Consider the following 47101-nt stretch of genomic DNA (forward strand, 5'->3'; position numbering starts at 1 on the left):
GGAGTTCACCCGGGAGGTGGAGCTGGATCTGCTCATCGGGATCATCGCGGATGCGGTGGAGGTAGACCGGGACGATCTGAAACGCAGGCGGGCGCAGAGCGTTCGGAACGTGATAGCCACCAACGGACTTATCTCGCTGGAGAAGCGGACACGCTCCGCCGGGGAGCCGGACTGGGATGGTGACGAATGGCAAGACTGATCCTGAAAAGCCCCTACATCAAAAGCACCGGCGGCGCGGCGGGGTACCTCCGCTACATCGCAACCCGGGAGCGGGTGGAGATTCTTCCGGATGACCGTCCGCCCACACGCAAACAGGAGAAGCTCATTGCAAAGCTGGTGAAGGATTTCCCCGACACCAAAACTCTCTACGAGTATGAGAGCTTCCAGACCAAGCCCACCAAGGCGGCGGCCTCTGCGTTCATCACCCTGGCGCTGGAATCCAACTGGGATGCGCTACGCCAGTCGGAGCAGTATATGAAGTACATCGCCACCCGGCCCCGGGCGGAGCGCCTCGGTTCCCACGGACTGTTCGGCGACAACGACGGCGTGTCGCTTGAAAAAGCGATGGCAGAACTGGAGCAGTACACCGGAAATGTGTGGACGCACATCATCTCTCTCAAGCGGGAGGACGCGGCGCGTTTGGGCTTCAACAACGCCGCGGCGTGGAGAAATCTCATCCGCGCCCACCGCAACGAGATCGCGGCGGCGATGAAAATACCACCTGCTGACTTCCGCTGGTACGCGGCCTTCCACGACGAGGGCGAGCATCCGCACATCCACATGATGGCCTGGTCGGCCACGCCAGGACAAGCCTACCTCTCCAAAGAGGGCATCCGCCAGATCAAGTCCAGGCTGACCAACGACATCTTCCGGGATGAGATGCTCCACCTCTACGAGCAGAAGTCGGAGTCCCGGGACGAGCTGGTGCGGCAGGCGCGGCGGGCCATGCTGGAGCTGGTGCAGGCGATGCGGGACGGCCTGTGCGACCACCCGGAGGCCGAGCGGCTCATGCAGGAGCTGGCGGCGGGTCTGGGGACGGTCAAGGGCAAGAAAACCTACGGCTATCTTCCCAAACGGCTCAAGGGGCTGGTGGACGAGATCGTGGATCAGATGGAGCGGCTCCCTGTGGTGAGCCAGTGCTACGACCAGTGGCTCCTGCTCCAGGGAAAGGTGGATGGCTACTACCACGACAAGCCTCGGGAGCGGCTCCCGCTCTCCAAGGAAAAGGAGTTCCGGCAGATCAAAAACGCCGTCATCCGGGAAGCGGAGCGGCTGCGTCTGGGCCAAGTTACCTTCGAGGACCAGGACATGGGCCAGCGGGATGAGCCGGAGCAGTTCCGAAATGCGCCCTATGCGTACTGGACGCTGCAGGAGGTCATCCGAAATGAAGAGCTGACGATGGAGGAGCGGAGCGGCGCGGTATCGGAGCTGGAGAAGCTGGCCAAGGGCGGCGACCGCTACTCGCAATACCTGCTGGGCAAGCTCTGGCGGGACGGCCCTCTGCTGATCCCCGACGGGGTGAACGCTCGGTATTGGTTCGAGCAGGCCGCCCGGCAGGGGCATCCGGCGGCGCAGTACGCCCTCGCCAAGCTGTTTCTTTCTGGCGATCTGGAGGTGCGGGACACCGCGCGGGGCATGGACTGGCTGCGCACCGCTGCGGAAGGCGGAAACAGGTGGGCCATGTACCGCCTGGGCAAAGAGCTGCTCCGCGGCGAGATCACGAAACAGGACGCGGCGGGCGCCGTGGAGTGGTTCACCCGTTCCGCCGAGCAAGGCAATCCCTATGCCCAGTACCTGCTGGGCAAGCTGTACCTCATGGGAAAGGAAGTGCCCCGGGATGAGGAGCGCGCCGTTCAATGGCTGACCCGGTCGGCGGAGCAGGGGAACGAATACGCCCGGTACCTTCTGGACCACAGGGAGGAACAGCGTCCGCCCGATGTGATGCTGGCGGTAACGCGGCTGCTCTACCACATGAGCCGGGTGTTCCAGGACAACTCCCTGCCCGAGTCCCGCCCCGGCGGCATCCAGATCGACCGCAAGCGGCTCAAAAAGCTGCGGGAAAAGAAGATTGCCCAGGGCCACAAACCGGATGACCATGAGGAGCAGCAGCCCGAAATGACCATGTGAGCGGCGCAGAAAATGGGCCGCAAAACAAGGAATAAAATCCCTTCCGCGGGAAGGGTGGAAAGGAATCTGATGAAACGATCCAAGTATAACTCGTTCAACGAGCTCCCTCTGATGCTGACCGTGCAGGATGTGGCCGATGTGTTGGGTATCGGCCTGGCCCACGCCTACGAGGTGGCGCACCGGAAGGATTTCCCCACCATCACCCTGGGCAGCCGCATCATCGTCCCCCGGGATAAGTTCATGGCGTGGATCGAGGAGCAGGCGGCTCAAAAGACGGAAATATTTTAGTAGCTATTTCCGGGATTCTGTGGTATTTGTTTGTGTTGCCGAAAGGAGGGACAACCAATGGCAAAGAAACGAGCAAACGGCGAGGGCAGCATTCGCAGAAAGCCCAACGGCCGCTGGGAGGGCAGATACACCCTGGGGATCGACCCCGCCACCGGCCGTGCCATCCAGAAAAGCGTGTCCGCCAAGACGCGGGCCGAGTGCAAGGAAAAGCTGGACCGGGCCATCCGGGACAACCGGGGCATCCCGATGGACCACAACGAGGACTACACCGTGGCGGAGTGGTGCAGGCTGTGGTTCGAGACCTACAGCAAGCCGGTGATCCGCCCCAACACCGCCAAGAACTACAGGAATATCATCGAGAACCACATCGTGCCGGCCATCGGGATGGTCAAGCTCAAGCGGCTCACCGCCATCCAGATCCAGCAGATGTACAACGATTCCAAGGCCCGCGGGCGGGTGCAGCGGTTTGAAACGCAGACCAACACGGCCCTGTCCGGCAGTACGGTACGCCGCATCCACATGGTGCTCTCCTCGGCGCTCAAGCAGGCGGTCAAGGAGCGGATCATCCCCTACAACCCCTGCGACAACTGCCGCATCCCGCGCAAAGAGCACCGGGAGATGACCATCATCCCGCCAGAGAAGCTGGGGACGTATCTCCGCGAGGCAGAGAAGTACGGCGTCCTGCCCATGTTCTTCCTGGAGCTGTCCAGCGGCCTGCGGCGCGGGGAGCTACTGGCGCTGCTGTGGGATGACCTGAACGTGAAGGATCGCATCCTCTCGGTGAGCAAGCAGGTCACCCGGATCGACGGGGAGCTGGTGATAACCGAGCCGAAAACCAAGAACTCTGTCCGCAGAGTGGCGCTGTCCCAGCAGGCAGTGGACATCCTGGTGCGGGAGCATGAACAGCACCCCGACAACCCCATCCTGTTCCCATCGCCCCGCACCGGTGGCTACTGGAGCCCAGATGCGGTGTCCAGGATCAATCGCAAGCTGCTGGCAATGGCCGGTATCGAGGAGCATGTGCGCTTCCACGATCTCAGGCATACCTTCGCCACCATGGCCCTCTCCAGCGGCGTGGATGTGAAGACCCTGTCCAGTATGCTGGGCCACTTCAGCGCCGGGTTTACCCTGGATACCTATACGCACATCACCAACGAGATGCAGAGGGGCGCGGCGGAGAAGATCGGCGGCTTCATGGAAACGGCCACAGCCAAGCCGGAACCCGAGCCGCCCGACCCGCCGGAGGAGAGCCGGTGCAAGGTGATACCATTCGAGAGAGTGGGGTAAAGGAACTCTATATAAAAAGTCAGAGTGCATCCCTTGCGGATGCACTCTGACTGCGCTTCGTGTTTATCGCACCTGGTTATCGGATCTGCTTCACCATCAATCCATGGCGATTGCAGTAGCAATACAGGTATCCTCGGCCTCGGAGACGAAAACGGCACTCTGCGTTTCCTTCCGGGTACAGCTTGATCATCTGAAACTTTTCGGATGTCACATAGGCCAAAAAGGAGATGTAGTGGGATTTTGTCATGGGATGATGGACGGTGATGAAGTGCTCATCCTCTACCGGCTCGATCTGGATCTCATGGTGTTCATCGGGCGCTTCCGCTTCCAAAGCAGGAAGAGACACGCCGCAGCAGCTGATGACCGTATCCCCCAGGGTGTGGATCACGTTGCCGCAGATGGGGCAGACGTACAGCTTGGAGCGAAGCAGATTGGCGGATCTGTTTTGATTGATGACAGCATCGCCCTTCATGAGTTCCATGACAGAGACCCCCAGGGCAGCGGAAAGCGGTTCAAGGAGCGAGATATCCGGCAGCCCTTTGGCGGTCTCCCACTTGGAAACGGTCTTGCTGCTGACATCGATCTTATCTGCAAGTTCTGCCTGCGTCATCTTTTTCTGCTCCCGCAGCTGCTTGATGGTATTGCCGGTGACATATAAGTTCATGCGTTTGGTCTCCTGTACAAAGATTTTATCGAGATTATAACAGGAGAGGTGCGGCTCCACAACCTACGCAGCGTAGACATGCAGCCAGGAACGGCAGAGAATGCCAGCGGCTTCGCGGAAATGGACACGGTCAAGCCGGAACCGCCTATAACGCACGAAAAAGCAAACCTCGCCATATTCAACCAGCAGTTCAATGACAACTGATCAAGTTTGGAGTATGCTTGACCCATCAAATCGTTCCGCCGGGGAGTGACATAAGGAGGTATGATCCATGAATATGAAAGATGCGTTTCGATTCCAGAATAAACTGAAAGCTCTGATGTGTGAGGCCACTGCCATCCTTCAGGACCGGCGCAATATCGTCAAGGTCAAGACCACTCATCTTCGGAGCAAGGTCATGTCCGATACTCAGGATGCCGTAGTGGAGGAAGCTGCTCCCAGCGAGTATGCCGGCCACGCCAACGAGGTAGCCGCCTTCCTCATGTCCCTGCTGGAGGAGCGGGAGAAATTGTGCCGGGCTATCCACGGCGCCAAGAACGCATTGGATTTGGATATGGACAGCGAGGTGGGCCTGAACCGGCAGCGTCAGGAATTGGCTGAGGTATTCCGCCATATGACCATGCTCCGCAACAGTGAAAAGACCATTACCGGCGGAGGCTCCGGCTTCCGATTCAACGGCGAGGGAAACCAGGTCTCCTACCGCTGTGATGCCACGCAGGTCACAACCATCGACTTTGATCGGAACAAGATCCGAGGCATGGCCACGGCGCTCAGCAAGAGGGCTGACGAGATCTCCATGTCCCTGGACAAGTGTCTGGTCAACACCGAGGTATCCTATGAGCCGCCCTTTGACATAAATGACAGCTTTGAGGACATCCTCAGCGATTTTATCGAAAAGAGTACGGCTGCATAAATGCCGTCACCACACCTTCAGGTGTGGTGGGCGTGGCAGAATGGATAGGCAGTGATGATCGGTTCAGGCGCAGATGAATTATGATGCTGCGCATTCCCCGGCAAAGAATGGACTGCATCTGATGAATGCAACATGAGCTCATAACTCATTGTGAAAGGCTCGTCAGTCGCCTCCATCCTCGTCCACCGAAATACTGCCATTTCTAACACACATCCATTGTCAAAAGCAGAATTCGACCTTACGCTTCTCTGATACCTGCCATAATGGCGTGATATTCTATTATGAAGTCGCTTGTTCACCCAAGGGCTGCGGCCGTCCAGCAGGATCGCGGCAGGCCCATGGGCACAGGCGGATAAGGATCTAAGCGGTTTTGAAATTCTGCCATGCCCACTGTACCTGAAGAAATTTCCCCATAAAAAGACCTGAGCAGCAGGCGGCTGCCTGCTGCTCCCAAGAAACGATATGAGAAGTGGAGATGATGATCTCGTTCATCGGCACCTGGAGCAAAGCGCTCAGTGCATAGAGGTTATCTACACTGGGAAGGCTCTGGCCCCGCTGCCATTTGTAGATGGCTTGCGGCTCCTCAAATCCGAAATAGCGCTGGAGATCTCGGACTGTCAGGCCGCGATCCTTCCGGAGCCGGCAGATATTCGCCCCGGTAGCCACAGGATCGATGACAGGAAACTGAATCATGGACATATGGATCGCCTCCATTCATCAGGATGATCTCCGCCTCAGCGGAGTACTTCAGCATACCTGATATGTTCTGAAATAGCAAGCGATCTTTGCCATTTGTAATGAGATTGTTATAGAAGAGTCTACGATCGGAACATCCTCGGTGCCATCCGTATATCAGCCAGCGATTGCTGTGCTGTGCCCTCTGGGGTGACCACACCAAGACAAAAAGAAGGAGATGATCAGCTGTGACGCAGTTGGTTCCATTGGACAAACGCAGTAAGAAAGCCCGGCGGGAATACCACGCGAAACAGCGTGGCTCCTGGCACGGGGTCAACCCAATCACCCGGACCGTACAGAGCAGGAAGACTTATGACAGAGCAAGAGTTAAACAAGCGGATCGCCGAGATCTTGGGATCTACTAAAAACGAGCCCGGATGCGGTCGACGTTCCGGTCGCCAATATCGCCGTACCCAATGTGTCAAGCACTCAGACCATCTTCTGTTTCTCATTCAGCACAGCAGGTACGCACCAAACATGGGGTATATCAAGGGAGACTATGAGAGATTAAGAACGTTACTTCATTCCGGACTGCACATTCAGTATATGAAGTCCAGCGATTGTCAACAGTACCTGAAGCGAAGATCCAATCGAAAAGTCCGTAAGTATTTCGGCCTATCGAAGAAGGGCAACCAGTATCGTAAAGTGTTTGAATACTGGTGGACGCTTTATTGAATTTAAGATAGGTCAAAGATCGACTTACAGCAGGAGAAATCCTGCTTCACGACCTACACAGCGTAGACATGCGATCAGGAGTAGCCGACAACAGCACCGATATTAACGGAAAAATGCAGAAGTTTCCCTGTTAGGGATGGGTTAGGGATTTGGCGGTTCCAGTCGCTACACTCACTCATGCCCCAGCCGCTGTTCTGCCCCTGGGACCGCCGCAAAACAGCAATCTCCAAAACCGCAAAACCCGAACTCAAAACGCAGAAAAACCGCCTAAATAAGCGGTTTTTCTAAGAAAGGTGGTCCGAGTGACAGGATTCGAACCTGCGGCATCCTGCTCCCAAAGCAGGCGCGCTACCAACTGCGCTACACCCGGATATGAAGTTGTGGGGTGGCCCGGGCGTATTCTCCCAAGAATGCGTATTCTGTCCCGAACAATTTCTGGAACATAAAAAAGCAGGGCGACCCTGATCGGTTGGTCGGACCACCCCGCAGTGAATCTGAAAAAGAACATAAGAAACTTCTGGAATCAGCAGCTCCTATTCAATGCTGAATCAAAAACCAGCCATCAAGAAAAGAGCTTGCTCTTTCTGCGCACCATGTACATGTCGGGATCCGCCAAAAGGGCATAGGGATAGGGACCGGGCGTGAAATCATCCTGTCGCACCTTCTGTGCGGTGAGGGTGCCGGAGAAATGAAGCTCGTTTTCCGGATCCATATCATCAACAATCAGGTCATAACTGCTGTGAGGAGGCAGGGTCAATTCCAGGGCGCAGGAAGGCACTTCGCTGCGTTTGAAGTTATCCGCCTGGTAGCGCAAAGGCTGTGCAGAATGCAGCAAGGATTGAGAGACATATCGTCTCAGGCACATGCGGTACATTTCGCTGGGAGTCGCCCCGTATGAAGTGGACGGTTGTTTTCGGGTTTTGTCTGCATGTCCCATCAGTTTGGGGGTTTCCGGAGCATCGAAACCGCTGTGACAATAAAGGAAGGTGCAGAAGTTGCGTCGTTCCGAGTGACCGGTCAGTCGACGGTATACGTGTTCGTTTTGCTGTTTGATATTGAATACATACTGTCTGGCAGCGTACAAGGACTGGAGCATGCCCTCATTGCGCAGCAAATCAGTAATAGCGTTCGACAGATGATCCCGATAAATGCGCATCGTTGCGGGATCGGTGAGGAAGGCGTCACCTTCCGATTGACCGCAAAGCAGCTGCAGGGAGAGGTCCCCATGGATTACACTCAAAGTCATCGCCCGTTGATACATGGCTTCGCCTACCTCTGGGCATAAGGGGATGATGCGATAGGAGGGCAGGGTTTTGGGCATTTCAGTGCACTTGCCGTCTGGCAGCAGCTGGCCGGAAACACGCAGATAATACATCCGTCCCTGCGATCCATCCAGATAGCCCAGCGAGCAAAACAGCAGACCGGTAAACTCGCCGATTCGAAGTCCGGTATCGGTGAGAATGCTGATCACATCGGCAAGCGGGGAGTTTTTGCACAATGCGAGCAGCTCGTCAGGCGGCAAGCTGCGAACCCCATCCACCTGAGACATAATCGATGACAGGTGGGATGTTTTGCCGTCGAGGTCCGGGGGAAGACAGTCAATCTGTATGTCATCCTCTTCAATCAGGTAACTGATCAACTGTTTCAGCAAACCGTAACGCTTCTGTGCCGCAGATGGCACCTCCTGATACGGATCATCCTTTTTGCCTTTTGTCGCTTTGCGTGCAGCATCGCAGATGGATTTGAAAACAGCGGTATAAATCTCATCGTTGATTGTAAGTGCGTTGATACCATCCAGATGAGGAATCAGTTTGTCGAATTGATAACCATAATCCTTGACCGTGAGCGGAGCCCAGTTTCTTTCGCGCTGTGAAAAGGCAAAAAATGCATCCCGGTAGGTGCGGGCCAATTCTCCCAGATCGACCGCGGGAGCGGTTGAAGCCTGCCCGGAATCAAAAAATCCAGCCAGATGCATCTGTGCAATGATACCGTCAGCAATAGACGGGAAGAGGTTCTTTCGGATATCATCAATGTCCCTGCCGAAAATTGCTGTTTCGGCGGGTTTGTCGCTGTCGCTGCCGCGGAGCTGCCGTTTTGTGATCGCCTTTCCGGTTTTCGGATCACGGGGTGTAATGCGAATACGGCATGGTGTGTCACTTGCCTTGTATGAGGAGGGATACGACAGGTTTGCTTTAAAATATACGCCGTTGTGTTCAAAATCTTCCATTAATTATTGGACCTCCATGATGCCAGAATGGCATAGTTGCTGTTGATGCGGATGGTTTGCGCTGTATCGGTGTTGTTTTCTATATGGAAAATGCGACGCTGCGGAACAGACTGGTCTGAAAACGGTGTGTACCGGCGCAGTCTGAGATAGCGGGTAACGGCATAATCGTCGCACAGGGTGTCCAGGTAATGTTTCTCGTCCATCGTTGTGGCTGGCAGGCCGAACATAGCGTGGATCATGGCATCATCGGCCCCACAACATTTGGCGATGTATTTGGCATCCCGCTGTAGCAGCTCAATGTCCCGCTTTTCGGTCTGAAACCTGGATTTGCCGCTCTTCTTCGTGCGTGGAATGTTCGCTTTGGGGATGCCGGCCTGCTGCATGATCGAGTTGATGCGATCACGGATATCTTTTGCTCCAACGATTTTTCCCGAACTCATGCCGGAAAGGCGCATGTCGGCAATTTGAGCATTAGAACACCCGGAGCTGTGCAGATACTCAATATACTTCAGCATAACGTTTGCCACCCATGGAGGGAAAACGACACGCCGCAAACGATGAATCGGGAAATCGTCATTATCGGCACTGATTGCACGGCAAACAGTGTTTGTGTCCCGGATCTGTTTGGTCACCGTGATGGTGTAGCAGTTTTCATCACGCAGTTCCAGCTGATCGATGTCGCCAAAACACAGAGCGGGAATTTCGTTGGGAGCCAGACCGGTGTAGATCAGTGCAACCAGCCAGAGATCATAAAGACGATCGGCGGGGGCAAGAATGGAAAAGAGAGCGGCGCGGAATGTATCGTCCAGATGATTTTCACGGCAGCTGTTGATGATCCCACGGTTCTGGCGCTTTATGCGGGTGATTTCATCAGAGAGTCGCACTCCTTCGCGTGCAGCAGGATATCCGTTTTGCACAAGCGACTGGAACAACAGTCTGTATGCCGCCTGTGTATGGGTTTTTGCAGTTAGCGAGATGGTTTCATCGTTTTTAAGTCGACTATTGAGTCTCTGAACGATCGCCTTCTGCCGATCGGGCGACAGCTGATGAAGCTGGATGTCGCCGATCATCGGCAATATAATTCTGTTGATACAAGACCGCAGTGATGCAGCTTCTTTGAGAGATTTGTCTGCGTAAAGGGTGTCGCCCACAAAATGGACGTAATCGAGCACGGTCACGTTTCCACATTTCAAATTACTTTTCCAGAGGGGGCGAAAAAGCAATTTGGCGATGCGTTCCAGTATCGGGTAGGCTTCCCTGTGAAGGAGTTCTTCTGCCTTTTTACGGCTTTTTCCGCGGCGTGCGAGTTTGAATTCGGCATTGGGATGGCAACGTGCCTTCTTTTGGATTTCCTCCAAATCCGGGGTAATCAGCTGGGCGAGGACAGAATATTCCTGCTGACGATGTTCCAGTTCCGCAGCCAGCTCGGCATTGGTATATGGATTTTTGGTGTTGGGGTTGATCAACTTATAGAAAGCGTCATAGCTTCCTCTATATGGTTTGGTGACTTGGCGGCCGGTTCCGCCCATGATCGGAAAGTCGTTTTTGGAATGGCTCATATGCCGAATCCTCCTGAGGTTATAAGAATTTGTGCTGTTTGGTTCTTATGAAACCCCTTTTTCGGATTCTTTCCAGTTTTTTTGCATATGGCTGCGTACAATTTTTTTCGTCAAGTTCGAAGGGGAGACTTATGGTCGTGAAGGGCTTGTCCCTCCGTTCATCGAGGGTTCCTTATTATAGAAGGATTTTCGGGTTTTTTAAGACAAAACCGCCTGCGTTTTTCATTACGGATTGTATGGTGGTACATTCGTCCTTTTTTCGGTAGAAACAAAGCAAGGGAAGAAGCAGAAAATGAAGCTGCTTTTTCCTTGGGTGCGGTTATGCCCTGGCATGCTGCTTTGCCGGTTCCTTGTTGGACAGTGAAAGTTTCTTCTCTTCCTTCAATTTTTACCTTGCGTGAAGAAGCCGGAGGCTTCTTGAATCGGACAATCTCCTGCAGGGAGAACGCACAAAACAAACAACGCCCAGACATGGCGGAAAGCTCTGCTGAGTCTGGGGCGTTTTGTGGAGGCACTTCTCATTGGTTATTGAGAAGTGCCGCTTTGTTTCAGTAAGCCGTCAAAAAGGTGTTTTTTAGGAGTCGGCGTCCTCCTTGTTGGGTTGGACAGTACCCCAGGGGTGGTGAGGGGGCGCATAGATGGACGACAGCTTCAGAGAGCAATCGCCATCGTTGAAAATGTTGTGCCAGGTGCCGCAGGGCACAAAGACAGCGTCACCAACATGCAGGGTGTACGTGGTGTTCAGATGACATTTGTTGGAGCCCATCTTGACAATGGCTTTGCCGGCCTCCACTCGGATGCACTGGTCCGTATCGGGATGCATCTCAAGGCCGATGTCATCGCCAACAGGAATGCACATCAGGGTCATCTGAAGATGATGACCGGTCCAGAATGCAGTTCGGTAGTTTTCGTTTGCACGTGCGGCACAGGGAATGTTGGCTGCATAAGGGTTGGGGACGTGGTCAGTCTGGTCGCAGTTGCTGAAACAGGAATCGTGGTTCATGGGATTTTCCTCCATTTCGTTATGTGATGTTTCATAATATGCAGTCTGCCACCAGAGTGTGAATCCCCCCGATCTGTGTCGACGGCAAAGTGCTTCCTCCTGTGCGGAGCGGCCAGGGGGGATGCCGCCGTCCGGATTGGTTGCTGATGCAACTTTAATCCGGCAACCGCTCTGCCGGATTTTCCGACTGCCTGCAGAGTCCGATCCCGGGATGCAATTCGGGTGGATTGCTCAAACCACTCCGGTAGTTCAGCATCAGGGGAAACCGGACTGGAACCGTAGAATACAGAGTCAGGTCTGCTAAAGTGGATTTACATAAGAGGACATTGCCTGAAACTCCCTCCCAAGGGATTCCGGCACACGCCCTCATCTGGAATTTCACGCAGCCTTGCCATCACAGAGCCCTGCAAATCCGAAAGATAAAATCGGTATGCGCAAACGAAAATCAAATTCTTTAAAACTGGTACAAAACGGTGTGCGCAAAATCCGCTGAATTTTTCGGATTGGGGATAAAACACGGGCCCAATTCCGTTTTTTGTGCGAGAGCAATCCGGAAAAGCATCACGAAACCATGCGCGTTTGCAGAACAGATTATCCGGGCTGTACCAAATCGGATCGGTAGCGTTCCACCAGTGCCTCCTGGTATCCGGTCTGTTTCTGGTGCAGGATTGCCTGTGCCACCGGCTGCAGGAAGGGACACTGAACCTTTTCCAGCTGGCTGAGCCGGGAAGAGGATGAGATGGGCTTTGTGGAAAGGGCAATCTGATAATCTTGCAAGGTCATGTGCCAGAGGTGGAACCGGTCGCCATAGGTTTGCCACAACCGATCGGCAATGGCCAGCCCCTCCGCTCCGAGTGCAGAGATCTGGGAAGAGGTCAGCAAACAGAACTGTTCCTGCTGACGCAGCTGGGCACAGGCGGGATGCTCCCGGCCATCCGGCAGGGCCAGAATCAGGCCGCGCTGGACCGTAAAGCAGGAGATGTCATCCAGCATCAGGCCACATTCCCGGTACAGTGCCAGCCTGTCCCGGGAAAGCGAGGGAACAGACCAGCCTTTCCAGTAAGCCAGCGCATGCAGCAGCAGATGCCCGGCGGGCTTTTGTCCATCCAGTGCATGGGGATCAGTGGAAACCGCATAGCTGCACAGCGCCAGCTCCTCCGGTTCAGAGGATGTTGCCAGTCGATCCAGTGCGCAGCAGACCCAGTGCAGCCAGTGCGCCGCGGCCTTCTCGGTTTCAATGTGGGGTGCAAGCAGCTGAAAGCCGTTGCTCTTGTCCTGTGCCATGGCGTAAAGCCAGTTTCGGGTAACCGGCTGGTGGGGAAGGGCGTCCTCGGCGGCAAAAAATGCCTGTACGGCATCCTGCCGGACTGCTTTCTGGAGCGGATTGGAAAGCAGCGGCCGACCGTCCAGCCGCTGCCAGAAGTCAGCCATATCTGTAACGGCGAATCGACTGGCACGCAGGGCTTTTTCAAAATCGGAAAGCTTGTAGCGCAGGCGCGGCGGAACAAACCGGCGGCCCAGAAGACCTTCGGCGGCCTGACATTCCGCGTCGGATGCATCCTTCAGCTGAATCACGCCGTCGGAATATCCCGCAAGGGATTTTTTGCGCAGCTGTTTCAGCTGACGTTCCCAGGCAGGGAAATTGGTGAAATATCGGCAAAGTGCTTCGTCCTTCATAGCTCCTCCATCCGGCGTGTATGGCCATCCCAGTGATAGCGTACCACCGTGACCACATCCGCGTCCTGCGGCCGCCAAAGCTCGGCGATGTTCAGGCTCGGAACCGACGCATAGCAGCCCCACAGCGCCTGCGAGTTCATGATATAGTTCAGCCCCAGCTGATGAACCAGAGCGAACATGCTCTCAATGTTGGTTTCGTCCACGCCGGCAAAGGCTTCATCCAGAGCCATGAGCTGGGGGGCATCCTCGCTGGCCGCAGCATATTGGGCGGACAATGCGGCGAACAGCGGCACATACATGGCCATGGCTTTTTCGCCGCCGCTGAAGCTGTTAAAAGCGGAATCCGTCAGTTCTCGTTTTGTGGGTGCCGGGTTGACAGAATTACCCTTCTGATAATAGAGCTGGAACTCGAACCAGTTGCGGAAATCCAGTGCCTGCCGCATCAGTTCGGAATAGGTGGCAGGCACAGTACTCTGGCGGGACAGCTCCCGGGCCTTGGCGATTTTGGCGCGGAAATGGCTGGTGATCTTATCCCGGTCTGCATCGCCCATCACAGCGGGATCTTTACGCAGAAGATCGATGAGCTCGCGGGTGGTCAGCTCTTCCTGCTGATCGGCGGGTTTTCCCTTCCAGTTCAGGCTGAACCGCAGACCCATGGAGGTGTTCAGCTGTTCCATAATTTCGCTCATGCGGCGGGTCCAGTCCTGACTGTTGTTGATGCGATGACTCAACTTGGTGGTGATGGTCTGGTTCAGGATGGTTTCAAACAGACGCCGGTCCTCCATGGAAAGAATCTGCTGATCATCTTCAATGTGGCGTTCGATGTACTGGATGAAATCCAGAAGATCCATCCGCTGTCCGTTGGGATACAGGTCGATGCAGGCGCGGGTGCGCAGCAGGTTGTCTTCATTCTCGAACAGGGGGTTCAGGGTAATGCGATAGGAGTTCAACACGCTGGCATCGCGCACATTCTTTTCAAGGGAGGTGCGCAGCCGGTCCAGTCCCAGATTCCGGTCGTTCTGCCGGATGGCATTCTTTGCGGTTTCCGCCTGCTTCCAGAGTTCGTTGTCATTGCGTCCCGGCTGACCCGGCCCATGGCAGAGCTCTTCCTCAAAAATCTGGCGCTTGCGTTCCTCCTCCAGCATGTCCCGCTGTAGCCGCTCCTTGCGCTGAGACAGATCCGGCAGATCGTGCTGCAGATCGTTCTGGCTCAGTGCAAGTTCCATTTTCGCACCCTCCAGGCGCTCGTGCACCTGTGCCAGCTCCTGGCGCAGTGACTCCAGCTTTTCGGCCAGAGCCCGGGTTTCCGGCTGGTTCAGGTACTCCTCCAATGCGTCAATCGAGACCTGTGTTTTGCGCAGATTTGCCTCGTGAAAACGGATTCGGTCGGTGCATTCCAGAAGGCTGTCATTCAGCTCATCCAGCTGCTGTTCCAGATCGTTCAAGCGGCCTTCGGTGAGTTCCAGCTTCCGTTTGTCGGCGGAAATATCCTGAAACAGGCTTCGGTACTCGTCACAGCAGCCTGCTATGGCTTCATAGGTTTCGGCATTCCGCTCATAGGGCAGATCCTTGGTCAGGGGAAGCAGCTGCGCCCGGAGCGCGTTTGCCTGTTCCTGCTGACGCAAAAAACGCTGCCGTCGATCCTCATGAATGCGTTCCTTTTGCTCAATTTCAGCCCGCTGGGTGGATGCAAGCTGCAGACAGGCCGCCAGATCGGCGGTGGTGGGGCGCTGCTCGTATCCGTTTTGCAAAAGGGACAGGTCCGTTTCTACCCGATGAATCTGTTCCAGTGTGGCATGAATCTGCTGTTGCTGTTCCTCGACCTGCAAAGAAAGGGCGGCAATCTGGCGGCGCCGATTTTCCCGGCGGGTGGATGCACCGATGTAACCGGCGGGCTGCAGCGCCACACTGCGGCCCTGAATAGCGCCCTGCCGGTAGCGTCCGTCGGAGGAAAAATAGACTGTGCCCTCGGGCAGAGAAGAGATCCGACTCAGAAGGTCGGCCACATTGGCCCAGGCAGGCGCTTCGGATGCAGGGCGCAGCGCAACAGGAGCGATAGCCTGTGGGGTGTTTTCCAGATTCAGAAAATGGTCGGGGTGCTCTGCCAGAATCACGGCGGCATCCTCTTTGGCGGATTCAGGCAGCACCAGCGCATCCAGAAGGCCGGTTTCCATCAGCTGGGTTTCCAAAAGTGCCTGTTGCTCCGGTGAGAGCTGATCATCAAAATCCACCAGTTCGTAAAAAGCGGCGTGAGGAATGCCACGCTCTTTCAGCAGATCACGGGTCTGCTGAACTGCTTTGGAGCGGGGAGGAGGAAGTTCTTCCTGCTGTTCCAGCTCTCTGCGTTTGGCCGCAAGTTCATTGAGCGCCGCTTGCTGTTGAGAAGAGAGCTGCTTGAGTCGATAAAATTCGCCCTGAAGGGGACGGGCGAGGGCTTCACGGGCTGTGCGCAGCAGTTCCTGGATGGCCTGTTCCTGACAAAGACCTTCATATCCGTTCACCAGCCGGAACAGCTCCCGCAACTCATCCCGGTTCAGCCGGAAGGGGAGAGCGGGAGTTTCCAGCTGGGCAAAGGCTGCACACAGGCTGTCGCGTTCCCGCACCACAAGCTGTTCTGCTGCTTCCATCTGACTGTGGGCATGCTGCAGCTCCAGATTGGCTGCATCCAGATCCCGCTCGTAGCCGTCCAGCAGCTCCAGAGCGGATTTGTGTTGCTGCAAAAGATTTGCGGCACTGCGCAGCCGCTTTGCATACTGTGCCAGCAAGGGTAACTGAACATTGAAATCAAAGGCCGACAGGGAAGAGGGGTGATGCGCCCAGCGCAGCTCCACGTTCAGCAAATTCAGCTGCTGGAACTGCTGCTCTAAATTGTCCTGATGATCCTGAACCTCCTTCCGGGCCTGGCGCTGCTGGAGCTCCTTGCCGGAAAGAGTGGCCTGCTTTTGGCGTTCCTTCGCTTGTTCCTGCTCGATCTGAGTTTGATGCTGGCGCTTTTCCTCTTGCAGCTGTTCCAGTCGCTGAACACTGCTCTCCAGACGGCTGTCTGCCTGCAGAGTATTCAGTTGTCCGGTGAGTTCGCTCTCCCGCTGGGAAAAGTTTTTGACATCGGTCTGCGCCTGTTGAAGACGGCGTTGTGTCCGTAAGATGAAATCCTCCTTTTCCTGAACCTCCAGCTGCTGTTTTTGGACAAGATGGCGGGCAGTGAGATAGGTTTCTGCTTTTTTGCCCAGCACAAACTGATTGTAGCGGATGTATTCCTTGCGCAGCTGGCGGGCCGCCTGCAAGCTTCGCTGCAGCTCGTCCAGCTGAACCTGAATATTGTCCATCCGCTCCATGGAGTTGACCATCGGGGCAATATCGTCTTCACTGAGGGGCTGCAACGAGGAATTCAGAATTTCCCGCACCAGACGGGGCGAGAAATCCTTGCTCAGTTTTGGTTTTCGGATCTGGATCAGCAGCCGAAGAAGCCGCTCATACTGTTCCAGCTCGGCGCATCCAAACAACATGCGGTTGACCATCTCTTTGTAGTCGCTGCTTCGTTCTGCCCAGTTTTCGTTTGGTCCCAGCCGGTTGCGGACTTCCTGACGGCTCAGTGAGATATGCTGCGAACCTTTGGTTTCAAAAAGGGGGAAATCGTGTTCGCCGGTTCCGATCCGCCGTCCGTCGCTCAGGCAGAACCCCCAGAACTCCACGGGCTTATCCCGCCGGGCGCGCAGTCCCACCACAAGGGTGCGATAGAGCTGGGATTGCGGTTTCACAAATTCCAGATAGAGATACCCGGTGCTTTCCTCTTTCTCGTCGCCCAAAAGATAGTATTTCATATTGCGGTCTTTGCTGCCGAAGGCATCCAGCCGATACGGGTGAAGATCGCCATCCAGCATAAAGGGAATAAAGCTTTGGGTGGTGACGGATTTGCCCGCGCCGTTTTCACCGCGAAGCAAAAGCCGCCCATCGCTGAAGGGGAATTCCTCCCAGTCATACAGCCAAAAATTGACAAACCCCAATTTGTTCATCTGCCAGCGTTCCTGCATACGAATATAAACCCTCCCATCACTGTTTTTTCGGATAAATTCCCTGCCAGAGACTGAACCCTGGATTGAATGTAATGATGTCCTGATCGACGAATGCGAATCCCCAGTAAGACAATTCCTCCAGCACATCCTGTGCAAGTGCGGAAAGCTCTTTTTCCGCAGCGGTTTTTCCCCACTGAGCCTGATGTTCCCTGCGAAGTGCGTCCAATTCATCAAAGAAAGCCTGATAAGTCAGATGAATCCGGTCGTCCGCAGTTCGGTCAAAGATGCCACAGGCGGTTTTTTCACTCAAACGCTCAAAAAGCAACAGAATGATGTCGCTGAGCATCTGATCCCGTGGAAAGCAGTCGCCGCAGGGGACTCCTTCTTCCGGAAGGAAAAATGCCCCGTTATGATAGACCTGCAGCGTTCCGCCGATGGTTTCGTCCAGATTGTGTTCCACCATACCGCGCTGATTTTTGATGTAGGCATACACCGGGTCTGCCGGGTCTGTCCAGTACACAGCGGGCGCCAGTGCCAGCTGGCGATACACCCGATAGGTACGGAAAGTACCCCGGTCGGAATCCGGCCCGTCCACAGGAGGATTTTCAAAATCCGAAAGCGAAGTATAGCCGGAAATATCCCGGTGAAAATTCACGCTGAAATAGCGGCAAAGGCCGGTATTCTCGTACAGCACTTCCTGCTCCTGATGAGATGCAAAGGCGTTGCTTTCCCCCTCGCAGCTGTGCAGCAGACCAATTCGTTCCGAATATTGCAGTACGCGAACCAGAGAGGCGCGGCACTGATACCGCTCCCAGCTCAGTTCAGGCCAATAAGGCTTTACATAAGCGCTCAGTGCCTGTGTGAGCTCAGACAGCAAAAAGCGCTGACCGTCGTCCTTGTCCTCCAGCATCAGCAAAACACCGCACAAAAGGCAGTAGTCGCTGATTTCGGTAAAGTCGGAAATTCCGAATGCTGCATCAGCCTTGCCCGGCTCCTTGACCAGTCGAATCAATGTTTCGGTGCTGACAACTTCCCACCCGAACTGATCGCGCAGGGTGCGTCGCAGATCAGGAAGTTTGCGCCGAATCCGATAAAACAGTTCCCGGTCATCCTCTCTGCGAATCCAGAACTGATTCAAAAGGGTGCGAAATTCATCCATGGGAGTGCACCTCCTCGAAAACAAGACAATATGCGGGCATGGTCAGATTTCCGTCGGTGCAGGGAAGGACGCAGGTCTTTCCTTGTGGACAGGTTATGGTGTAAATCTGACCATATTCCGTTCGGGCACGTTTGCTGGCGTTGGCGTTTGCCTTCACGACCCAGGATAAAAGTGTTTGCCGGACCTGAGGAGAGACGGGCTCCTGGACGGATGCGAAATCCAGCCGGCCGTTCCGGATGAGACGCTGCAGCTGATTGTGCAGTTCTTGTTTCTGCTGCAGATAGGCCTGCCGTTGAGCGGCTTTTTCCAGTCCCTTGTCGGAGAAAAAGCTCTTTTCCCGGGGTGGGCGGCCTGGTCGCCGCCGGTTGCGCAGAGGGTAGAGAAAGGGCTGTGCATCCAGACAGGCGTCGGTTTCATAAATGGTTTCCGCGTTGATTCCTGTCAGATGAACTGCCTGCTGAGCACCAAACACCATGCCGGAAAGGCGATGGGCATCTGCCAGTGTGGAACAGGCGGAAAAAAGCTCCAGAAACTTTTTGTACTCGTTTTTTCGGTTGGCGCCGCCGCTGTGAGCCTGCAGAATCAGCTCGGCATTCATCAGGATCCGCTGAATAATATCGTTGGCCAGATCCAGTACATGCTGGCTGTCGCTCTGGCTGTTTTCCGTCGGGACAAACCAGTGGTAAAAGCTGTTCCAGAAGCCGTAGACCTGATCACGCAGCTGTTGGTCATAGTTGTCATCCCGCTGGATCAGACGTCCTTCGCCTTCGCGCTTCTGGGCCGCATATACCTGTTCCAGAATTTCCCCGATCCGTTCATCGGGTAGGCACAGAAGAAGCCGGCGGATTTTCTCCGCATGGCGTTGCAGTTCCAGAACAAACTCCTGCAGATAGCGAATCACCTTATCCTTATAAGGTAAAAATTCGGAGGTCTGCAGGATATGTTCTGCCTGCGAGGAATAGAAATCCCGCAGATAGTCTTGATATCGATTGGTAAGCTGGCGGAAATCCTGCTGCAGCAGATCCCATGACTGACTGATCGCATCGCTGTTCTGGACGGAAAGCGCAGACATCCGATCCACGGTATCAAGAATTCGCTCAAACAGCTGAGAGGACAGCACAGCGGTGCGCAGGTTCAGGCTTTCCAGCGAAAGGGTCATCCGCTCGATTTCCGTGGCAGCTTGAGACATGGAATAGCTGAACTGTTTGTTTTTGTATTCAGCGATGCTGCCGGGGCGATGAGGATCCTGGATGGGAACCAGATTCCGCCATTGGCACAGGGCACTAAGATCCTGTTCCAGCTCCTCTGCAGTGTATTGGGCGAAGTGGGAATCGGAGCGAAGCAAAGCCAGCAGCTGCTGCTTGTTCAAACGAATGTTTGCTTTCTGGGATTCCAGATAGAAGATCCGCATAATAGCGCGATATCTGGATGCGTTCGCTGCTGTGAGGTAACTTGCCTCCGGAATATCGCTCAGTGTAATTGCTCGGAATTGCATGGCGTTCACCGTCCGTTTTGCAAAAATCAGGGCCGCTTCTTTTGGGTAATGGGATAAAGGGCTTTACTAATAGTGTAACGGATGATATGTCCGATAAAAAGGGATTTCAAGCAATCGGAAGATTTTTGTCGGAAAGATAAAACAAGTGGCGAATGAATTGTGAAATACTTCCAAAAGCATCCAAGACGCCCAGATCATGGAACGGAAAAACGAGACTGCACTCCATTACATTGCGGGAAAAGTGGTATAGAAAAACAGGCCAAAAGAAGGGGGACAGGCGCATACCGGTTTTGCGGAAAAATCAGTTCGCTGAAAGGTCTGTTTTGGGGAAGGGTTTCCGTGTTCTGTTTTTTGCCCAAAACGCATACCGGTTTTGGAGTCGTTTCGTTCGCAAGCGCATACGGATTAATAGACGGCAACCCGGGGACAAACCCGCTTGTTATAAGGCTTTGGAGAGAAAATTTTATACCGGAAAACAGTGAGAAGCGTATACCACAAACAGGGTGAAGAGAACGTGAGTTCATTCGGGCTATTTAGAGCGGTGCGTCGGGAGGTAAAATTTATACCAAAAATGCCCGGCCGCGAACTGTTTTGGAAGCAGTTGTAGCTGGGCGTTTTCAGGGTGGGTTCTAGCTGGAAATGATCAATGGAACGGAAGAAATCATTCTGACCGGGTGATTCCTTTAAGAGTTCAGAGAGAGGTTCTATCAAACTCTCAAAAATAGCCTGTTGATTTGGGCGGCTGTGTGCTAGAATAGTATCCATAAGACAAGGCAGGGCAGTTTGAAAATTTACTGCCCGCAGGAAAAATCCGAAAAGAGCACGGTGGTTCTTTTCAGGGAGGAGAAGCAGAATGAATAACGAAACAACCGCCGTTACCAGCCCGGAGGAACGGAACAATGCACAAAAGCAAAACGTGCCTTCCATCGAGCAGTGGCTGAAGGAGGCAAAGCAACAGCCCGATGCGGACCAGTGCGGGATGTATCTGTTTCACAACGGGGTGGTACGGGGCACTGCCAAAGCACAGGTGCGCCATGGCGAGAACTCGCCGCGGGTGACGGGAATGCAGTTTTCCTTTGATCAGAAGAAGGTGGATGCAGCGGTGCAGCGCATCAAAAAGATGCCGGGCATTTTCCATGTGCGGGCATGGCTGAACAGCGGAACAATGCAGGTGGGCGACGACCTGATGCTGCTTCTGGTGGGCGGCGATATCCGCCCCCATGTGGTGGATGCCCTGCAGGCCCTTCTGGACGAGCTGAAATCCATCTGCGTGAAGGAACAGGAGCATTACGAATAAGAAGTTCTCTAAAAATCAAAGAAACGCGGCAGCAAGGCCTTTTTCGGAAGGCTTTGCTGCCGCGTTCTTTTACAGGGCTAACATTTGGTTTAAGAATGAAAAGTGATGACCCAGTTACCCCACCAGCTGAAGCAGCCAGTAGGCCAGCGGAATGGTCACGATGGAACAGACTGTCGTAACGAAGATGCCGCCCATGACGTAATCGCCTTCGGTACCGGAGGCCTTTGCCATCATGACCAGAGAGGACATAGCGGGCATGGCTGCCAGCAGGGAAACCGTCAGGTGGATGCTCTCGTCAATGGGAAGCAGACTGGTCGCCAGATAGAAGAGGACCGAAAACGCGACCATCTTTACCAGCACGATCCCATAGAATTCCTTTACCCGCAGATAGCTCCGAATGTCCATGCAGGCAAATACGCCGCCCAGATAGATCATGGCCATGGGGGTGGCTGTGGCGCCGATCTTGCTCAGCGCGGTATTCAGAAGTTGCGGCAGGGGGATACCGGTTACCACCAGCAGCACCGAAGCGACAATGGCCACCGTACAGGGGTTGATCATCTTTTTCAGCTGGAACGAGCCCTTTTCACCGGATCCGGTCAGCTGAACGCCCAGTGTCCAGAGAACCAGCTGATCCACAATGGTGAATACCGAGATGTACAGCATACCCTGCTCCGGAAAGATGCTGGAAACAATGGGGATGCCCATAAAACCCACATTGCCGAACATACTCAGCGCCCGGTATACCTGAGCCCGGCTGCCCTGCAGATGAAACAGGCGAGCCAAACCCTTGCCCAGGAAGAAGGTGCAGAAATAGAACACCACTGCCAGCCCCAGCACCGGCAGCGAGCGGATCAGGGCTGCACGATCCACACCGCTTACTGTGTTGATAAAGATCATGACCGGCAGACCCAGTTTCAATACAAAGCGGGACAAAGTTTCCAGTGTAGTGGCATTGAATACCTTTGTTTTAACCAGAAAAACGCCCACGATGATATAAATGACGAACAGACCGATCTGTTCAAGAATGATTGTAAGAATGTCCATGAATGATTCTCTGCCTTTGTTGCTGGATTATTTCAGACCCTTGTGCGGGCAGCAGTATTCCCACTGCTCCTCGCCGGTTTTGTGAACGGTCAGATCGCACACCACGTTCTGCGAGGGGTCCGGATGACCTTTCCACAACTGGTACAGCTGGGGCAGAAATTTGGGCCACCGGCTGGCCTCGTACTCCGCGTGATCCGTGGTGCTGGGAGGCTGCAGTCTGGCATGAGGATCTTTGGCAAGAATCTCTTTCACAAAATGAGGCGGTTCAGACACCGTGGTGCTTGCCACTGCTGCCGTGATGTGGCTACAGCCACCCTCACAGTCCTACCACATGTGCACGGTCATGTCCACAAATTCGTCTTTGTCGTTGAACACACCCTCCACGAGGACATGGCTCAGCGCATAGGTGAAGGGAAAGTACTCCAGTCCCAGACGGTGGATCTCTATGCCTTCGCCGCCGAACACCGGGCTGCCCTTGCCCACAGATTCGGAGATCATGTGCACGGAGTTGCCGAACCCATACTCCCAGGGAGCTTTTACCCAGCTGAATCGTTTGTGGGAACCGGGGGCCCAGAGGTAATAACCCTTTTCCATGTTGGCCCAGAACCAGTCCAGCATCTTTGCGCTCACGCCGGGAAGAAAATGCTGCGTCTGGGACTGCAGCACCCACTCCTTCTCCTGCGCCATAGCGTTCAGCTCCAGTGGGGGATATTCTGGCTGGGGGCGGCTCAGCCGCTCATAGGGTAAAATATCGATTTCGGTGTTTTACCGGGCGGGCATATAGGTCTGCCCGGCGGTTGCCTGATAGTCTGTCATGGTCCTTCCTTTCTCGTTACAGATGATACCCGATGTTATCCAGCATACAATCGGTAAACCGGATCAGCTCTGCCTGTTCCTCTGCCGAAAGACCAGCGCAGAGAGTTTTTGTGATTGCTTCGTCCGCCTGTGCCAGTTCCAGATACAAATTCCGGGAACGCTCGGTGCAGCTGATCTTTTTATACCGGCGGTCGATGGTACTGGTGGTACAGGTCACAAAGTCTTTTTTCTCCAGCCGTTTGATCATCTCGGTCATGGTTGGATGAGTTACCTGTTCGGCCTGTTCCAGATCACGCTGATTTACTTCTTTTGTACCGAATGCTTCCAGACGGCTCAACTCACCAAGGACCCGCAGCTGTACAGCCGTGAGCCCCAGCTGGTCCGCTTTTTTGTTGAGGTGCTGCTTGAATGCCCGGTCAATGATGGCAAAGCGTCTGCCCAATGAGATGTATTCCGCCATATGCTCTCCTCCTAATAGGTAGTACACTACTTATTTTATCCCTGTTTTAGTAATTCTCAATGGGTGCGGCTGACGGGAAAATGAGGCAAAATACCGCATAGCATCAATGGCGTACGGGGCGTGGTTTCCGCAGAAAAAGGGCTATTGCTTCACGAAAGTGAAGCAATAGCCCTTGGCATATAAAATGGATGTGTATCGGAAGTTTCGCGATCAATATTTCGCTGCCTTTTATTGCGGCGCTTTGCCGGAGGAATGACGTACCATCAGGCGGGCATGCAGCAGCAGCGTGCTGATGGGCACATCCGCCAATAGACTGGACAGCGCATAGAAGGCGCTTTTGCCCAGCTGGGTCCGGTCCTGCCGGATGGTGGTCATGGTGGGCTGGGTATAGGCGCAGAGGGGCAGATCGTCAAAGCCGATGATGCTCAGATCTTCGGGAATCCGCAGGCCCATCTCCTGACAGTGGATCATCACCGTGTGGGCCAGCAGGTCGTGGCTGCATACAATGGCGGTCACCTTCTGCTCCAGCAGGGCAGGCAGGTGCTTTTGCAGGCACTCGGAAAAATAATAATCGCTGCCCGCCAGGCTGTGGTCGTCCGGCAGGTTGTGCTTGCGCAGTGCATGGAAAAAGGCGCTGTAGCGCTGCTGGTTCACATAGGAACCCAGCCCACCGCTCAGATAACCGATCCGCCGGTGCCCCTGCTCCTTCAGATGAGCCACAGCCAGGTCCATGCCTTCGCTGTTGTCCACGCCCACATAGCAGGTGGAAGGGTTGGCCCGTATATAGTTATCCAGCAATACGGCAGGAGTATGGCTGGTTTGCAGCTGATGCAGCCAGGGGTCCGCCAGCGAAAGGCCCAGGAAAAAGGCCGCCACGTAGTTGTTTTGCAGCATGTATTCGTCGTAGGAAATGCTTTTCTGGATCTGTTCGTCCAGCGGTACCACGCACACCACAAAGCCCGCAGGCTCGGCCACCTTGCGAAAGCCGGTCACAATGTCGTAGCCGAAGTCTGAGGGCTCCTCGCAGGTCATGTTTTCAATAAAAAGGCACAGCTGTTTCGCGCCCCGTTTGCGCATGGAGCGGGAGTATCCCAATTCCACCGCGGTTTCCAGAACGGCTTTTCGCAATGTTTCGCTCACATCCGGCGCTCCGTTCAGCGCCTTGGAAACCGTCCCTTTGGAGATGTTCAATTTGTTGGCAATATCTTCGATTCTGGCCATGAAGCTCCTCGTTTTTTCAAAAAGAAGAAAAGATTCCTTTGCTTTGTATCCATTATAACGGCTTTTGGGCGGAAAATCAATGTGCAGGGCGGCGAAAGCAATTGATAAGACCAATGAAAAGAAGTTTCGTAAAGTTTTGAATTGCTGCTGTGGAAAGTGACGAAAGTAACTGGAAATCCTTGTGCATTAGGCAGAAAATGGCGGAATGGCCCCAGAAATCTTGACGGCGAAGGAGGAAGGGGAGTATAGTGATTACTGCGAAACTTTACGAAATAAATTGAAGGAGGAACAAGCAAATGCAGGGAAAATTTGCGCGGGCGGCAGCGGCGCTGTGTGCGGGGGCATTGCTTCTGACCGGCTGCGGCGGCACCGAAAACGCGCAGCAGACGAAAGAAAAGGTTCGACTGATGGTGTGGTCCCCTTCGGAGGACCAGTCCCAGTCCAGTGGGCAGTGGCTGCAGACCTGCTGCGAGCGGTTTGCTGAGATGCACCCGGAATGGGACATCACCTTTGTATATGGTGTAGCAGACGAGGCTTCGGCAGCCACAGCGGTGGCGCAGGACCCGGAGGCAAGCGCAGACGTGTTCCTGTATGCCAACGATACTCTGACCACCATGACCGACGCGAAGGCGCTGGCTAAATTTGGCGGCAAGTACGCCGACGAGCTGAAGGCGACCAACAGCGAAACTCTGCTGGATTCCCTTACACTGGACGGCTACATCTACGGGGTGCCCTTCACCACCAACACCTGGTACATGTATTACGACAAACGGGTGTTCAGTGAAGAGGATGTGAAGAGCCTGGATGCCATGCTGGAAAAGGGAGTTGTATCGTTCCCATTTGTAAACTCCTGGTATCTGCCCGCCTTCTATTTCGGCAACGGCTGCACCCTCTGCGGTGCCGGTACTCAGGAAGAGCTGGGCGCGGACTTCGGCGGAGAAAACGCCGTGGAAGTGACCGAGTATCTGGTGGATCTGGCGGCGAATCCCAACTTCAAGATCGATCAGGATGGCAGCGGTCTTGCCGGCTTGCGAGACGGCAGCATCCACGCTATCTTCTCCGGCTCCTGGGATGCCGCCGCGGTGCGGGAGATTCTGGGAGAGAACATGGGTGTGGCGGCCCTGCCCACCTACACGCTGAACGGGGAGGAAAAGCAGATGTACGCCTACGCCGGTTCCAAGGCCATCGGCGTGAACACCTCCACCGATTACATGGTGCAGGCAGTGGAGCTGGCCATGTATCTGGGTTCCGCCGAAGCGCAGCAGCTCCATTACGAGCTGCGCGGCGTGATTCCCTGCAATACCGAGCTGAACGAGGACCCGGCCATTGCGGCGGATGAAGTGGTTCGGGCCCAGAACGACACCTTCGACCGTACCTCCAAGCTGCAGCCCTTCGTGGCCCAGATGAACAACTGCTGGACGCCGGTGGAAAACATGGGCAAGGCGATCCGCAACGGCACGGTGACCAAGGAAAACGCCGCCGAACAGACCAAGGCGATGAACGACGCCATGAACAGCGACGGAATCTGAGAAAGGTGTGAGGTGTGACGATGAAACGGTTCAATTCCAAGCAGGCGGAAGGGTATACTCCCTATACCTGCATTCAGGCCCTGCGACAGGGCAGCGCGGTGACCCGGCTGTCCGCGTTGGTGCTGGGCCTCGGTAATATGCTGAACGGGCAGCTCATTAAGGGCCTGCTGTTTCTGGCCGGAGAACTGACGTACATATTCTTCATGGTTCGTTATGGCTTGCACAATCTGGTCATGCTGGTGACCCTGGGCTCGGTGGAGCAGCAGGAGATCTGGGACGAAGCCAATCAGGTGTTCCTTTATACCAAGGGCGACCAATCGGTGCTGCTGTTGTTGTACGGCGTGGCCACCATCCTGCTCACGGTAATTGCCTTCTGGGGCTGGCGCGGTGCGCTGCGCAGTGCCTACAAGGCGGAATGCCTGAAAAAAGAGGGCCGCCATGTGAACGGCTTCCGGGAGGATCTGGCCAGCCTGCTGGATGAAAACCTCTACCGGCTGCTGATGACCCCGCCCATGTTCTTCATCACGGCGCTTACCATCCTGCCGCTGGCCTTCATGATCTGCATGGCCTTCACCAACTACAGCCGAATCGACAACCATCTGGTACTCTTCGATTGGGTGGGCCTGGAAAACTTCGCGGCCCTGTTCGATTCCAGCAGTGTGCTGGGCAGCACCTTCTGGTCGGTGCTGGTCTGGACGCTGGTCTGGGCGGTGTTTGCCACCTTTACCAACTACATTTTCGGCATGCTGCTGGCCCTGCTCATCAACCGGAATGATACCCGGGCCAAGGGCTTCTGGCGGTTTTGCTTCGTGCTTTCCAGCGCGGTGCCCATGTTCGTATCGCTGCTGATCATGCGCACCATGCTTCAGCCCAACGGCGCGGTGAACGTGCTGCTGCGGAATCTGGGCCTGATCGCCCCGGACGCCAGTCTGCCTTTCTTCACCGACCCCACCTGGGCCAGAGTGACCGTGATCGTGATCAACATCTGGGTGGGCGTGCCCTACACTCTGATGCAGCTCACCGGCATTCTGCAGAACATTCCCGGCGATCTGTACGAGGCCGCCAAGGTGGACGGCGCGGGCCCGGTGCGCACCTTCTTCAGCATCACGCTGCCCTACATGCTGTATGTGACCACTCCCTATCTGATTGCCACCTTCACCGGCAACGTGAACAACTTCAACGTGATTTATCTGCTCTCCGGCGGTGACCCCATCACCAATCTGTCCTCCACGGCGGGCAGCACCGATCTGCTGGTGACCTGGCTGTACAAGCTGACCATCGACAAGCAGTATTACAACGTGGGTGCGGTCGTTGGCATTCTGACCTTTATCATCCTGTCGGTGGGTGCACTGTTTACCTACCGGCGCAGCAAGTCCTACAAAGAGGAAGGTGGATTTTAAGCGATGAAACGGTATAAAAGCGCAAAGGCCGCCCGGCGGCGCACCAATATCCTGGTCCATACATTGCTGGCCGCGCTGGCCGCCATCTGGGTATTCCCGGTGCTGTGGGTCATCATGACCAGCTTCCGGGGCGAGAAGGGGTCCTATGTGTCCACCTTCTTCCCCCAGACCCTGACGCTGGACAACTACACCCGTCTGTTCACCGACACGGCAGTGCTGAACTTCCCCCAGATGTTCATGAATACCCTGATCATTGCGGTATGCTCCTGCCTGCTGTCCAGCTTCTATGTGCTGTCGGCCTCCTATTGCCTGTCCCGTATGCGGTTCAAGATGCGCAAGCCCTACATGAATATGTCCATGGTGTTGGGGCTGTTCCCGGGCTTCATGTCCATGGTGGCGGTGTACTTTATTTTGAAGGCGGTGGGCCTGACCGAAGGCTCCCTGATCCGCCTGGCGCTGATTCTGTGCTACTCCGGCGGCGCGGCGCTGGCCTTCCAGATTGCCAAGGGCTTTTTCGATACCACTCCCTATGCGGTGGATGAGGCTGCGCTCATCGACGGCTGCACCCGCTGGCAGATCTTCACAAAGATCACCCTGCCCCTGAGCAAGCCGGTGATCGTGTACACCCTGCTCACCTCCTTCATCAGCCCCTGGGTGGATTTCATCTTTGCCAAGGTGATCTGCCGGGCCAACTCCGACCAGTACACCGTGGCCATCGGCCTGTGGAAGATGCTGGAGAAGGAATACATCGACAGCTGGTACACCAGCTTTGCAGCGGGCGCAGTGCTCATTTCGATTCCCATTGCGCTGCTGTTTTTGAAGCTTCAGAAATATTATGTGGACGGTATGGCCGGTGCAGTTAAGGGCTGACGGCAGTTCGTGACCGGAAAGGAATGCAGAGGAATGGATTTTAACAGCAAAGCGTTTGCGCGCCGGTTCCACTACGAGGGCAATGATCTGGGCGCCCGGCTTACCGAAGCGGGCACCGAGTTCCGCCTTTGGGCTCCCACCGCCGAAACGGTGCAGCTGCGGCTGTTCCGGTCCGGCCATGAGAGAGAAGCCTTTGAGACGCTGGCTCTGGACCGGGGCGAAAAGGGCGTGTGGTTTGCCGGTATTAATCAGCGGCTGGATGGCGTGTATTACGACTATCTGGTCACGGTAGAGGGAACCACCCGCCGCACCGCCGACCCTTATGCCCGGGCCTGCGGGCTGAACGGCCAGCGCAGCATGGTGGTGGATCTTGCCGCCACCGACCCGGAGGGCTGGCAGGAGGACAAAGCCCCTGCCCGCCAGCTGGAGGACATTGTCTATGAAGTGCATGTGCGGGAATTTTCCTGGGCGCAAAGCGGCGGTTTCCCGGAGCACTGGCGGGGCAAATACAAAGCCTTCTGCTGCGCGGACACCACCCTGTTCGATCAGGGCAGTCAGCCCACCGGCCTTGCGTATCTGCGGCAGCTGGGTGTGACCCATGTGCAGCTGATGCCGGTGTACGATTACGGCTCGGTGGATGAAGCCCACCCGGACGACAGCTTCAACTGGGGTTACGATCCGGTGAACTACAATGTGCCGGAGGGTTCCTACTCCACCGACCCGGCCCGGGGCGAGGTGCGTATCCGGGAATTGAAGGAGCTGGTACAGTCGCTGCACCGGCAGGGCTTCCGGGTGATCATGGATGTGGTGTACAACCACACCTACCACCAGGACTCCTGGCTGGAACGCACGGTGCCCGGTTACTACTACCGCACCTGGACGGACGGCAGTTGGAGCAACGGCTCCGGATGCGGCAACGATGTGGCCAGCGAACGCTCCATGTGCGCAAAATACATTCTGGACTCGGTGCTCTACTGGGCCGAAGAATACCATATGGACGGCTTCCGTTTTGATCTGATGGGCCTTCTGGATACCGACCTGATGGAACGTATCCGCGCCGCGCTGGACGAGCGCTTCGGCCGGGGCGAAAAGCTGGTGTTCGGCGAGCCCTGGGCCGCCGGTCCCACCGCCCGGAAACGGGGCGTTCGGTCGGCAGACAAAAAGGCCCTTGCCGGGCTGGACCCGGAGATTGGCGCCTTCTGCGACGGCGTGCGCGACGCGGTGAAGGGCCCGGTGATGTATCGGGAGAAACCGGGCTTTGTGAATGGCGGTAGTGGTTTTGAGAAGAGAATCCTGCACAGCATCACCGCCTGGTGTGGGCAGGCGCGGAACTTCCGTGCGGCAGCGCCCTCCCAGGTCATCACCTATCTTTCCTCCCACGACGACATGACCCTGTGGGATAAGCTGGTGGTCACCATGGACCCGCAGCAGAACTTCGACGCTCCGGCCCCGCAGGTGATGCGGGCCAGCCAGTTGGCGGCGGCCATCTACATGACCTGTCAGGGGCGGCTGTTCCTGCTTTCCGGCGAGGAATTCGGCCGCACCAAGCAGGGGGAGGATAATACCCACAAAGCGCCCATCGAACTCAACCGGCTGGACTGGGAGCGGGCCTGGCAAAACCGGGAGCTGGTGGAATACTACCAGGGCCTCATTGCCCTGCGCAAGCAGCTGCCCGCCTTGTGCGACAAGAGCGAACAAGCTGGCCGGCGGCTGCTGCATTCGGAGGTGCCAGCAGCCCGGTGCGTGACGGCCCTGCTGGAAAACGGCGGACGCTGGAGCAAAATTCTGCTGGCCTACAATGCCTCTTCCCGTCCGGTGGAGCTGGAACTGGAAGAGGGCGAGTGGGAGCTGCTGGCAGACGAGCGCAGCAGCTCCTGGTGGCAGGAGCACCCCGCTGTGCAAAACGTGCAGGTGCAGCCCATAGCCGCGATGATCCTGGGCAAACGATAACAACACAATTATAAGAGGGGAAACCAATGCGGTTTATATATGGAAAACAGGATTTTCGCAGTCAGGAACGCGGGCAGGAAAGCTGCTGGCTGGTGACCAACGGTCTGGGCGGCTTTTCCTCTCAGACCATCACCGGAGCCGCCGCCCGCAATGACCACGCGGTACTGATGGCCTGCACCCAGGCGCCCAACCACCGCTGGAACCTGATCCACCGACTGGAAGAGGTTCTGGAAACCGAGGGCGGGGCGGAGCATCTGTCCAGCCAGCAGTTCCGGGGCCTTCCGGCGGAGGAGGGCTGGAAACATATGTGCAGCATGGAGGTGGACGGCCTGCCCCACTGGTGGTATCAGCTGAACGGTGTGCGGGTGGAAAAGGAGTTGGCGCTGGACTGGGAGCGCAACACCCTTGCGGTGCGCTACCGCATCGGCAATGAATCCGGCGCGGACTGTACGCTCACCGTCACACCCTGGATGCAGTTCGTGCTCAAGGGCAAGGATCTGAGCGCCCGGCAGCGATTTGTTTTCCGGGAGGGCGCGGTGGAATCCGCCGGGCTGCGGCTGCACATCGGCACCAACGGCCAGTTGCAGGAAACGCCTTTGCGCCGCCAGACGCTCTGGTATGCCTACGACGCCTGCGACGGCCGCCGGGCCGCCGGGCACACGGCGTCAAACGTGCAGATTTCCATCACCGTTCCGGCGGGAGTGGAGAAAACACTGGACATGGTGTTCTCGCTGGAACAGGAGCTGTCTGCCGCTGGTAAGGTGCTGCAAAACGCAAAAAAGCGGCTGCGGGCGCTGGAACAGCAGAGCGGATTCCGTCATTCGGCGGCCCGTCAGCTGGCGGTAAGCGCCGACGCCTTCATCACCCAACGGGCCTCCACCGGGGCAAAAACGATTCTGGCGGGCTACCCCTTCTTTGAGGACTGGGGGCGGGATACCATGATCGCCCTGCCCGGCTGCACACTGGCCACCGGCCGGTATGAGGATGCAAAGAGCATCCTCACCACCTTCCTGGAGCATGAGCGGGGCGGCCTGATGCCGAACCTCTTTCCGGAAGGGGGCAACGAGCCCATGTACAACACGGTGGACGCGGCACTGCTGTTCATCAACTGCATCTGGCTCTACCGGGCTTACACCGGCGACGAAGCCTTTGTGCAAAAAGCCTGGTCGGTGATGAAGCGGATCATAGAGGGTTACCAAAAGGGCACGGAGTTCGGCATCCACATGGAGCCGGACGGCCTGATCGCCGCCGGGCAGGGGCTGGATCAGGTGACCTGGATGGATGTGCGCATCGGCGACATTCTGCCCACCCCCCGCCACGGCAAACCGGTGGAAATCAACGCCTACTGGTACAACGCGCTGCGGATCATGGAGCGGCTGGCCCCCGAGATGGGCGAGGCCTGCTGGAACCCCAGCAGGAAAAGCTGGTGGTGCAAACGGTGCTTCGGCATCTGTACACGCCGGTGGGCCTGCGGACGCTTTCGCCGGAGGATGCGGAATTCCATCCCACCTACGGCGGGCCGCAGCAGCAGCGGGATCTGGCCTACCATCAGGGAACGGTGTGGCCCTTCCCACTGGGAGCCTGGTATCTGGCTTATTTGAAAGTAAATGGATATTCAGCACAGGCAAAACGGCAGGTAAAGCAGCAGCTGGCTGCGCTGGAACCGGCGCTCAGAGAGGGGTGCGCCGGCCAGCTGCCGGAAATTTACGACGGGGAAAACCCCACCGCCTCCCGGGGCTGCTTTGCCCAGGCGTGGAGCGTGGGTGAGCTGTTGCGGGTGTACGAAGCCCTGGAACGCCCCCGGATGGAACACTGAGAGAAACGAGAGGGAAACGTATATGGAACAGAGACTGCAGAGCATTCTGAACAAGCACTACGGCAAAAATCTGGACACCGCCACCGATCAGGAAGTCTATACCGCCCTGATGCTCTACACCAAGGAGCAGCTGGCCGCCATGCCCCGTACCGAGGGCAAGCGCAAGCTGTATTATGTATCGGCGGAGTTTCTGATCGGCAAGCTGCTCAGCAACAACCTGATCAATCTGGGGCTGTTTGATGAGGCAAAAGAGCTGCTGGCCAAGCACGGACGCGAACTCACCCTGATCGAGGAAGCGGAAAACGAGCCCTCGCTGGGCAACGGTGGTCTGGGCCGTCTGGCTGCCTGCTTTCTGGATTCCATCGCCACGCTGAACCTGTGCGGCGACGGTGCGGGCCTGAACTACCACGACGGCCTGTTCTATCAGAAGCTGGAGAACAACAAGCAGAAGGAAGAAAAGAACCCCTGGATCACCCCGGAAAGCTGGCTCACCGACACCGGCGTGCGTTTCGATGTGCCCTTCGGCGGCTTTTCTCTGCGCTCGGTGATGTACGACATGGGCGTGCCCGGCTACAACGGGCAGCGCAACAGCCTGCACCTGTTCGATGTGGAGACGGTGGACGAATCTATCATCGGCGATTGCATCTCCTTTGACAAGAGCGACATTGCCCGCAATCTGACTCTGTTCCTTTATCCGGACGACAGCGACGAGGCAGGCCGCCTGCTGCGGGTGTATCAGCAGTATTTCCTGGTGAGCAGCACCGCCCAGCTGATCCTGAAGGAGACCCGGGAGCGGGGCGGCAGCATCGAGAAGCTGCACGAGTTCGTGGTGGTGCAAATCAACGACACCCACCCCACCATGATTATCCCCGAGCTGATCCGCCTGCTCACCGCCGAGGGCATGAGCATGGACGACGCCATCCGCGAGGTGAGCCTGACCTGCGCCTACACCAACCACACCATTCTGGCCGAAGCGCTGGAAAAGTGGCCCATGGATTTTATGCGCAAGGCAGTGCCCCAGCTGGTGCCCATCATCGAAGAGCTGGACAAACGGGCAAAGCAGGTGAGTGCCGATCCCCGGGTTGCCATTCTGGATGATCAGGACCGGGTGCACATGGCTCATATCGACATCCACTACGGCTACAGCGTAAACGGCGTGGCCGCCCTGCACACCGAGATTCTGAAGGAATCCGAGCTGCGGCCCTTCTACGAGCTGTATCCGGAAAAGTTCAACAACAAGACCAACGGCATCACCTTCCGCCGCTGGCTGCTCCACTGCAACCAGCCTCTGGCTGCCTTCATCGAGAGCCTGATCGGCCCCGGCTTCAAAAAGGACGCGGCAGAGCTGGAAAAGCTGCTGGCTTTCCAGAACGATGAGGAAGTGCTGCACCAGCTGCGCCGCATCAAGACCGAAAACAAGCAGGCGCTTGCCCGTTACCTCAAAGCCACCCAGGGCGTGGAGCTGAACGCCGATTCCATCTTCGATATTCAGGTCAAACGCCTGCACGAGTACAAGCGCCAGCAGATGAACGCTCTGTACGCCATCTACAAGTATCTGGAGATCAAGGCCGGCAAGCTTCCCGCCCGTCCCATCACCATGATCTTCGGCGCGAAGGCAGCCCCCGCCTACACCATCGCCAAGGACATCATCCATCTGATTCTCTGCTTGTCTCAGCTGATCGAAAGCGATCCGCAGGTCAGCCCTTATCTGAAGGTGGTCATGGTGGAAAACTACAACGTGACCAAGGCGGAAAAGCTCATTCCCGCCTGCGATATCTCCGAGCAGATCAGCCTGGCCTCCAAGGAGGCCTCTGGCACCGGCAACATGAAGTTTATGCTCAACGGTGCGCTCACTCTGGGCACCCGGGACGGTGCAAACGTGGAGATCGCCCAGCTGGTAGGCGAGGAGAACATCTATTCCTTCGGCAAGAGCTCCGAGGAGGTCATCCGCCTGTACGACGAGCAGGCCTACTCCTCTGCCGCCCTTTACGACGGCGACAAGGAGATTGCCCGTCTGGTGGACTTCATCATCGACAAAAAGATGATTCGCATCGGCGATGTGGAAAGCCTGTGCCGCCTGTATAAGGAGATTGTGGGTAAGGACTGGTTCATGACCCTGCTGGATGTGAAGGAATACATTCAGAAGAAGGAAGCGATGCTGGCGGATTACGAGGACGAACTGGCCTGGAGTCGCAAGACTCTGGTGAATATCGCCAAGGCGGGCTTCTTCTCCTCCGACCGCACCATCGCGGAGTACAATCGGGATATCTGGCATCTGTGAGGATGAGCGAATGAAAGAAACAGGAATTCTGCTGGCGGTATCCTCTCTCCCATCCCGCACCGGGGTGGGGGAGCTGGGCCGGCCGGCATATGAGTGGATCGACCTGCTGGCCGGGAACGGGGTGAGCATCTGGCAGATTCTGCCCCTGAACCCCACCGGTTACGGCAACTCCCCCTATCAGCCCTATTCCTCCTGTGCGGGGGATGAGCTTTATCTGAGCCTGGAACTGCTGGCACAGCAGGGCCTTTTGCCCGAGGTGCCGGAGTTTGCCGGAGCCAACCCGGGCCGGGTAAACTATGAAGCGGTGCGCGCCTGGAAGGAGCCGCTGCTGCGTGCCGCCTGTGCCGCCTTTCAGCCGAACGAGGACTACAACGCCTTCGCCCGGCAGGATTGGGTAAAAAGCTACAGCGTGTTCCGGGCCTTCAAAAAGGCAAACGAGGGCCGCTGCTGGCTGGAATGGCCCCAATGGCAGCGGGACTGGCCGCAGACCCGGCAGGGGGATCTGAGCGAGTTTACCGAAGAGATCGCCTACCACAGCTTTTTGCAGTATCAGTTCTTGAATCAGTGGAAGGCTGTGCGGGAATATGCCCATGAAAAGAGCGTGCGCATCATGGGCGACGTGCCCTTCTATGTGGGGGTGGACTCGGTGGACGTCTGGGCCGGGCGGGAGAACTTCCTGCTGGACGAGGACGGCCGCCCCACCTTCATCGCAGGGGTTCCGCCGGACTATTTCAGCGCCACCGGCCAGCGGTGGGGCAACCCCATCTACAACTGGGATAAGATGCAAAAGGATGGCTTTGCCTTCTGGGTGGAGCGCATCGGCTACAATCAGAAGCTGTTTGACATCATCCGCATCGACCACTTCCGAGCCTTCGATACCTACTGGAAGATTCCGGCCTCCTGCCCCACTGCAATCGAGGGCGAGTGGATCGAAGCGCCGGGCTATGAGGTGCTGGACACCCTGTATGAAAAGATTCCGGGGCTGGAGCTGGTGGCGGAGGACCTGGGCGATCTGCGCCCGGAGGTCCTGGAGCTGCGAGACCACTACCACCTGAAGGGCATGAAGGTTCTGGAATTTGTGCTGGATGCGGCCGGCCGATATGTGCAGGACACCGGTTCGAACAAGGCTTGTCAGATCCACTACACCGGCACCCACGACAATGCCACCCTGAAGGAATGGTACGAAAGCCTGCCCGTGGCGCACCGGCGAAAGCTGCGCCGCTGGCTGAAGCGGCAGGGGTTTGGCACCGGCAGCGTGGTGGAGCGGCTGAACCGCTGTGCGCTGGCAAGCCCGGCAGAATGGACCATCCTGCCCGCACAGGATATCATGGAGCTGAACGCCAGTGCCCGCATGAATACCCCCGGCACCGTGGGCTCCCCCAACTGGGAATGGCGGCTGGCCGATTTTGACCGGGTGGCCCGAGCGCTGCATGCGCTTCGGTCTGCAATTTTACAGCGGAGGAAAGCAAAATGAATTTTGCGGCGGTCTTTCACCGGGCCCAGGCCCCTTACAGCTATGCATTGAATCCGGACGAGCTGGCTCTGCGTTTGCAGACCGGCCCCGAGGTGGAGCGGGTCTTTTTGCACTGGGGTGACCCCTTTGAGGCAGGTATTCTGGGCGGTGCGGAGCGCTGGCAAGGCCAGCGGCAGGAACTTGCCGAGCCACTGCGGCTGGAGCACTGCCTGTGGTGGAATGCCACCATCCGCCCACCCTACAAGCGGTGCCGCTACTATTTTGAGCTGCATCAGGGCGGCGAGGTCTGGTTCTACGGGGAGGACGGCTTCTGTACTCCGGAGCAAAACCGGCGGGAGGAGCGCCCGGCGGCGTTCCATCAGCCCTGGATGAACCCGGCGGACATTCCCGCCCCGCCCCAGTGGGTGCAGGATACGGTGTGGTACCAGATCTTCCCGGACCGCTTCTGCCGCGGTGCGGCCAGCAGCTGCCAGACCCCCTGGCGCACCGGCCCGGTGACCAACGAGGAGCGCTTCGGCGGCGATCTGCCCGGCATCTGTGAAAAGCTGGATTATCTGGCCGGGCTGGGCGTAAACGGGCTGTATCTGAACCCCATCTTCGCGGCGGACTCGGTGCACAAATACGATACCCGGGATTACGAGACCGTGGACCCGGATTTCGGCACCAATGAAGACCTTGCCCGCCTGGTAAAATCCGCCCACGAGCGGGGCATCCGGGTGATGCTGGACGCGGTGTTCAACCACTGCGGGGCCAGCTTCGGCCCCTGGCAGGATGTGCTGCAAAAGGGCCCGGCCTCCCGTTACTGGAATTGGTTCATGGTGAATCGCTGGCCCGCCCCGGCCCCTGGCCGCGACACCCGGGACAGCCGCTATTATTCCTTCGCCTTTGCATCCAATATGCCCAAGCTGAACACAAACAAGCCGGAGGTCATCGAGTATGTCTGCGGCCTGTGTGAGCGCTGGGTGGGGGAATACGGCGTGGATGCCATTCGCTTCGACGTGGGCAATGAGGTATCCCACCGGCTTTTGAAGGAACTGCACCGGCGGCTGCGGGCTATTCGCCCGGACGTTTACCTGCTGGGAGAGATCTGGCACGATGCCTCCCCCTGGCTGGAGGGCGACGAGTATGACGCGGTGATGAACTACCCGCTGCAGCAGGCGGTGAAGGGCTTCTTTGCCCATTCGGACAAAACTGCCCGCAGGTTTGCATGGGATCTGTACCGCTGCATGGGCATGTATCGCCGCCAGACCGGGCAGGTGATGTTCAATCTGCTGGATTCTCACGACACCGACCGGCTGTTCACCCGGGCGGGCAGTGAGGATGCCTTTTTCCAGCAACTGGCCATGCTGCTCACTCTGCCGGGCAGCCCCAGCATTTATTACGGCACCGAGATCGGCCTGCCCGGCGGGCACGATCCGGACTGCCGCCGCTGTATGCCCTGGAATCGGCTGGACGAGCCGGAAAACAGGGGGCGTATCCGGCAGCTGAAAGAGCTGATCCGGCTGCGGCGTACCCTGCCTGAGCTGCGGGAAAGCGGGCTTTCCTTCAGGGAAACCGAAGCGGAGAGCCGAAATGTGTATTACCGGCGGGGCGATGTGGAGGTGCTGCTCAACTGTGGTGAAATGCCCTGGCAGCTGCCCGGAGCAGGGCAGACCCTGTTTTGCCGCGGCCTGCGGGAAAATATCCTCGCTCCCGGTGGTGTGTGCATTCGCCGGATGAGTGAGTGAAACAGACGGGAGGAAAGCGATGGAAACGATCCGCGCGGTGGTGTTTGATCTGTATGGCACTTTGATCCGCATCCACACCGATGAGGAGAATCTGAATCGAGTCTGGAAACCGATGACCTTCTATTACGGCTACAATGGGGCAAAGTATAGCAGCCCCGACCAGCTGCGCCGGGCCTATCGGTCCGAGGTGCGCCGTCGCCAGCGTGCGGCGGATGCACGCTTTGGCCCGCGCGGGCATGCTGCTGCGGGTCTCTTCCACCGATCAGGCCGAGCTGTATCCCGGCGCACACCAGCTGCTGGACACACTGCGCAGCGCAGGAAAAAGGTGTGCCTTCTGTCCAATGCTCAGCGGCTGTTCACCTGGCCGGAGATGACCATGCTGGAGCTGTGCGGCCGATTTGACCGGATCTTACTCTCCTCTGACTGGGGTGTAAAGAAGCCCTCGCCGAATTATTTCAATCTGGTGCTTCAGGAATGCGGATGCCCACCCGATCAGGTGATGATGGTGGGCAACAGCATCCACGACGACGTCGAGCCCGCCCGGGCGCTGGGCATGCGCACCTGCTTTTTGAATACCGACGGCTTGAACGAAGCACCGGAATGCGACCTTGTCTGCGAAGGCGCGGATTACGAAAAACTGTTGCAAATGATACTGCCCGGCGCTGCATCGGACGGCGCGCGGTAAGGAGGAATCACAATGCTGGATAAAACAAAAAAGGACTGGTGGAAATCCGCCGTTGCCTACCAGATCTATCCCAAGAGCTTCCAGGATACCACCGGAAGCGGTGTGGGCGATCTGCAGGGCATCATCAGGCGGCTGGACTATCTGCAAACGCTGGGCATCGACGTGATCTGGCTGTCGCCGGTATGCGCCTCCCCACAGGTGGACAACGGTTATGATATTTCGGATTATCGGGCTATTGATCCCATGTTCGGCGATCTTGCGGATATGCGCCAGCTGATTCAGGAGGGCAAAAAGCGGGGCATCGGCATCATGATGGATCTGGTGCTGAATCACAGCTCCGATCAGCACCGCTGGTTTTTGCAGGCAAAGACCAGCCGGGACAATCCCTATCATGACTATTACGTCTGGCGGGACGGGACCCCCGACCAGTTCCCCAACGACATGCAGGCGGTATTCGGTGGCCCGGCCTGGGAGTGGGTACCGGAGGTGGGGCAGTATTACTTCCACCAGTTTGCACCCCAGCAGCCGGACCTGAACTGGGAAAACCCGGCCCTGCGCCGCGAAATCTACGACATGATCCTGTGGTGGATGGAGCAGGGGGTGGAGGGCTTCCGGCTGGATGTGATTGACCAGATCGCCAAGGAACCGGACAAGAAAATCACCAACAACGGCCCCCGGCTGCATGAGTTTTTGCGGGAGCTGAGCGCCGAAACATTCCAGAAGGGCTGTCTTGTTACTGTGGGCGAAGCCTGGGGTGCGGACATCCCCCGGGCAAAGCTGTACAGTGCGCCGGACGGCAGCGAGCTTTCCATGGTATTCCAGTTTGAGCAGATGGTGCTGGACCAGCAGCCCGGCAAGGACAAATGGGACCTGGCGCCGCTGCCCTTTGTGAAGATGAAGCAGAGCTACGCCCGCTGGCAGCAGGGGCTGCACGGCTGTGGCTGGAACAGTCTGTTTCTGAATAACCACGACCTGCCCCGCATCGTTTCCCGCTGGGGTGACGACGGGGAATACCGGGTGCAGTCCGCAAAATTGCTGGCCACCATGCTGCATGGCATGCAGGGCACACCGTACATTTATCAGGGCGAAGAGCTGGGCATGACCAACGTTCGCCTGCCGCTGGAGCAGTATCAGGATGTGGAGATCCACAACATGTACAAAAAGCGACTGGCCGAGGGTTACCCGGAAGAAGAGATTCTGCGCTCCATCTACGCCAAAGGGCGGGACAACGCCCGTACCCCCATGCAGTGGAATGGTCAGGAGAATGCCGGCTTTACCACCGGCACGCCCTGGCTGCCGGTGAACCCGAACTATACGATCATCAATGCAGAGGCTGCTCTGGCGGACCCGGATTCGGTGTTCTGGTATTACAAAAAGCTGATCGCCCTGCGCAAGGAATATCCGGTGTTTGTGGAAGGCGATTTCACCCTGCTGGAGGAAGAGCATCCCAGCCTGTTTGTCTACCGGCGCAGCACCGAAAATGAGCAGATTCTGGTGGTATGTAATTTCTCGGGGACGGATGTGTCCTGGAATCTGCCGGCCGATTGGAATACAGCCGAGATGCTGATCGGCAATTACCCCGACCGGATGCAGAGCGTTCTGCGCCCCTGGGAGGCAATGATCCTGCACCGCGTTTTGTAAAAAGAGCATCCCGGGATTGGAGAGGGTTCGGAAAAGGCGGCACTTGTTGTGCCGCCTTTTATTTTTGATTCGTTGAACCGATAACGCTGTTTGAGGCTTCTGTCGTTAAGTACATCCGAAATAGGGCCGAAGGGGGACGCGAAAAGCTTTTGCCGCTCCCTGTTATGGTGCTATAATAAGAAAAATAAAAAAGTGTGCGGCCCGATAAAAAAGGGCAAAATGGCCCAAGCAGCGGGGAATAGAAAGGAGACTGTGGGAAATGACAGAACGGAAAAAGATGCAGGAAGGCCTGCTGTATGATGCAAATTACGATGAAGAATTACTGGAAGAACGCATACGCTGCAAGGACCTGTGCTTTGCATACAACCAGCTGCGGCCCTCGTTTGTCGGTGAACAGGAGAAAATCATTCGCCAGTTGTTCGGCAAAACCGGCGAGCGGTTTTGCATCACCGCGCCCTTCTGGTGCGACTACGGGTGGAACATTGAAATTGGCGAGGATTTTTACACCAACCACAACTGCACCATTCTGGACGGGGCAAAGGTGACCTTCGGGGATCATGTGTTCATTGCGCCGAATTGCGTCTTTTCCACCGCAGGGCATCCGCTGGATGCAGAGCAGCGCAATCAGGGGCTGGAATATGCCTATCCCATCACGGTGGGGGACAATGTGTGGATCGGTGCGTCCGTGACGGTGCTGCCCGGCGTGACCATCGGCAGCAACACGGTGATTGGCGCGGGAAGCGTTGTCAACCGGGATATTCCGGATGGTGTGGTAGCCGTGGGCAATCCCTGCCGGGTGCTGCGGGAAATCACCGAAGAGGATAAGAAGAAATACTGGAAAGGGGAAAACAAATGAAGTTTGATGTAAATGCTTTGCAATGGACACGGCAGCCGGAGAACAGTGTGATTGCCCCGGACCGGATTGAAATCGTTACCAAACCGCATACCGATTTGTGGCAGAGAACCTACTACCATTTCCGGAACGACAACGCCCCGGTGTTGCAGATGTCCACTGCGGAGAATTTCTTTTCCTTTGTGGTGAAAACGGAATTTTCCGAGAGTCATCATCGTTTTGACCAGTGTGGCGTGGTGCTGTATCTGGACAGTGAAAACTGGCTGAAGGCCTCCATTGAATACGAAAACGAGAGCTTCCAGCACCTGGGCAGTGTTGTCACCAACCACGGCTATTCGGACTGGGCTACCACCGAGATCGCCGCCAGCGTAAAATCCATGTGGTACCGCCTAAGCCGCCGGGAAGACGATTTCTGCATCGAGTGTTCGGAGGACGGCGAGGTGTTCCATCAGATGCGCGTCTGCCACCTGCACGAAGCGAAGGGCGAAATTCGGTTCGGCGTATATGCCTGCAGCCCGGAGGACTCTTCTTTCCGTGCAGTTTTCACGAACATGGAGCTGACCGAATGCAAATGGCTGGCTCACGATGGGCAGGCGCCGGACGAAGTTGAAGAATAACTGCACAGCAGTCCGCTTGAAAAGGGAGAAGAACTCGCTGTGCACAAAATAAAGAAAGAGCTGATAACACACAAGTAATGTTGTTCTTGTGTGTTGCCGGCTCTTTTTGCAGGTTTATGAAATGGGATTAAAACTCTTTGCTCTTGTGAATCTTCACAGAAACAAAATAGGAGATAAAGAAGAGGAGAATTGCAGCAACGGTCCCGGCCGCTTCCACCAGCGGATGCCGCATATTCATACCGCCGGTCCATTTGGAAAGGACTGCGGCGAGCAGCAGCTGCATTCCAATCGCGCCGAATGTGGATAAAAGCAGGATCAGCTCGTTTTTCTCGGTGCCAAGCTTTAAAACGAGCGGGTACATGACAGCGATGGAAAAGAAGGATAAGGTAAGCCCGACCTCAAAACCGCGAAACAAGGTGGACAGACTCATGGAATGCCCGCTGATGAGCGAGAACAGAATGGTGACGGTACCCATGAGAATGCCCAGAAGAAGCAAAAGCACAATGGAAATGTACTTTGCCAGAACCAGAGTACTTCTGCTGACCGGAAGGGTAATTTCATATTTGCTCCATTTGGAGATCTCGTCCGCCCGTAGAGAGGTTCCGATATTCACGACGAACAGAAAAATCTGAACAGCGATGATGAACTGGGTGGCTGCAGGGCTGATGAACAGGGAAGAAACCGCCAGAAAAGCAGACAAAGCAAACGCCAGAATGATGTTACTCTCCATGGAATAGAGATTGTTTCGAATGAGCCCTCTCATGCGGCCTCTCCTTTCACGTAAAGAAGCATGATTTCGTCAATGGAAGCGGGAACAACCAGTGCCTTTGGATACTTTTTCTGAATTTTGTCCCGGTCGGCAACCAGTGCCTGCCACTCATAATCCATCTTCCGGCAGACGATGAGATCCGCCTTGTCCAGTGCATCGAATTGCGCCGCGCCGCATTTGAGAATTCCGTACTGTTCGATCAGTTCATCCTTGGGTTTGGAAAACACGACTCTGCCCTTGTGAAGAAACACGATGTAATCGGCGATCTTTTCCAGATCACTGGTAATGTGCGAGGAAACCAGAATGGAATGGGTTTCGTCCTGCACAAACTCCAAAAGCAGATCCAGAATATCGTCACGTACCACCGGGTCGAGACCGCTGGTTGCTTCGTCCAGAATCAGCAGCCGGGAATCGTGCGACAGAGCAACGGCAATTGCCAGCTTCATTTTCATTCCCTTGGAAAACTGCTTGACGGGTTTGTTGGCCGGCACAGAGAACTTCTCCAAAAGCTTCAGAAAGGTCCCGTCGTTCCAGGAACGGTAAATGTCCCGCATCACATGGCTGATCTTGCGAGGAGACAGATTTTCCGGAAAATTGTTGCCGTCAAATACCACACCGATCTGCTCCCGGGTCTCGTGATCAAGTTTTTCCTTACCCAGAACGGAGACACTGCCGGACTCTGTTTGAATCAGGCCCAATGCGGCGCTGATGGTGGTGCTTTTTCCGGCACCGTTCTCACCGATCAGCCCCACAATGGAGCCCCGGGGAACGGAAAAGGAAACGCCATCCAGTACAAAATCCGGATAGGTTTTCTTCAAGCCTGAAATGGTCAATGCGTCGGTCATTCTCGGTCATCCTCCTGATACATGAGTGTCAGCAAGTCGGTCAGCCGTTCCAGAGAGATTCCGCTGGCACGAGCGATCTCGATTGCTTCGGCAAACTTTTCCTCAATCTTTTTCTGCTGCTCTTCCAGATAGAATTCCTGATTCTGGGCAGATACATAGCAGCCGTTTCCCGCAGTGGTTTCAATGAAGCCGTCCTCCTGCAGGCTTGCATAGGCCTTTTGTACGGTAAGAATGCTGATGTGAAGGGATTTTGCCAGCGACCGAACTGAGGGAATGGCATCTCCTGCCTTCAGCTCGCCGCTCATAATGGCCGCTTTGATCTGGGAGGAAATCTGCTCATACAAAGGCCGGCTTGCCTTGTTGCTTACAACGATATCCAAATGCTCACCACCGTTTTATCCAACTGTATTACTACAACAAGTACAGTATAGTACGCAACGATACAGCTGTCAAGAGCAATCGAAAAATCGGCATTGTGTCTTCACTTTATCACTGGAATATGATAAAATAAAAAGCATCCTGCAACGCCGCAGAAAAAGCCCGGCGAAAAACGGCTTTTCAATCAGAGCCGCTGGAATTATAGGATAAGGAGCATATCGCAATGAAGCAGCCCGCAAGCCCACAATTGATGCTCGTCATTTCCATGGTCGTATTCGGCACCCTGGGATTGTTTGTGCGGAATATTTCGGTGTCATCAGGGGAGCTCGCCCTGTATCGGGCGATTCTGGCGGCACTGCTGCTTCTGGTCTATTTTGTGGCAACAAAGCAAACCATCCCGTTCCATAAAATACGAAAGGAACTCCCGCTGTTGCTGCTGTCCGGTGTAGCCATGGGGTTTAACTGGCTTTTGCTGTTCGAGGCGTACAAGTACACCACCGTATCGGTGGCAACCCTGAGCTATTATTTTGCGCCGGTGATTGTGACGGTGGCCTGCCCAATCCTGTTCAAGGAGAAGATGACCGGCAAGCAGTGGATCTGCTTTGCCATGTCCACCCTGGGAATCGTTTTAATCACCGGAGTGGGGGATATGGCGTCCGGAAGCAATCATCTGCTGGGAATCGCCTTCGGTCTTGGTGCGGCCTGCTTCTATGCGACGGTGATTTTGCTGAATAAATTCATCCGAAATGTGGAGGAGATCCACCGCACCTTTCTGCAGTTCATTGCCGCAATTCTGGTGCTGATCCCCTATGTGGGCATTACCAGTGGCGTGACACTTTCCAAGCTGGATGCCACTGGTTGGGTTTGCCTGCTTGTGGTGGGGCTGGTGCACACTGGCCTTACCTATTGCCTGTATTTCTCCTCGCTGAAAGAGTTGCCGGGGCAAAAGGCCGCAATATTAAGCTATATTGATCCGCTGGTGGCAGTTCTGGTGTCGGTGCTGCTTTTGCGGGAAAGCCTGACTCCCATGCAGGTGGTGGGGGGTCTGCTGATTCTGGGCTTTACCCTGTGGAACGAGATAGCGCCAAAAGCGAAAGTCACCGGCTGAACAAATTTGTGGCAACGAAGAGCCGTCCTTCCGGGAAAACTTCCGGAAGGGCGGCTCTTTCTGTTCGGGATGGAAACGGCTGCTGGTTCAGAGCACGGATTCCCAGATGCCGTGCAGGTTACAGGCGGCGTATACACCGCGTATGCTCTCGTATTTGTCCAGACGGAAGGTGGTGGAGGGGGTGTCCCCGGCGGCGAGATAGTGGACATGGAAACCCAGGTTGGTTTCCAGAAAAATCCACAGAATGCGGTGCTCCGGGCTCATGGGGTGCGAGATCTGGCCCACCTCGATCAGAATGTCCATACCGTTCTGGTGAAGGACAGGAACGTGCTTTTCCACAGCGGCGTCTCTGGTACTTGGGATTACTTCCGTCATGGGAGCGCCGCAGCACTCCATCGGAACGCCGGAATCGGTCAGTTTAACGGCAAGGTTGCCGCAGTGTTCGCATTGATAAAATTTCATGATGAACTCCTTTGTTCAGATGGATGAGTGGTGTTGAATGGTCTGTGCGGAACGCTTTTCCAGAATGACAGTGACCAGATCGCTGATGCCGTCTGCGGCAAGTGCTGCGCCGAATACCATTACGACCAGCTGCATGGTGGTGAAAGGATTGACGATGATCAGTCCGCCCAGAAGGATCGGGACGATGGACGAAAGCAGCATGGGAATCATGCCGGGGTGCTGTTCCCGAACACCCATGTAGGCCAGGGGAAGTTTGCCGACGCCGTCTACCAGAAGCAGGGAACCGAGCACGAGCGGCAGAACCGACAGCACGGCCTGCGGCCAGATCAGGGAAAAAGCGGCGAATGCGGCGGGAAGAACGGCGAGAAATACGTCGCCCGGGTTGCCGCAGCCCATTTTGCGGGCCTGCAGATAGCGGATCAGATGGATGAGTCCGTATGCACCGGCTCCGGCGGCAAGTGCCCAAACGAAAAGGGTACTGCTGGCGGCAGGAAACACAAAGAGCAGAATGCCCATCAGAATATACAGTGCAGCCACCCAGACAGAAGCGGTACGAGTCCAGAAAAATTGAAACATAAATTGCCTCCTAAAAATTAGAATAAACAGAAGACGGGGATTTGTTTTGTGTCTGCTGTTTTGTTGTTATCATCGTACCATTTGCGGCTCCGGGAATCGGTGTGCCAGACAACGGAATTCTATTTTTAGGTAAATTCTCTGAAAAGCGCGTAGTGAGGATGCATCCGTCAAGCTGTAATTCTCAGAGAAAAAGGAGAAAATCGTTTTGAAGAAGGTGTTCGACTATACGAACAAAATTAACGGTGAGAATAGAAAAGCAGAAGAACTTTCTAAAGGGGATTCGGTAAAATTGCCAACAAGCATCCGGACTTGTAGTTGCTTTATACAAAACTTATTTGAGAAGATTGACAACATTCCAATAAAATGATAAACTATATACAGTGAATATACAAAATATTGTATATTGAGCGCGTGCTCCGGCAGCAAACAATGATGTGAGGAGGATTGAGTATGGACGATCTGCTTTATCAGCGGCTTGGAATTGCTGTGAATTACCTGGCACAGGATTTTCTTACGCGTAAGATCGGAGATCGCATTCCTCCAATTTCCCAGTATCAGGAACAGCTGGGTGTTTCACGTGGGACAGTTCAAAACAGTCTGAATTATTTGAAAGAACGGGGAGCCATCACTCTGGTGAGTCGGGGGCATCTGGGCACATTTATTGAAAATCTGGATTACCACTGCCTGCAGGAGTGCTCCTTCCGCAAGGAGTTAATGGGTGCCATGCCGCTGCCGTATTCTTTAAGCTATCAGGGCCTGGCAACGGCGCTGTATCGCAGCTTTCCGTCTATTTCCTTCAATCTTGTCTATGCCCGCGGCGCCGAGAGCCGTTTGCGTCTTGTTACCACAGGTGCCTGCCAGTTCATCGTTTGCAGCCGGTATACCGCGAAAAAGGCGATCGAGGGAAAGCAGCCGGTGGAAGTTTTGATGGATCTGGGGGCCGGGTCCTATCTGAGCCGACATGTACTGGTTATGCGGCAGCCAGGAGTCCAGTCGATTCAAAGCGGAATGCGGGTGGCATATGATCGCTCGTCTCTTGACCAGAAAGCGCTTACCGAAATGGTGTGCAAAGGGGTGCCGGATGTACAGTTTGTGGAGCTGCATGCGTACCAAACGGTCGCTGCAATCCGCGCCGGCCAGATTGATGCAGGTGTGTGGAACCTGGATGAAATTGTGGAATCCGAGTCCTCGGACCTCAATCTGGTTTCGCTGGATGGCATCATGGATGTGACCGCGTTCTCCTCGGCAGTCATTGTTGTGCAGAAAAACGATGCGACCACATCCAAGTTGTTGAGCCATTGTCTGGATGGGGAACGCATCCGGCAGATTCAGAATGATGTGAAACAGGGTGTTATTCATCCTGATTATTGAAACAAAAAGAAATTATCATCGGGAGGATACTGTTGTGCTGAAAGAACGGATCAAAATTTTGAAGAACGGCGGCGTGATCAGCCAGGAGG

The 47101-nt window shown here is 55.9% G+C and carries 38 protein-coding genes, 1 tRNA gene and 3 pseudogenes; 21 read left to right on the forward strand and 21 right to left on the reverse strand.

The window, feature by feature from the left end; all coding sequences use genetic code 11:
• From J7G73_RS06020 to J7G73_RS06035, 4 genes and pseudogenes are all read left to right on the forward strand, one after another.
• A pseudogene (locus tag J7G73_RS06020) lies at positions 1-199 on the forward strand (hypothetical protein); the annotation flags it as partial.
• The gene (gene mobP3, locus J7G73_RS06025; RefSeq protein WP_291245608.1) at positions 187-2127 is read left to right on the forward strand and encodes a MobP3 family relaxase; all 1941 of its coding nucleotides are present in this window, start codon (positions 187-189) and stop codon (positions 2125-2127) included. The pseudogene J7G73_RS06020 and the gene mobP3, both read left to right, overlap by 13 nt.
• 69 nt (positions 2128-2196) lie before the next feature.
• Entirely contained in the window at positions 2197-2415 is a 219-nt protein-coding gene (locus tag J7G73_RS06030) for a helix-turn-helix domain-containing protein (protein ID WP_087188798.1), read from the forward strand.
• 57 nt (positions 2416-2472) lie between these two features.
• Entirely contained in the window at positions 2473-3702 is a 1230-nt protein-coding gene (locus J7G73_RS06035; RefSeq protein WP_119347217.1) for a site-specific integrase, read from the forward strand.
• A 76-nt stretch (positions 3703-3778) separates the two neighbouring features.
• Here J7G73_RS06035 and J7G73_RS06040 read toward each other — a convergent pair whose 3' ends face one another.
• Entirely contained in the window at positions 3779-4366 is a 588-nt protein-coding gene (locus tag J7G73_RS06040) for a helix-turn-helix domain-containing protein (protein WP_119347216.1), read from the reverse strand.
• Between the two features lie 271 nt (positions 4367-4637).
• On the opposite strand from J7G73_RS06040, the gene J7G73_RS06045 reads away from it, so the two are divergent.
• Complete coding sequence (locus J7G73_RS06045; RefSeq protein WP_119347215.1) at positions 4638-5279, forward strand: hypothetical protein; 642 nt, start codon at positions 4638-4640, stop codon at positions 5277-5279.
• 360 nt (positions 5280-5639) lie between these two features.
• Here J7G73_RS06045 and J7G73_RS13685 read toward each other — a convergent pair whose 3' ends face one another.
• The 10 genes and pseudogenes from J7G73_RS13685 to J7G73_RS06090 form a co-directional block, all read right to left on the reverse strand.
• Positions 5640-5978, reverse strand: a complete 339-nt coding sequence (locus tag J7G73_RS13685) for a helix-turn-helix domain-containing protein (RefSeq protein WP_367113958.1) — start codon at positions 5976-5978, stop codon at positions 5640-5642.
• A 1005-nt stretch (positions 5979-6983) separates the two neighbouring features.
• Positions 6984-7059: transfer RNA gene (locus J7G73_RS06055), tRNA-Pro, on the reverse strand.
• A gap of 192 nt (positions 7060-7251) precedes the next feature.
• Positions 7252-8916: a hypothetical protein gene (locus J7G73_RS06060; protein ID WP_291245609.1), complete on the reverse strand. Its 1665-nt coding sequence runs from the start codon at positions 8914-8916 to the stop codon at positions 7252-7254.
• A complete protein-coding gene (locus tag J7G73_RS06065; RefSeq protein ID WP_291245610.1) occupies positions 8916-10475 on the reverse strand; it encodes a hypothetical protein in 1560 nt (519 codons plus the stop codon). The genes J7G73_RS06060 and J7G73_RS06065 overlap by 1 nt, the downstream gene beginning before the upstream one ends.
• 574 nt (positions 10476-11049) lie before the next feature.
• A complete protein-coding gene (locus tag J7G73_RS06070) occupies positions 11050-11478 on the reverse strand; it encodes a cupin domain-containing protein (RefSeq protein ID WP_291245611.1) in 429 nt (142 codons plus the stop codon).
• Positions 11479-11706: pseudogene (locus J7G73_RS13690) on the reverse strand (poly(ADP-ribose) glycohydrolase domain-containing protein); the annotation flags it as partial. It abuts the gene before it with no gap.
• Between the two features lie 363 nt (positions 11707-12069).
• Positions 12070-13155 (reverse strand): TIGR02679 domain-containing protein, encoded by a 1086-nt coding sequence (locus J7G73_RS06075; RefSeq protein WP_291245612.1) that lies wholly within the window; start codon positions 13153-13155, stop codon positions 12070-12072.
• Complete coding sequence (locus J7G73_RS06080) at positions 13152-17186, reverse strand: TIGR02680 family protein (protein WP_291245613.1); 4035 nt, start codon at positions 17184-17186, stop codon at positions 13152-13154. The genes J7G73_RS06075 and J7G73_RS06080 overlap by 4 nt, the downstream gene beginning before the upstream one ends.
• Before the next feature lie 19 nt (positions 17187-17205).
• A complete protein-coding gene (locus J7G73_RS06085; protein WP_087296268.1) occupies positions 17206-18327 on the reverse strand; it encodes a TIGR02678 family protein in 1122 nt (373 codons plus the stop codon).
• Entirely contained in the window at positions 18320-19822 is a 1503-nt protein-coding gene (locus J7G73_RS06090) for a TIGR02677 family protein (protein ID WP_291245634.1), read from the reverse strand. Before J7G73_RS06090 ends, J7G73_RS06085 begins: the two co-directional genes overlap by 8 nt.
• Before the next feature lie 853 nt (positions 19823-20675).
• Here J7G73_RS06090 and J7G73_RS06095 point away from each other — a divergent pair.
• Positions 20676-21119, forward strand: a complete 444-nt coding sequence (locus tag J7G73_RS06095; RefSeq protein WP_291245614.1) for a molybdenum cofactor biosynthesis protein MoaE — start codon at positions 20676-20678, stop codon at positions 21117-21119.
• Positions 21120-21233: 114 nt separating this feature from the next.
• On the opposite strand, the gene J7G73_RS06100 is transcribed toward J7G73_RS06095, so the two are convergent.
• From J7G73_RS06100 to J7G73_RS06120, 5 genes are all read right to left on the reverse strand, one after another.
• A complete protein-coding gene (locus tag J7G73_RS06100; protein ID WP_291245615.1) occupies positions 21234-22163 on the reverse strand; it encodes an AEC family transporter in 930 nt (309 codons plus the stop codon).
• Between the two features lie 27 nt (positions 22164-22190).
• Positions 22191-22415: a hypothetical protein gene (locus J7G73_RS06105; RefSeq protein ID WP_291245616.1), complete on the reverse strand. Its 225-nt coding sequence runs from the start codon at positions 22413-22415 to the stop codon at positions 22191-22193.
• 72 nt (positions 22416-22487) lie between these two features.
• A complete protein-coding gene (locus tag J7G73_RS06110; RefSeq protein WP_291245617.1) occupies positions 22488-22850 on the reverse strand; it encodes a hypothetical protein in 363 nt (120 codons plus the stop codon).
• A 145-nt stretch (positions 22851-22995) separates the two neighbouring features.
• Entirely contained in the window at positions 22996-23439 is a 444-nt protein-coding gene (locus tag J7G73_RS06115; protein WP_291245618.1) for a MarR family transcriptional regulator, read from the reverse strand.
• Positions 23440-23667: 228 nt separating this feature from the next.
• Complete coding sequence (locus J7G73_RS06120; RefSeq protein ID WP_289599814.1) at positions 23668-24660, reverse strand: LacI family DNA-binding transcriptional regulator; 993 nt, start codon at positions 24658-24660, stop codon at positions 23668-23670.
• 296 nt (positions 24661-24956) lie between these two features.
• Between J7G73_RS06120 and J7G73_RS06125 the strand changes: the two genes are divergently transcribed.
• From J7G73_RS06125 to J7G73_RS06185, 13 genes and pseudogenes are all read left to right on the forward strand, one after another.
• Positions 24957-26189 carry an extracellular solute-binding protein gene (locus J7G73_RS06125; RefSeq protein ID WP_291245619.1) on the forward strand — a complete coding sequence of 411 codons (1233 nt, stop codon included), beginning with the start codon at positions 24957-24959 and terminating at the stop codon, positions 26187-26189.
• 20 nt (positions 26190-26209) lie between these two features.
• On the forward strand, positions 26210-27589 hold the full coding sequence (locus J7G73_RS06130; RefSeq protein WP_291245620.1) for a carbohydrate ABC transporter permease: 1380 nt from the start codon (positions 26210-26212) through the stop codon (positions 27587-27589).
• A 3-nt stretch (positions 27590-27592) separates the two neighbouring features.
• Complete coding sequence (locus tag J7G73_RS06135; RefSeq protein WP_291245621.1) at positions 27593-28459, forward strand: sugar ABC transporter permease; 867 nt, start codon at positions 27593-27595, stop codon at positions 28457-28459.
• A gap of 33 nt (positions 28460-28492) precedes the next feature.
• On the forward strand, positions 28493-30409 hold the full coding sequence (gene pulA, locus J7G73_RS06140) for a type I pullulanase (protein ID WP_291245622.1): 1917 nt from the start codon (positions 28493-28495) through the stop codon (positions 30407-30409).
• Positions 30410-30435: 26 nt separating this feature from the next.
• Positions 30436-31791, forward strand: a pseudogene (locus J7G73_RS06145) (amylo-alpha-1,6-glucosidase); the annotation flags it as partial.
• A 56-nt stretch (positions 31792-31847) separates the two neighbouring features.
• A complete protein-coding gene (locus J7G73_RS06150; protein WP_291245623.1) occupies positions 31848-32225 on the forward strand; it encodes an amylo-alpha-1,6-glucosidase in 378 nt (125 codons plus the stop codon).
• A 22-nt stretch (positions 32226-32247) separates the two neighbouring features.
• A complete protein-coding gene (locus tag J7G73_RS06155; RefSeq protein WP_291245624.1) occupies positions 32248-34506 on the forward strand; it encodes a glycogen/starch/alpha-glucan phosphorylase in 2259 nt (752 codons plus the stop codon).
• Positions 34507-34516: 10 nt separating this feature from the next.
• Complete coding sequence (gene malQ, locus J7G73_RS06160; protein WP_291245625.1) at positions 34517-35980, forward strand: 4-alpha-glucanotransferase; 1464 nt, start codon at positions 34517-34519, stop codon at positions 35978-35980.
• Positions 35977-37707, forward strand: a complete 1731-nt coding sequence (locus J7G73_RS06165) for a glycoside hydrolase family 13 protein (protein WP_291245626.1) — start codon at positions 35977-35979, stop codon at positions 37705-37707. The genes malQ and J7G73_RS06165 overlap by 4 nt, the downstream gene beginning before the upstream one ends.
• Positions 37708-37726: 19 nt before the next feature.
• Positions 37727-38392 (forward strand): HAD family hydrolase, encoded by a 666-nt coding sequence (locus tag J7G73_RS06170; protein WP_291245627.1) that lies wholly within the window; start codon positions 37727-37729, stop codon positions 38390-38392.
• Between the two features lie 12 nt (positions 38393-38404).
• Positions 38405-40033, forward strand: coding sequence for an alpha-glucosidase (locus tag J7G73_RS06175; protein WP_087296280.1), 1629 nt, complete (start codon positions 38405-38407; stop codon positions 40031-40033).
• A gap of 259 nt (positions 40034-40292) precedes the next feature.
• On the forward strand, positions 40293-40889 hold the full coding sequence (locus tag J7G73_RS06180; RefSeq protein ID WP_291245628.1) for a sugar O-acetyltransferase: 597 nt from the start codon (positions 40293-40295) through the stop codon (positions 40887-40889).
• Positions 40886-41503 carry a DUF1349 domain-containing protein gene (locus J7G73_RS06185; protein WP_087296282.1) on the forward strand — a complete coding sequence of 206 codons (618 nt, stop codon included), beginning with the start codon at positions 40886-40888 and terminating at the stop codon, positions 41501-41503. Before J7G73_RS06180 ends, J7G73_RS06185 begins: the two co-directional genes overlap by 4 nt.
• Before the next feature lie 127 nt (positions 41504-41630).
• Here the strand turns inward: J7G73_RS06185 and J7G73_RS06190 are convergent, their stop codons facing one another.
• The 3 genes from J7G73_RS06190 to J7G73_RS06200 are packed head-to-tail and all read right to left on the reverse strand — an operon-like array spanning position 41631 to position 43497.
• Positions 41631-42266: an ABC-2 transporter permease gene (locus tag J7G73_RS06190; RefSeq protein ID WP_087296283.1), complete on the reverse strand. Its 636-nt coding sequence runs from the start codon at positions 42264-42266 to the stop codon at positions 41631-41633.
• Entirely contained in the window at positions 42263-43117 is an 855-nt protein-coding gene (locus tag J7G73_RS06195; protein ID WP_087296284.1) for an ABC transporter ATP-binding protein, read from the reverse strand. Before J7G73_RS06195 ends, J7G73_RS06190 begins: the two co-directional genes overlap by 4 nt.
• Complete coding sequence (locus J7G73_RS06200) at positions 43114-43497, reverse strand: GntR family transcriptional regulator (RefSeq protein WP_291245629.1); 384 nt, start codon at positions 43495-43497, stop codon at positions 43114-43116. The genes J7G73_RS06195 and J7G73_RS06200 overlap by 4 nt, the downstream gene beginning before the upstream one ends.
• A gap of 221 nt (positions 43498-43718) precedes the next feature.
• On the opposite strand from J7G73_RS06200, the gene J7G73_RS06205 reads away from it, so the two are divergent.
• Entirely contained in the window at positions 43719-44603 is an 885-nt protein-coding gene (locus J7G73_RS06205; RefSeq protein WP_291245630.1) for a DMT family transporter, read from the forward strand.
• A gap of 87 nt (positions 44604-44690) precedes the next feature.
• Here the strand turns inward: J7G73_RS06205 and J7G73_RS06210 are convergent, their stop codons facing one another.
• Together J7G73_RS06210 and J7G73_RS06215 are read right to left on the reverse strand one after the other, a co-directional pair.
• On the reverse strand, positions 44691-45065 hold the full coding sequence (locus tag J7G73_RS06210; RefSeq protein WP_291245631.1) for a desulfoferrodoxin family protein: 375 nt from the start codon (positions 45063-45065) through the stop codon (positions 44691-44693).
• A gap of 15 nt (positions 45066-45080) precedes the next feature.
• Positions 45081-45641 (reverse strand): DUF308 domain-containing protein, encoded by a 561-nt coding sequence (locus tag J7G73_RS06215; RefSeq protein WP_291245632.1) that lies wholly within the window; start codon positions 45639-45641, stop codon positions 45081-45083.
• A 450-nt stretch (positions 45642-46091) separates the two neighbouring features.
• On the opposite strand from J7G73_RS06215, the gene yhfZ reads away from it, so the two are divergent.
• Positions 46092-47012: a GntR family transcriptional regulator YhfZ gene (yhfZ, locus tag J7G73_RS06220; protein WP_291245633.1), complete on the forward strand. Its 921-nt coding sequence runs from the start codon at positions 46092-46094 to the stop codon at positions 47010-47012.
• The last annotated feature ends 89 nt before the right edge of the window (positions 47013-47101 follow it).

The organism is Allofournierella sp. (genome assembly GCF_017889395.1).
Taxonomy (GTDB): Bacteria; Bacillota; Clostridia; order Oscillospirales; family Ruminococcaceae; genus Allofournierella.

Bases quoted from the DNA above. Each gene is read 5' to 3' on its own strand.
- mobP3 (WP_291245608.1), top strand. From the start codon at position 187: ATGGCAAGACTGATCCTGAAAAGCCCCTACATCAAAAGCACCGGCGGC.
- J7G73_RS06030 (WP_087188798.1), top strand. From the start codon at position 2,197: ATGAAACGATCCAAGTATAACTCGTTCAACGAGCTCCCTCTGATGCTG.
- J7G73_RS06035 (WP_119347217.1), top strand. From the start codon at position 2,473: ATGGCAAAGAAACGAGCAAACGGCGAGGGCAGCATTCGCAGAAAGCCC.
- J7G73_RS06040 (WP_119347216.1), bottom strand. From the start codon at position 4,366: ATGAACTTATATGTCACCGGCAATACCATCAAGCAGCTGCGGGAGCAG.
- J7G73_RS06045 (WP_119347215.1), top strand. From the start codon at position 4,638: ATGAATATGAAAGATGCGTTTCGATTCCAGAATAAACTGAAAGCTCTG.
- J7G73_RS13685 (WP_367113958.1), bottom strand. From the start codon at position 5,978: ATGTCCATGATTCAGTTTCCTGTCATCGATCCTGTGGCTACCGGGGCG.
- J7G73_RS06060 (WP_291245609.1), bottom strand. From the start codon at position 8,916: ATGGAAGATTTTGAACACAACGGCGTATATTTTAAAGCAAACCTGTCG.
- J7G73_RS06065 (WP_291245610.1), bottom strand. From the start codon at position 10,475: ATGAGCCATTCCAAAAACGACTTTCCGATCATGGGCGGAACCGGCCGC.
- J7G73_RS06070 (WP_291245611.1), bottom strand. From the start codon at position 11,478: ATGAACCACGATTCCTGTTTCAGCAACTGCGACCAGACTGACCACGTC.
- J7G73_RS06075 (WP_291245612.1), bottom strand. From the start codon at position 13,155: ATGAAGGACGAAGCACTTTGCCGATATTTCACCAATTTCCCTGCCTGG.
- J7G73_RS06080 (WP_291245613.1), bottom strand. From the start codon at position 17,186: ATGCAGGAACGCTGGCAGATGAACAAATTGGGGTTTGTCAATTTTTGG.
- J7G73_RS06085 (WP_087296268.1), bottom strand. From the start codon at position 18,327: ATGGATGAATTTCGCACCCTTTTGAATCAGTTCTGGATTCGCAGAGAG.
- J7G73_RS06090 (WP_291245634.1), bottom strand. From the start codon at position 19,822: ATGCAATTCCGAGCAATTACACTGAGCGATATTCCGGAGGCAAGTTAC.
- J7G73_RS06095 (WP_291245614.1), top strand. From the start codon at position 20,676: ATGAATAACGAAACAACCGCCGTTACCAGCCCGGAGGAACGGAACAAT.
- J7G73_RS06100 (WP_291245615.1), bottom strand. From the start codon at position 22,163: ATGGACATTCTTACAATCATTCTTGAACAGATCGGTCTGTTCGTCATT.
- J7G73_RS06110 (WP_291245617.1), bottom strand. From the start codon at position 22,850: ATGGCGCAGGAGAAGGAGTGGGTGCTGCAGTCCCAGACGCAGCATTTT.
- J7G73_RS06115 (WP_291245618.1), bottom strand. From the start codon at position 23,439: ATGGCGGAATACATCTCATTGGGCAGACGCTTTGCCATCATTGACCGG.
- J7G73_RS06120 (WP_289599814.1), bottom strand. From the start codon at position 24,660: ATGGCCAGAATCGAAGATATTGCCAACAAATTGAACATCTCCAAAGGG.
- J7G73_RS06125 (WP_291245619.1), top strand. From the start codon at position 24,957: ATGCAGGGAAAATTTGCGCGGGCGGCAGCGGCGCTGTGTGCGGGGGCA.
- J7G73_RS06130 (WP_291245620.1), top strand. From the start codon at position 26,210: ATGAAACGGTTCAATTCCAAGCAGGCGGAAGGGTATACTCCCTATACC.
- J7G73_RS06135 (WP_291245621.1), top strand. From the start codon at position 27,593: ATGAAACGGTATAAAAGCGCAAAGGCCGCCCGGCGGCGCACCAATATC.
- pulA (WP_291245622.1), top strand. From the start codon at position 28,493: ATGGATTTTAACAGCAAAGCGTTTGCGCGCCGGTTCCACTACGAGGGC.
- J7G73_RS06155 (WP_291245624.1), top strand. From the start codon at position 32,248: ATGGAACAGAGACTGCAGAGCATTCTGAACAAGCACTACGGCAAAAAT.
- malQ (WP_291245625.1), top strand. From the start codon at position 34,517: ATGAAAGAAACAGGAATTCTGCTGGCGGTATCCTCTCTCCCATCCCGC.
- J7G73_RS06165 (WP_291245626.1), top strand. From the start codon at position 35,977: ATGAATTTTGCGGCGGTCTTTCACCGGGCCCAGGCCCCTTACAGCTAT.
- J7G73_RS06170 (WP_291245627.1), top strand. From the start codon at position 37,727: ATGGAAACGATCCGCGCGGTGGTGTTTGATCTGTATGGCACTTTGATC.
- J7G73_RS06175 (WP_087296280.1), top strand. From the start codon at position 38,405: ATGCTGGATAAAACAAAAAAGGACTGGTGGAAATCCGCCGTTGCCTAC.
- J7G73_RS06180 (WP_291245628.1), top strand. From the start codon at position 40,293: ATGACAGAACGGAAAAAGATGCAGGAAGGCCTGCTGTATGATGCAAAT.
- J7G73_RS06185 (WP_087296282.1), top strand. From the start codon at position 40,886: ATGAAGTTTGATGTAAATGCTTTGCAATGGACACGGCAGCCGGAGAAC.
- J7G73_RS06190 (WP_087296283.1), bottom strand. From the start codon at position 42,266: ATGAGAGGGCTCATTCGAAACAATCTCTATTCCATGGAGAGTAACATC.
- J7G73_RS06195 (WP_087296284.1), bottom strand. From the start codon at position 43,117: ATGACCGACGCATTGACCATTTCAGGCTTGAAGAAAACCTATCCGGAT.
- J7G73_RS06205 (WP_291245630.1), top strand. From the start codon at position 43,719: ATGAAGCAGCCCGCAAGCCCACAATTGATGCTCGTCATTTCCATGGTC.
- J7G73_RS06210 (WP_291245631.1), bottom strand. From the start codon at position 45,065: ATGAAATTTTATCAATGCGAACACTGCGGCAACCTTGCCGTTAAACTG.
- J7G73_RS06215 (WP_291245632.1), bottom strand. From the start codon at position 45,641: ATGTTTCAATTTTTCTGGACTCGTACCGCTTCTGTCTGGGTGGCTGCA.
- yhfZ (WP_291245633.1), top strand. From the start codon at position 46,092: ATGGACGATCTGCTTTATCAGCGGCTTGGAATTGCTGTGAATTACCTG.